Below are 57,671 nucleotides of genomic sequence, written 5' to 3'. Positions count from 1 at the left end.
AATTTCGTGTTTTAAACGGGCTTCATTGTTGATACGAGCCAAATATTCACTACGTGTTGGGCGAGCGATGGCACGATAGGCCAGCCATAAAAAGGCATGAATCAATAATGACACTAAAATAGCCAGCCATTGGGTACGTAAAATTTCACCAATACTTGGCTTGATCAAGGTAATTTCAATTGTGCCAACTTTTTTCTCGTTCTGTAATGCATCACGAACAAACACTTCACCTTGACGAGTTTTTGCCATACCACTGGTTGCCAACACTTGTTTTTTCGCATCAAGTATTCGAATCGAAGCCACACTTGGATTGGTCGCATAGCGATTTGCCAATAGCGCCAATGACACAGTATTTGCGGGTTCGAGTTCAGACAGGCTGTCCGTGACCAATTGACTGGTCATGAGTTGGCCTTGGCTGGCACGGTTTTCATTTAATTGATGTGTTGTTGCAACTACCAATAAAAAGGTATGAAATGCAAAACTTACAATAAGTAGGCTAGCAAATAGCCCTTGTCTTGGCGCATTCAACGTAAACTTCCAAAGCAAAAAAATTCGATTTCGATTATGATTCTTCCAATTGTTGTAGCTCAGACCCGAGTCAATTCATGCGAGAAATCATTCTTATTTCATTTTTAGGACCTGACCAACCCAATCAGTTTACTCGATTAATGCAAGTGTTGTCCGTACATTCTTTGCAAATATTAGATGTAGGGCAGGCGGTCATCCATAATCAATTGACTTTAGGTATTGTAGTGTCGTCAAACGATCAAACTGCAACAGCTTTAGCCATGAAAGACATCCTTATTTTAGCACATGATATTGGTTTAACAGTTCGTTTTAAGCCGATTTCAGGCGCAGAATATGACCAATGGGTGAGTGAAGGTGGGCGTACACGTTATATCGTGACCGCTTTAGCACCAGAGCTCACAGCCGAACATCTGCAAGCGGTGACCAATATTGTTTCAAGTCAAGGTTTTAACATTGAAACCGTAACTCGTTTATCGGGTCGTCCCGAGCGTAACGGAGACCAAGATGGACTGAAGCGTTCATGTGTTCAATTTGGCTTGAGTGGGCAAATGCTTGATGCACAGGCGATGCGTGCCGCATGTTTACGGCTTTCTGCTGAATTAAATATTGATGTTGCTGTACAAGAAGACAATGCCTATCGCCGTAATCGCCGCTTAGTTTGTTTCGATATGGACTCGACTTTGATTGAGCAAGAAGTAATTGACGAACTTGCCAAAGAAGCAGGGGTGGGCGATAAAGTCGCTGAAATCACTGAACGTGCAATGCAAGGGGAGTTAGATTTTCAACAAAGTTTCCGTGCACGGGTTGCATTACTGAAAGGCCTTGATGCCAAAGTATTGCCACAAATTGCTGAGCGATTAACCGTGACAGAAGGTGCTGAGCGTTTAATCTCGACACTAAAATCATTGGGTTATAAAACTGCGATTTTATCTGGGGGGTTTCAGTACTTTGCTGAATTTCTTCAAGAAAAACTGGGCATTGATGAAGTGCATGCCAATATTCTTGATGTTGAAAATGGTGTTGTGACAGGTGAGGTTAAAGGGCATATCGTTGATGGTGCACGCAAAGCGTATTTATTGACTGAGTTGGTTGGGAAAATGGGGATTTCACCTGAGCAAGCGATTGCGGTTGGAGATGGTGCAAATGATTTACCAATGCTTTCAATTGCTGGGCTCGGTGTGGCTTTCCGTGCTAAACCTGTGGTTCGTCAAAATGCCAATCAAGCCATTTCAAGCGTAGGTCTAGATGGTGTGCTTTATCTTTTAGGTGTGCATGATAAAGATTTATCACGTGCTTAAATGACTTGGATTATATTGCAGAATCATGACAGATAGCGACTTTAAGTCGCTATTTTTTATTTGAAAATGAATTACTTTGCTGTGATTAGTGGTCAATAAAACAACTTGATCAAACTATTGGTTTTAGAACTTAAAAAAAGATTTTCTAGTATTAAAAGCTGTATGTATTTTTTTGTAATGACACTGCATGATTGATGGTAATTAGATTGTGAGAAAAACAGGATTCTTAAAAAATGTAATGACAAATGAATGTGGCGACAAAGTGTGTCGTTTAACCAGAAAACAGCTCTTTCCTTCTCATAAAAACTATACATAATGCAATGCATAAGCTTCTATAAGGTGATTTAAGAAAAATTATAAAGCTTGAAATTGTTGTGAAACACCTATTTAAACGGTTTTTTTAAAAGGCATCATTTTGACGGAGGTTGTTATGGTATCAACAACATTTGCAACATTGATTGGATTCGGTCTAATTGCTGCAGCGTTGGCTACCGTTTTCTTTTCCCCTTATCGTCATTGGTTAGGGTTTATGTTTGCAGGCATGATCTTCTGGGGCATCTTGGAAGCAATGCGTTATAGTGTACAGAACATCTTTGATATTTCGGTCGCATATAGCTATTTAACCGCGATTATGTTGGCGATGTCTGCATTGATTGCACTTTTATTACGTGAAGATAGCCGTGCACAAAAAGCATTGGCAAATCGTCAATATATTGAACATACACCAGTCTATGAAGATGAATAAGTTTTGAGTGAAAACTTCAGTCAATATGAACGCTAAGATAACAATAGTGACTTTAATTACACGAAAAAAATCAATTTAGACATTCCAAGGTATATCATAATGGTATACCTTTTTTTCAGTTTATACTTTGCTCTGAAAGCCATGTCTACGCAATGACAGTTATGTTAGGATGAGCAAATTCGAATCTAATTTAAAAAACAACAGGCTTAAATGTCATGAAACTTTCTGCAATTCCAGTTGTGAAGTTACCAATCGTTGATGCAAGTACAGATCCACTGGATTTGCTTGTATTGGGTTTAGCACTTCGTATGAAACAATTGGCTCGTACAAGTCCAAAATTTATTGAATTGACTCATGATCGTCAGTTCCGTATTCAGATTGGTACCGACTTGGGCGTGGCACGCCAAATTATTGTGAACAATGGTCAAATTGATACCGTTTCAGGTGCTGAACAAAAAGCTGATTTTGTTTTACAGTTTGCTGACAGTGAGCAAGGTGTAAAAACTTTAGTAAAAGGCGATCCAACAGCTTTTATGACGGGTATGCAAAACGGCAGCATCAAAATGGAAGGAGATTTCAGTTTGCTAGTCTGGTTTAACCAAGTTGCTAAGCTGATTCCACCAAAAGTTCCCAAACCAGTAAAAGACAAAATTAAATTGGCACGTCAATTCTTAAAAGAGAAGACTGGACGCTAAGCGAATCGATAATCTTAAAAAGTCCGATCTGATCGGGCTTTTTAAGATTTAAACATTGCGATTAAGATCAAGATTTTGATTATTCAACTTCCAAGTTAAAGGTCACTGGTCCATCATTGACCAAATGAACTTTCATATCTGCTGCGAAAATACCTGTTTCAACGTTTTTAAATTGTGATCGAGCATAATCAACCAATTGTTGATAAAGCGCTTGAGCTTCAGTGGGCGGCATGGCTGGTCCAAAGTCTGGACGCAAGCCTTTTTGCGTTTGTGCCATTAATGTGAATTGAGAAACCAATAAAATCTCGCCATTGGCTTGGCTGACGTTCCACCCCATTTTGCCTTGCTCATCATCAAAAAAACGATATTTCAAAATTTTATCAATTAATTTTTGACCTTTTTCAAAATTGTCATCCTTAGCTAAGCCTAGAAAAACCAAAATTCCTTTTTGAATTTCTCCAGTGGTTTCACCCTCAACAACGACTTTGGCTTCTAACACTCTTTGTAATAATGCGCGCATATAAACAATAAGACTAAAATATGATAAGCCTATTCTAACAGGGAAAACTCAGTAAGATGATGTGAGTAAGTCATTGATGTAGAGCTGAATCTATTGGTAAGCTTTTGAATAAAAATAGAATTTATGGCATTCTAATATAAATAGATAAATTAAAAAAACAAATATGCCGAGATTTATGTTGAGCTTAACTGAAAATATAGTTCATCACTTATAAATGATTACGTTATCTCAGTGAAAAATATGCTTTAATAAAAACAGCATAGCGAAATTAAAATAGATATGGCGCCAATCATCCAATCCTTGCTCGATACAGATTTATATAAATTTACCATGTTACAAGTGGTGCTACATAAATTTCCACAAACGCACAGTGTGTATCATTTCCGCTGTCGTAATCTAGATGCTACGGTTTATCCCCTGACGGATATTCTGGATGATTTGAACGAGCAGCTCGATCATCTCTGCTTACTCAAATTCCAAGAAGATGAATTGCAATATTTACGCAGTATGCGTTTTATCAAAAGTGATTTTGTCGACTATTTAGAATTATTCCAACTGAAACGTCGTTTTATTAAAGCGGGTATTGATGAACAAGGTCGTTTAGACATTTGGGTTGAAGGCCCAATGGTTCAGGCGATGATGTTTGAAATTTTTGTTCTGGCGATTGTCAATGAACTTTATTTTAGCCGGATTCGTAATGATGACATTTATGTTGAAGGTGAACGTCGTCTACAAGCCAAAGTTGAATTATTAAAGAAATTTGAACAACAACAAGGCACACAAGCTCCTCCCTTTTTAGTTTCAGATTTTGGTACTCGCCGTCGTTATAGTCTAGATTGGCAAAGACATGTGATCCAGACCTTCCATGCAGCTGTACCCAATGTATTTAGAGGTACCAGTAATGTCCTCTTGGCAAAAGAATTAAATATTCATCCAATTGGAACCATGGCACATGAGTTTCTACAAGCATTCCAAGCGCTAGATGTCCGCTTAAGAGATTTTCAAAAAGCTGCTTTAGAAACATGGGTACAAGAGTATCGTGGCGATTTGGGCATTGCCTTGACCGATGTGGTTGGTATGGATGCATTCTTACAAGATTTTGATTTGTATTTTGCCAAGCTATTTGATGGCTTACGTCATGACAGTGGTGACCCATTTGAATGGGGTGATAAAGCTTATCAACACTACCGAAAACTAAAAATTGATACCAAAACCAAGATGCTGACGTTTAGTGATGGATTAGATATAGAGCGTGCGTGGGCGTTGTATCAATACTTTAAAGATCGCTTTCAAGTCAGTTTTGGTATTGGTACGAATTTGACCAATGATATGGGGCAAACCCCACTCAATATCGTGTTAAAACTGGTGGAATGTAACGGTCAATCAGTGGCAAAAATTTCAGATAGTCCCGGAAAAACCATGACAGACAACGATACTTTCTTAGCATACTTACGACAGGTCTTTGAAATACCTGAAGTTGTCGAAGCAGTGAAAATTGATATCTGAATTTTTGCTAAAAGAATGTGAAAAATCAGCATATTGGTAAAAAACACTGTGCTAAGATCATTTGTGCTCAAGGTCTTAAAATAGAAAAACGTATGACTACATCAGCCTTTAACTTCGAATTACTCATAGAAGCAGAACAACTTGTGCCATTTTTAGGGCATGACAAAATTCGTATTGTCGATCTAAGTCGTAGCTCTGTGTATGATCAATTACATATTCCACATGCATTGCATGTTAAACCGCAACTGCTGGTGCGACAGGAAGAACAAGCTTCAGGGTTATTGCCTGATGAGGATGGTTTAAAAGCGCTGATTGGCTATTTGAACATCTCTCCAGAACATCATGTCGTGGTCTATGATGATGAAGGTGGTGCTTGGGCTGGGCGTTTGATCTGGAATTTACATTGCCTTGGTTTTTATAATACCAGCTTACTCAATGGTGGAATTCATGCGTGGCTAGCAGCAGGCTATCCGACTTCGGCGGAAGCGGAAAGCTTTAGCAAAGTTGAAGCCTTGGTTACGGTCAATTTACAACATCTTGATCAGCACCGGATTGAATATGCTCAATTGTTGCAAAAGGTTGAGCAGCAAGCGATTCAAGTTTGGGATTGTCGAACTTCAGAAGAGTATACGGGACAGCGGTTGGCAGCGCGACGCGGCGGTCACATTCCAAATGCACAACATTTTGAATGGAGTACTGCAATTAATCGTCAAAATCATTTAAAATTGCATCCTCTTGAACGCACGCAACAACGTCTAGAACAATTAGGCTTTCAATTTGACCAGCCTGTGGTGGTGTACTGTCAGTCACATCATCGTTCTGGTTTGGCTTATATCTTGGGGCGGTTATTGAATTGGAATATTCAAGCCTATGATGGTGCGTGGAGCGAGTGGGGCAATCGCCTCGATAGTCCAATTATTACTGGAGAATCACCTGCGTGAGTCTTACATCAGCGTTAAAAAAACAAATTTTTATCCAAGCACAAAAAGTCATTCCACAACAACAACTCAGTCGAGTTGTTGGTAAAGTTGCAGCCAGTGAAAATCCAATTGTTAAAAATATAGCGATTCAAGCATTTAAAGCCCAGTATGGGATAGACCTTTCTATTGCTGAGCAAAGTGATGCTTTAAAATATAAATCATTCAATGAATTTTTTACCCGTGCTTTAAAAGATGGTGTGCGAGAGATAGATGCAGATCAGACCAGTATTGTCTCTCCAGCAGATGGTGCAATTTCTCAGTTGGGTAAAATTAAAGATGGTGATGTATTTCAGGCCAAAGGCCAAAGTTTTTCTGTAGACAAACTGATTGGCGACCCACAATTGGCTACACCATTTATCAATGGTGAATTTGCCACGGTTTATTTGTCACCACGTGATTATCACCGTGTTCATATGCCATTTGCAGGAACGTTGACAGAAACTTTGTATATCCCCGGTGAATTATTTTCTGTAAACCAAACTACAGCAGAGAATATTCCAGGTTTATTTGCGCGTAATGAGCGTATGGTATGTTTGTTTGATACCGAATTAGGACGTATGGCCGTTGTTCTAGTGGGGGCAATGATTGTTGCAGGAATTGAAACTGTGGCAACTGGTAAAGTAAAACCAACAGGGCGTTTAGAGTTAAACCAGCACGATTTGGCCTTAGAAAAGGGTGCTGAGCTTGGACGTTTTTATTTAGGTTCAACCGCAGTTGTATTGTTTGAACAGAATAAAATTACTTGGGATGAACAGTTTAAAGCTAATTCTATTGTAGTGATGGGTGAAGCTTTAGGGCATACCGTTTAATTTGCTTATTCTATCATGAGGTGTACTTTCTGTTGTAGAGAGTCACCGAGTCTAAAGCGTTATAGCATCTTAAATAAGTGCATGAATATAACGATATAATGAAGAATTTCTTAGAAAATTAATGTAAGAATTCCGGTATAAGTCGCAATTTAAAGAGCCCGTTATATAAATTGGTTTTATTTTTAGAATAAATCAAAGATGATAGGCATTGAAATAAGACAGCTTTAAAGCGTGTGCATCTGCTAATGCATTGTGTGGATTTTCAGAGGCAACATGGGTTTCGATTGGATCCTGCATCCATAACTGCATGGTGAGCGGAGGTGTTTGGATACATTTCCCAGCTGAAAGCATAAGACTACGGGTAAATAAGGCAAAGTCTTCAGGCCAATCTGCCACAATTTCAAGACTTGTATATCGAGATAAATGAATCTGTAAGCGACTTTGAAATTGCGCTAAGGGAATCGGTTTTCGATTTAAACGAGGCATGACATGGTCTTTAACCCAAGTAATTGGGTCTAAGCATTCTAAAACTTCATAAAAATGCTGATTATTCTCGTCAACCAATGCCAGTGAAATTAATTCACCGCCAAAGCCATTAAATTCACAATCTAAAAATAGTTTCATTAGAATTAATCAAAAAACAAATATTAACCTGCAAAATCAAGGCGCTCTTTGGGAAAAACCACTCTAAAAATAGACCCTTGATTTTCTTTAGAATCAATTTCTAAGTAAGCATTATGTTGCATTAAAACATGCTTCACAATAGCTAGCCCTAAACCTGTTCCACCCGTTTGACGGCTTCGTGCACTGTCTACGCGATAAAAGCGTTCAGTTAAACGTGGAATATGTTTTGGGTCAATCCCGATCCCGGTATCTTCAACGGTAAAATAACCATGTTCACTGTCATCATGCCAGCCGATTGTAACGGTGCCACCTTTTGGAGTGTATTTAATCGCATTGGTAATTAAATTACTAAACGCACTGGCAAGTTCTGCATCGGAACCAATCAGGTCACAATGGCTGTCGATATCTAAGTTTAAAGCATGTCCATAATCAACATTGTAGGCTTGTGCATCATCAAAAAGCTGATTCATCAAATTCGGCATATCGATGATTTGATTTTTTGCGACTTGTTTATTACCTTCCAAACGTGAAAGCAAGAGTAAGTCATTGACCAACGCATTCATACGACGTGTTTGCGATTGCATCTGTTCAAAGGCTCGTTTCCAGCGCGGATTTAAATCCTCTTGGTCGGTAAATGTTTCGATATAACCACTGAGTACAGTGAGTGGTGTACGCAGTTCATGTGAAATATTGTCGACAAAGTCTTTGCGCATCTGTTCTAGATTATGTACACGTGTCACATCGTAAGCGACGAGCAAACGGCTTTCACTGCCAAAACGTGTGAGTTTAATCTGTACATAATGCTCTTCATAAACAGAAGATTTTATTTTAATGCCATCTGGAGATTGGTCGATATTATTAAAATATTCAATAAAGCTCGGCTGGCGGATAATGGTCAAGATATTACGCCCACGATCTAGAGGTTGAATGCCCAACAGTCTTTCTGCCGCCGGATTCCACCATTCAATCTGATGTAATTCATCCGTTAAAACAACAGCTTCGGCCAAAGCAATCAGTGAAGATTGGGCACGGTCAATCAAGCCGACCATTTCAGCCTGAACCACACGTTCTTGGCGTTGTGCGCGATAAACATTAAACAATAGCGCTCCCCAAATACCCTCTAGATTGGGCGGAGAATCGTAAGGACGATTCGAAATCCATTCATTCACCAAGTATAAAGAGCGTAATTGAAATAGGAAAAAAACCGCAAAACCGATGGAAATAGTAATCCAAAAATACCCTATCCCTAAACCAATAAATCCACCAATGATGAGTAAAAAACCAAGCAGGCGTAAATCTTGTTTTGCAAATTCCCACAAGCTACTGTAACGAAATTTTTTATGTTCTCGCGCAAGATCTGGGACGGGGTAGGGTTCATACATAGAAAATTATTTACCTTGAGAATGCTTAACCTAAGGCAACATCTGCACGGGTAGAGAAACGATAACCCGTTCCACGTACAGTTTGTACGTAGCGATCGGCGCCATATGGTTCGAGCACTTTACGTAAGCGGCGGATGTGTACGTCAATCGTACGGTCTTCAATATACACGTTGCCACCCCAGACCTGATCGAGTAACTGGGCACGTGTATAAGCACGTTCAGGATGAGTCATAAAAAATGCCAATAATCGGTATTCTGTTGGACCCATTTCCAAAATATTATCACTAAAACTGACGCGTTGGCTCACTGGATCAAGAATTAATCCATTGGCATCAATGGTTTTTTCGCCACTCAGGGCATTGGCACGACGAAGTACTGCTTTGATACGAGAAACCAATTCACGAGTAGAGAATGGTTTGGTCATATAGTCATCTGCACCAGCATCAAGACCTTGAACTTTATGGTCTTCTTCACCGCGTGCTGTCAACATGATGACTGGAATTTCTGCCAAATTTTCATCACGTTTTAAGCGACGACATAAGTCTACACCGCTCACACCGCCAGGCATCATCCAATCGAGTAAAATCAAAGATGGTCGTTGGTCAACAATCATTTGATGGGCTTGTTTTGCATCTTCAGCTTGCAAGCATTGAAAGCCTGCCATATCCAATGAGGTATGAATCATTTCTCGAATCGGAAGTTCGTCATCGACGATTAATATATAGTCATCTTTCACAACGCAATATCCTATGTATGAACGGTGTACCGTCTTTTATTTATGACAGGCTTATTACAAAGATTAATTATGACAGTATCATTGCAAAAAGAAGATGTTGACGAATTTTTGCAAAAAAATGTGACAAATAATCGTCGATATGATGAATAATCCATGAAATTTTTAAATAAATCTTCCATTTTATGAAAAGAAATTTATTTAAATTGAAAATAAAAATGAGATATTTGACATTTTTGTGACGATTTGATGACAAAAATATTTAAGCTAACAATCTTATTGAGATGAAAATGAATCAATCAGCGATACAAATACAATTTCACATGCTGAGACAATTTCTTCAAGCGATTGTTTAAATCCACCCATGACCCAGCGAACCGCAATTTGAGTCACATAGCCATTTAAACCTGTGGCAACCAAGGAAATTTCTTGTTCACTGCGTTCAATATGCGGCATCATTAGGGTAACAAAGGAGTGAATTAATCGGTCAAAACGGCCCATCGTTTCATGGATTGTGGCATGATTATGCAGTTCTTGAACCAGCATGGCGTCAATATAAATAATACGCGCCACACGTGGATCATTTTTTAACATGGTAAAGATTGCAGTTAAGCCATCACGGATCATATTTTTAGGATCAGGTGCTGCTTGCATGACCCCTTGCATCACGGTTTGTTGTAATTGTTCAATCAGTTGTAGAAAGATGACTTGGAACAGTTCTTCACTTTTTTTGAAGGACTCATAAAAATAACGTTCAGTCAGTTTCGCTTCATTACAAATATCTTTAACGGTGACAGAAAAAAAACCATGCGTGCCGTAGGCTTCAATCCCTGCTTCGATCAACTTTTCTCGACGTGCAAGTTTTCGCTCAGATAAGGACATACCCTTAAATTGACGTTCTTTGACTGCTTTATTTATAGTTTTCTTTTCAGTTGAAAGTGGTTCATTCATTGTAAAAAATTACTCGTGTCATATTTGATTGTCACAAAGAAGCGCTTATTTTAGCAATAAAAGCTATTGAAACCTATTCTAGAATTTTTGTATAAAAAAACATCGGTTAAATCACAATATAATATTGACAATAATGATTGTCAAAATTATATTGAGCAAGTGAGCTGCACATCACTCTGAATGCTTTGTGCGGGTTTAAAAAAGGATAGACAATGAAAAATTTTAAAAACAAAGTCGCTGCAATTACTGGTGCTGGCTCTGGTATGGGACAACAACTTGCTATTTTATTGGCAAAAGCAGGTTGTCATTTATCCATTAGTGATGTGAATGAAAAAGGTTTATCTGAAACCGTTGAACTGGTCAAACCATATAATGTCCGTGTGACCTCAAAAAAAGTGAATGTTGCCAAAGTTGAAGAAATGCGAGCTTGGGCTGAGGATACTGTGCAAAATCATGGTTCTGTAAACATGATTTTTAACAATGCTGGTGTAGCTTTAGGATCTACCGTAGAAGGTGCATCTTATGACGAACTTGAATGGATTATGAATATCAATTTCTGGGGCGTTGTCTATGGAACAAAAGAATTTTTGCCTTATATCAAGAAAACAGGTGATGGACATATCATCAACATTTCGAGCTTATTTGGTTTAACGGCTCAGCCGACCCAGTCTGCATACAATGCATCTAAATTTGCGGTACGTGGTTTTACTGAATCATTACGTCAAGAATTAGACATTGAAAAGTGTGGCGTATCTGCTCTATGTGTTCATCCTGGCGGTATTCGTACCAATATTGCAAATGATGCGCGTATGAATGACAGCTTACGTTCTTTGGGGATGAACCCTGAGAAATCAGCAAAAGCATTTAATAAATTATTGCGTATGCCTCCAGAAGATGCTGCTCAACAAATGTTGGATGCTGTATTGAAAGACAAGCGCCGTTTACTTATTGGGAATGATGCAAAAACCTTAGATTTAATTCAGCGTATTTTACCGACTGGATATCAAAAAATTACAGGTTTTGCGACTAAGTTTAGTAAAAAGTTAGAACCAAAATAGTTGATTGATATTAAAAAACCGTCAAGCTGACGGTTTTTTTCATTTTAGACTTTGAGAAATAATGGGTTGAATAACAACTTAATATCCATTCGTTTAAATTAAGATCTCAATCGTTTTCTTTTTCCAGACAAATTGATAATAAAGACCTTGCATAAGACATAGACTGAAAAAGGTCAGGGCAAGCGCATACCAAATGCCTTGTAAACCAAACCATTGACTAAATAAGTAGGCACACGGAACTTCAATGAGCAGAATGGATAAAATATTAAAAATCATAGGCACAGTCACAGTTCCGCTGGCCCGCATGATCGAAGCAAAAATTGCACTTGCTCCAAAAAATATAATTGACCACAACACGATAAATAGTAATTGCTGACCCAACTCAATTACAGACGGATCTGTAATAAACAACGCCATCAAATATTTTGAACAAATATAGGCCAAGAGTACCAATGAACCTGTAATCACGATATTACTCAACAGCGCTGTTCGCGTCACTTTTGCCAGTAGTTCAGATTTCCCCGCACCAATAGCTTGAGCTGCGAAGATAGAACCAGCAATGGCAATCGACAAAGCAGGGAATTGGATATAGTTCAGGACTTGGTTGACTGCACCATATGCTGCTGTTGCGTGAGCGCCATGTTGATTGACCAGTCCAATCACCACCAGTCCTGCGACCGAGTTGGTCACCATTTGAATACCTGTCGGCACACCCAAGCGCAAGATACTGCGACTAAATTGAGGGTGATAGCGGATATGTTGGATTAACGCTGCATCAGGTCTTAAAGCATGATCTTTTTTATTCAAATAGACATAAAGGAAAACTAAAGTTGAAATAAAGCCTAGGCCACTGGCAATTGCTGGAGCAATAATGCCGAGCTTAGGTAGCCCAAAATAACCGCCAATCAACGCTGGAGTTACAATGACGCCAACAATGATCGTTAGACTTGAAGCCATCAATGGTGTGGTACTGTCACCCACACCACGTAAAATAGACGTATAGGTGATGTAGATGAATAGAAAAGGACTACTCATTAACATCCATTGAACATAGGGCAGGGCAAGATGCATGATTTTGGGATCTATCCCCAAAAGCAATAGAATCTGTTTGGCAAAAAACACCCCTAAAAAGGCAATGATTGATCCACCAATGAGGGTCATAAATAACAATGCGCCAACAATGGTACGCACTTTTTCGATATCTTTAGCACCCCAAGCTTGTCCAACTAGAACAGTCGCACCTGTAGATAGACCAATCACAAAAGCCAGCAATAAAAATAGGATCGGAAAAAATACTGAAATTGCGGCAATCGCTTCTACTCCCAGCATTTGCCCAACAAAAATGGTATTAATTGTTCCAGACAGGTTTTGCAGAATATTGGTTAGAATCAATGGACCAAGGAAGATTAAAAAAACCTTCCAGAATTTGGGTTGGTGAAGCATATCGGGACGAGCTGGCATCTTTTATTCTACTGTCTATTTCGAGTATCTTTATCTTATTGATAATATAACAAACGCTGAGGAAAAAGCCTGAGTATTTGAGTAACTCAGGCTTTAATTTTACAGAGATGATTTGTATGGGTTGGGATTAAATTTGGGTTAAAATTTCACAGGCCTGAATCAAAGTTTGCTCCTTTTTGGCAAAACAAAAACGCACTAAACGTAAATTTTCAGGGGCTTGCTTATAAAAAACAGAAACTGGAATCGCCACAATTTTATGTTCTTCCGCTAAGAATTTACACATATCGATATCATTTAAATCTGGGCGAATTTGGCTGTAATCAACATTTTGAAAGAATGTGCCTTGAGAGGGAATTAAACTGAATTTTGAATTCGCAATACCTGAAATAAACAGGTCACGTTTTTGCTGATAGAAGCTTGATAGATCGTCAATATGTTCAGGATGCTGTTGCATAAAATTGGCAAGCGCCATTTGTACGGGTGTTACCCCACAGAAGTTGGCAAATTGATAAATTTGACGGAATACTTTCATGAGCTCGGGTGTCGCAATGCAATAACCTGTTTTCCAACCTGTTACATGGAAAGTTTTACCAAAAGAACCGACCACAAAACTACGTTCTCTGAGTTCAGGAAATGACAATGCTGAATAATGTTTTTCGCCGTCATAAATCAAATGCTCATAGACTTCGTCTGAAAGCACAATAATATTTTTATCTTGGATTAATTCAATTAAATTTAGCCAGTCTTGTTTAGACCAAATCGCGCCAGTTGGATTGTGTGGGGTATTTACAATGACCATACGGGTTTTATCTGTAATTGCAGATTTGACTTGATTCCAATCCACAGAAAACTCAGGCGCATTGAGTGGAATATGAATGGCTTTACCACCGACCAATTGCACGCTCGGAGCATAGCTGTCATAGCTTGGATCAAAAATAATCACTTCATCACCACGATGAATTATGGCTTGTATTGCGCTAAAAATCCCGATCGTTGCCCCAGGAGTGATGGTGATTTCGGTGACTGGATCAAGTTGTAATTGATCACGTTTTAAAAACAGTTGAGCCAGTTGTTCTCTTAGGGCTAATAAACCATCACCTGCTGCGTATTGGTTAAAACCATCTAATGTAGCTTGGCTGAGTGCTTGTAGCAACGCTGGTGGTGCATCAAAGTCTGGAAAACCTTGTGACAGGTTAAGGGCGTTAAGACGATGTGCCATAGCGGTCATGATGCTAAAAATGGTGACACCTTGAGCAGGGAGTTTGGAGTGGATTTCGATCATGACCAGACTGATTTTATAAATGTATTAGTGGCAGTTTAGCAGGTCGTTTTAAGGAGCTGAATAGGATTAAGTAATCTATTGGTTAGGGGGAGAGGTGCTGTAGGAATTTAAGATAGAGAAATTAGATTTGAGAGGGGTAATATGTTGTTACAGAGTATGTTGGGTGAAGTTCATTAAAGCGATGTTGTTCTAGAGTCAAAGTAAGTTGACTTGCGGTAGGATCCTGACTATAACTTATTTATAATAATTTTAGCGATACTACAATAATGGAAAATAAATCAATCACATATAAAACTTTATGGGTCTTTGCACTCATTCTAAGTTTAGGATTCATTATCTCGGCAAGTGTCTTGGGCTATGCACTTAAGCAGTTTAATGGAGAAAAAAATTCAATAGTCGTCAAAGGGTTGGCTGAAAAACCCATACAAGCGGATTTAGCACGCTGGGAAATTCATCTGCAAACCAGTCATGCTTCAGACAGTGTTTCAGCCGCCTATCAATTGTTGGATCAAGAAATAAAAGCGTTACAAGATTTCTTTGTTGAGCGTGGATTTAAGGCAACAGAAATGAAATTGGGTAATAAAAGCTCTCAACCCTATTATGAGGAAGTTAATCAGGGAGATGGGAAAGTTACCCGTGAGTTTAGAGGTTATACTGCAATGCAGTCGTTGGTGATTGATAGTCGTGATATTCAAAAGATTGAAAAAGCAGCAAAAGATGCTTATTTATTAGATGAAAAAGGCATATCCATCGAGCAGAAACCGCAGTATTTAGTGTCAAATCTAGAAGAAATAAAAATGTCATTGATCGCCAATGCAACTAAAAATGCGCATAGTCGCGCCAATGAGTTTGCAAAGGTCGGAGGGGTAAAAGTCGGTGCGATGCGTTCTGCAAGTCAGGGAGCGTTTTATATTTTACCTGAAAGTGGTTCTGATGATGATAGCGATTATGGCGGTGCTTATGACAAAGCCACCATTAATAAAATTGCGCGTGTTGTCGTGACCATCAATTATGCGATTGATTGATACAGTTGATAAAAAGTCCAGTGCTAAAAAATGGGAGCTAGACTCCCATTTTTTTATGATTTAAATATGATTCATCACGATTAGCCAAATACCTAAGATAGAATCCATTTTATTGTATTCTTAAATCGCAAAATCAATCACAGCACGAATCACACCTAAACTTAGACCAATAAATGCGCCTACTACAACACCATTGACACGGATCATATGTAAATCACCACCTACCTCATTTTCAATCTTGGCGATCATTTCGGTAGAGTCCCATTCATGGATACGTTGACTAATAAATTTAATCACTTTCTCACTATATTGGTCACTTAAATTGATGGCAATTCCGCTGATTCGATCATTCAATAATTCTCGTACAGACTGATTTTGCATCAAGTTTTCACCAAGCTGTTGAATGGCGATACGTAAATTCATGGCAATACCCGAGTCTGCTTTAAGCAAGTCAGATTTAACCGCATCACATAAAATCACCACGGCACCAGTAATAAAGTTGAGTACTGGTTCGCTGTCTAAAAGAGCATTCTTGGTTTCATTTAAACTTATGCTGGCATGACTATTGTTATCCGCCAATTGCAACATAAGCTCATGTGCAGCTTCTTCAATTTTTTGACGAATAGGATGCTCGTGATCAGCAAGCATGGATTCCACTTTTTCAATCACTGAATCAATGGTCCGTTGCTCAACATCAATCCCAATCCAGCTGGCACCTTTAGCAAGACGGGAAACACCAAGCTCTTTAAACATAGTTTGAGTGATTTCACGGGTTTTTTCAGGATGGGTCATCATCCATTCATGGGCAATATCCAGTCCACGTTGTAATACATCTTGATGAAAATCATTTTCTAAAACTGCGCGCAACATTTCACTTGCCAATTGGTTCATTCGAGTATTTCGAACCCATTGAACACTGTTGTTTTGAATAAAGCGTCCAATTTGGTCTTGCCCCACAAATTCAAAAATTTTCGGAACCGTTTGCTGAATTACGTCCACCACTTGACCGTTATTTTTAGGATTGGCCAGCCATTGACCGACAGCAAAACTAAGATCAATACTTTTTAAACTACGTTCAACAATTTGTGGAGATAGAAAATTCTCTTGGACAAATTTACCCATCGATTCCGCAATACGTGCTTTATTACGTGGAATGATTTCGGTGTGATCTTTTAGAAATTTAGGAATGGGAATTTTCCCAAAGGGATTACGGAACAATACGGTAATCGCATACCAATCGGCTAAGCCACCGACCACGCCAGCTTCAGCGCCCAGCATGAGAATATGAATAAACCAAGCGTACTCAGGCATCAGTTTGGCGGAAATGATCAAAGCAAACCATGCGACAACAGCCACCACCAAGGCGATGGTCGCAAAGCGTTTGCTTCGATCTAAGTTTGGAATTTCATTAAGAACTTCACTTTGTTCAATTCCGCTCATTCATTTTCCTAAATAGATTTCTGCATTTTTATTTCGTTGATGTTACCGCATCAGGCTGTGGTTGCAGTACTTGTCCTGTCGGACTAACACCATATTTTTGTCCTAAAGATTGCAAAATCAGACGAGCGTCAAATGCATCATTCGGCGATGATTTTTTATCTTTATAACATTCTATCGTATAGGAAATTTGAACAGGGTCAATGGTCACGACTTGTGGCATATCATAAAATGGGTCATTCCAGAACACAGGATGACGACGATAGCCCCAGCCATATGGATAGTAGTTTGATGACGGATAAACTACTGCTTTACGAGGCGGTTGCTGAGTTCGATTGCTTGGGTCATCTAAAACCTTGAAGTAAGTAAATCCATTTAAAAGCGTTGTTTGTGCAGCTTTGACAAGATTAATTTCTTCAGCTGTTCCAAAACTCATATTGCTATTACCTTGGAAACTGATGCGATAGCTATGATCATTGAGAGGTACCGTGGTGTATTGTCCAAGCTGGTCAAAGGTACGCGGTTTGCTAGGGGTCGTTGCACAACCTGTGAAGGTGAGTGCCACCGCAATAACCAGACCAATGAGTACTTTGTTCATGTGTCTCTCCTTTCCATTCTTCTGGATGGAATTTAATGAATTTTTAATCCTCTGTATATTGTTCTAAATTGATGGACTGACAATGAATTTCAAGAAGAATTTTGTTAATTCAAGATGATATCGATCAGGGAAAATGGTGGTTCACATAAAGTTTAAACAGTAAGCCCAGTATTATGCGTATTTGATCCATAATAAAAATGGACCTTGTTTATAGAGAAATTAATGAGTATTCAAATCAAAGGCTATATTGCAACAAGCGCAGATGGCTATATTGCAACACTAGATGGTTCTGTAGATTTTTTAGCGCCATTTCAAAGTATTGATTGTGGATATGATGATTTTATCCAAGATATCGATATTGTGATTATGGGGCGTAAAACCTATGAAGTGATTTGTTCTTTTGGTGAGGCGTGGCCTTATCCAGACCAGAAAGGATTTATCGTCACTTCTAATCCTGATTTAGCTTTAACTCATGCCTCGCTTTCGCGGTGGAACTTAGGTGTGGATGAACTTGTTGAGCACCTTAAACAGAATTATAACGGTAATGTCTGGATTGTCGGTGGAACACAATTGCAGAATACCTTTATTGAACAGAAGCTACTCAATACCTTAGAAGTTTTTATCATGCCTGTTCTTCTTGGAAAGGGCATACCGCTCTTTCCAAGTTTTGACTCGCGTGAACAGCAGTTAAAGTCCATACATGCTGAAATGATTGAAAATACCATTATTAAACACAGCTATGTTTTCTAAAAGTTGATGATTGTTGTGGGTCATTATGATTTAGATAAGGTACTAAAACAGATTATGCAAAATATTTCTGCATAAGCTGTTTAGATGAAAATGAATAGGATTAAAAATGACTATTTGGCTGTTTTAAAAATTCAATTTCTTCTACCGTTGAGCTTCGCCCTAAAATTTGATTACGGTGAGGATAACGCCCAAAACGATCAATAATCACTTTATGCTTTTTCTCAAAATCTAGATTGAGTGGATTGCCCAACTCTTCAAAAAGTTGTAAAGCTTGGATATGGATAATTTTTGATTCACTGTGCATAAATGGCATATACAGGAATGAACGCTGTTCAGGGCTTAATTGCTGATCTAAATTTAGCTGAATGGCTTCTTGTGATAACGCAAGTGCCAAGGCATCTTGTGCAAAAGATTCAGCATGATCTCTATACAAATTACGCGAGAATTGATCCAAAACAATAATTTCAGCCAAGCGACCTTCTGCTGTGGCGCGCCAAGTCCATAGTTCACAATGTTTGGCTTGATCCAAGGTATGTGCAAATCGCTGGTGCAAAGTTTGATCGAATGCGTCACTTTTAGCGAACCAAAATGGCTGAGTTTCTTCACTAAACCAAAAATCGATAATTTCTTGATAATTCATAGTAGTTACAATTCTTTAGTGATGATTTTTCTATAAAATCACAAATTTTAAATGTCTTGTAGAGGTAGTTTGTGTTAAAAACTTTTCCGAAATAAAATGAATAATTGATTTAAAACAACGATGCTTATACGTGTATATCGATAAATAACGTTATACTGCGGGCATCAAAACATTTTATTTTAAAAAATTCTTTAAGATAAGCGAGTAAGTATGAGTCAACCCGAAACGATTTCCCAATCATTAGTACCAAATTGGGTGGATTCTACCTTATTCAGAGGCATGTTACGTGGCATCGAACGTGAAAGCCTGCGTATGCAAAGTAATGGCTTTTTATCACAGGCTGATCATCCTCAGTCTTTAGGCTCAGCCCTAACACATCCGCATATCACCACAGATTATTCAGAAGCTTTGATGGAGTTTATTACACCTCCCAAAGAAAGCATTCCTGAAGCCTTAAACTTTTTAACAGATGTACATGCTGTTGTGCATCGTCATTTAGAAAATGGTGAAAAGTTGTGGACTTTGTCCATGCCATGTATGTTGGATGACAAAGAAGAAAATATTCGTTTGGCGCAATATGGCACATCTAATATTGGTCAATTTAAAACCTTATATCGTCATGGCCTAGGCATTCGTTATGGTCGCCGTATGCAGACAATCTCGGGTGTGCACTATAATGTATCTTTTCCAGATGCGTTATTTGAACAATTACAACAACACGAAAGCAATGAAGCACTTAAAGCATTAAGCCTGCAAGATTATCGCAGTCATCGTTATCTTGGGTTAATCCGTAACTTTATTCGTTTAACTCCTCTAGTGATGTATTTAGTAGGTGCAAGCCCTTCAGTCTGTAAATGCTTTATGACAGGGCGTGAACATCAATTGTTGCCTTTAATTAAAGGCACATTATTTCTACCTTATGCAACAGCATTGCGCATGGGGCGTTTTGGTTATCAAAATTCCGCACAAAAACAATTGGGTATTCATTACAACAATTTAGAAAGTTATGTGGCTGAATTACAAAAAGCGGTTAATTCCCCTTATGCACAGTTTAGTCATTTAGGTTTAAACGATGCCAATGGTAAGCCGATTCAAATTAATGATCACGTCTTACAAATTGAAAATGAATACTATAGCTTAGTACGTCCAAAACAAGTGCCACAAGAAGGGGAAACTCCTTCTCAGGCCTTGTCAAATCGTGGTATCGGCTATGTCGAATTACGCGCGGTAGATGTAAATCCATACAGTGCAATAGGTATTGATGAAGATACAGCAGGCTTCTTGGAAGTGGTTGCGTTGTATTGTTTACTGAAAGAAAGCCCTGATCTATGGGATGAAGAACAAGATATTATTGAGCAAAACCAAGCTGAAGTGGTCAATCGTGGTCGTGCACCAAATGCGAAAATCATTGATGCCGGTGTTGAATATCCATTACTTGAGTGGATTCAACAGCATGTCACCGCCATGCAACCCCTTGCAGATTTATTAAATCAATCCTATTCAACGGATTTATATCGCCAAGCGATGATAGTGATGCAAACACGTATTGATGATGTGGATGAAACACTATCTGCGCATGTGATTGCCGATACTGTAGAGCAAGGTGGCACATGGAATTTTGGTGGCTATATGGCCAATCAGCATATCCAAAGTTACGAACAACATGTATTAAGTCCAGAAACTTTAGCGTATTTTGAGGGGCTTACTCGAACATCTCTCGCAGAACAACAGCAACTTGAACAAAATACAAGTATAAGTTTCGAGGATTATCTGAGTAAATTTAGATAAAGCATTGATTAGATAATGAGGAAGTTCCATGCAATGGCGTAGTTATCGCTTCGTAAGTGGTCTTTTATTTTTGGCAAGTGTGATTGGTATGTCATTTGCGCTCTATTTAGAGCATGTACAAGGGCTTGAGCCATGTCCATTATGCGTATTTCAACGTATTGGATTGATTGGCCTAGGGCTAATTTCACTGATTGCCTTTTTGCATAACCCAAAAACAAATGTATTTAAACGCATTTATAGCTTCTTGGGTTTCGCTGCAATTTCTTGGTCAGTTGGTGTTGCCGCTCGCCACGTGTGGCTACAGAACTTACCTAAAGATCAGGTTCCAAGTTGTGGGCCAGGTCTAGACTATTGGGTAAATACATTGCCTTTAAAAGCGGTGTTTGAAAATGTCCTTAAGGGTTCTGGCGAATGTGCTATGGTCGATTGGACTTTTTTAGGACAATCTTTACCCGTTTGGTCATTATTGTTTTTTAGTGTATTGGCATTGATCAGTCTGTGGCAGTTGTTTAGAAAGTACTAATTTAAAACATCAAGAGCCAGTCTAAACTGGCCTTTTTTTCAAATAAACTTCATTGATGTATAAATCAAGAAAAATCATAAATCATAAAATAAATTTAGCTGGGATCAGCATACTAGTCTGCTTGTCAACGGCACAAGTCTCTGCAAAGCTAATCACTGTGATCAGTAAAGATGTGTCTTGTCAGTTTAAATCTGAATTTGATGACACTATCCCAGCCGACATTTCCTATATAAAATTGGGTGCTCAGCCATTTAAAAAATTTATTGTCGATCCAGATTATTTTTCAAGTCGAATTGAAGACTGTCAGTTGCATGGTGGCAGATACTACGTATTGTCCGTATCACAGAGCCATCCTGCTAGAACGCTTGCCCAGTCGCTCATTGAGGTGACGCAATTTGATTTAACAGGTAAAAAACTTAGCCAAAAGAATTATAATAAAGCTTGGACTTGTGAATTAAAACAAGGCTTTATTGCAAAAAATCAAGGCTTAATGATCGATACACAATGTGCAGAAAAATCAAACTTTGATGAATATGGTGACATGATTGATCCTCATCAGAACAAGTCTTATCAAATTGAAGTGAAATAGCAGAAAAAAGCGGATTGAAGATCTGCTTTTTTACGATTAGGTTTCAACAATCCCTTGCATACTTTCTAATTTAATCAAATATTTGCGAATTTGTTCTTCCGCCAGCTCATCATGGTGCGGATAAAACCATTTGGCAATTTGTTCCGAAACCAAAGGATGATATTGAATCTCAAGATGGTTTAAGCCATAAAACACAGCTTTATGCGATTCAGGTAATTTTAACTGGAAACGTGGGTTCGGATGTTCACCCAAGGCACTTTTAACACTGACCAGATAGTCGCCAATCACTTTTAAGGTGCGGTTTTTGCGGTTTTCAAATTCTAAGGTACCTGCAATTAAAAAGGTATTGATATGAGAGGGTAGCGGAGCGGGTTTACGGTTGTCATCCATCAACCCAATACGAGCATTGTTATGCTCCCAGTCATCATCTCGAACACTTCCATAGCGCAAGTCTAAGATGCCATTACTGCGGATATTGACGATATGACTGATCATTTTAACAATAGGAAAATTACCCACTTTCTCTTGCATGGCAAATCCGAAACGTTCTAATAACGCACCATGATGCGGAGAACCAATACAAACTAGATTCTCTACCATGTGGAACCACTGGTGCATGTTTTGTTTGCCATAGAACAGCGCACTGCGAGAAACCAAGCCACCCATACTGTGTCCAATTAAATCAATACTGGTAATGCGAGGGTTACGTTTTACTAAGTCTTCTAAAAGATTTGCTAATGAACGTCCATTGGCTGAAATTCTGCGCCCAGTATTGTAGTGAAAATACAACATGGTGTTGTGATCACGCTGGGCCAATAGTTTCTCACCAATACCGCCATTGTTACGGTTGGTCCAATCTTGATAATTCATACATAAACCATGTGAGAAAATCACTACACGTCCAGCCAAATCACCTTGCTGTAATGCACCATAATGATCATAGAGTACAGGTGAGAGTGCCAGAGGATTATGGCTCGCTAACAAATAATCGCCCAATACCCCATTTAAAGCACTGACTAAAAAAGTCATATGGGAGGTCAAAGGCTTATCATGCAAATTTGGAAAACGTTCAATGGTTTTACGTAAAATTGGAGCAAGCAGATGGCTACCATAATTTTGCAACGCGTGATAACCAAATTGATAGAATTTATCGACAATTGGACGTGACTGAAATCGTTTGGCTTTTTGTTTACTTAAGCCAAAAATACTCAGCAACATTTCGCGTTGAATCGACTGGATGAAGTCTTGAACCATGCCACTGAGTGGCGTACTCACTAACTGCGCTAAACCTTCTAATACGTCGGCCTGACTTGGAGGCGAGCGATCCCACTTACAATAGGTTTCGTGTAAAGGGGTTAAGCTTGGCATTGTTATTTCCTCATCCATATTGATCTGGAACAAAGACTTTATTTTTGCTGTAGATCAATGTATAAATCCCTAGGCAATCATCTTATCTTGTTCATCCTGAACGCTATTTAAAATACCGATAATTGCGATTATGTTTTAGTTTTTTGTCGGACAATATCACGACATATACAAATTAAAACAATAATGTGATTCAAATCACATTAAAAACTAAAACATTGGTGGTAAAAAAGCAAACTATTTTCAATGAATATTATTTATTTACATGGTTTTAAAAGTAGTCCTTTATCAATAAAAGGGCAACAATTAGATGATTATTGTCGATGCTATTCATCGCATAGTGTGCATTTGCCTGATTTAAACCAACATCCGCAACTGGTTTTAGATCAAATTTCAGCGCTCATTGAAAAATTGCCTGATGTTGTACTGGTGGGGAGTAGCTTTGGTGGATTTTATGCGACACAATTGGTCGCAAAATATGGTGTGCCTGCTGTTTTAATTAATCCAGCTATGCGACCATGGCAATTGTTCAGTAACTTATTTGGAATTGAACAGATTCCCTATAAGATCAATGAAAAATGGACTTTAGATCGTTTACAACTTGACTACTTGGAAGCGATTGCCGTGCCATTTGTACAAGATGCAGACAAAATACTGGTCTTATTGCAACAAGGTGATGAAGTTTTAGATTATCGTGACGCTGAACGGTATTATAGTGCAGCTCCACACACATCATTAATCATGACAGAAATGCATGGTAATCATGCGATGGAAGATTTTGCAGATAAAATACCCATGATTCTGGAATTTTTATCATACTCCGTAAAATAAAAGGAAAAAACTCAACGTGTCTCAATATACGGCCCAATCACTTGAAGTATTATCTGGTCTAGATCCTGTACGTCGCCGTCCAGGTATGTATACCGATACCACTCGTCCAAACCATTTGGCGCAAGAAGTAATTGATAATGCTGTCGATGAGGCACTTGCAGGACATGCCAATAAAATTACGGTCACAGTATATAAAGATGGTTCGTTGTCGGTCGAAGACAATGGGCGTGGTATGCCCGTCGATATTCACCCTGAATATGGACAAAGCGGGATTGAAATTATCCTAACGAAATTACATGCTGGCGGTAAATTTAGCACTGATAACTATCAGTTTTCGGGCGGTTTGCATGGTGTAGGGATTTCAGTGGTCAATGCCTTGTCTGATCGTGTTGAGGTTGAAGTTCAACGCCACGGCAATCTTTATAAAATGGCGTTTGAACATGGTGAACCTGTTGCGCCTTTAGAGGTTTTAGAAGGCAAAGCGCCAAAACGTGCTACGGGGACAACAGTACATTTTTGGCCAGAAGCAAAATATTTTGACTCACCTAAATTTGCTTTAAAAGCGTTAAAACATAATCTCAAAGCCAAAGCTGTATTGGCTGCTGGTCTACAAATTAATTATATTGATCAGATTAATGACGAAAAAATTGAATGGCAGTTTGAAAATGGTCTCGTCGACTATTTGATGGATGAATTACAAGATCGTGAAATCATTCCAGATCCTGCCTTTGTCGCAACGGGTGAAGCTGAACGCGCCAGCGCTGAGTTTGCAATTTGCTGGAATGCTGAGGGTGGTGAACAAATTCAGGAAAGTTATGTGAATTTGATCCCAACGGCACAAGGGGGAACCCATGTAAACGGGTTACGCTCAGGTGTTACTGATGCGATGCGTGAGTTTTGTGAGTTACGTAACTTGTTGCCACGTAATCTGAAATTATCTGCTGAAGATGTGTGGGACGGGGTCAATTATATCCTGTCGCTTAAATTCCAAGAGCCACAATTCTCAGGACAAACCAAAGAACGTCTTTCAAGCCGAGAAGCATCCAACATTGTTTTAAATATTGCCAAAGATGCTTTTGCGCTTTGGTTGAATCAGAACTCTGAAGTGGCCATGCAATTGGCTGAGATTGTGATTGCGAAAGCGGGTCGCCGTTTAAAAGCAGCGAAAAAAGTTGAACGTAAAAAGATTGTTGCTGGTCCAACCTTGCCCGGAAAACTATCAGATTGTGTGGGTCATACCCTTGAAGAATCAGAACTGTTTATTGTCGAAGGTGACTCTGCCGGTGGTTCCGCAAAACAAGCCCGTGATAAAAACTTCCAAGCGATCATGCCGATTCGTGGGAAAATTTTAAATACTTGGGAAGTGTCTTCTGACGAGGTGTTGGCCTCTCAAGAAGTGCATAATATTGCGATTGCAATCGGTGTAGATCCGGGCAGTGATGATCTTTCCGAATTACGTTATGGCAAAATTTGTATCCTTGCCGATGCCGATTCAGATGGTTTACATATCGCGACCTTGCTGTGTGCACTCTTCGTCAAGCATTTCCCTGCAATGGTCGATGCTGGACACCTTTATGTTGCAATGCCACCATTGTTCCGTATCGATGATGCCAAAGATGTTTACTACGCGCTTGATAACGAAGAGTTAGAAGCTATCTTAAAGAGAGTTAAATCTAAAAACCCGCAAATTACTCGATTTAAAGGTTTGGGTGAAATGAACGCCAGTCAATTGCGTGAAACCACCTTAGATCCGAATACACGCCGTTTGGTGCAATTGGATTTGGACGACACGCATCACACAACAGGTTTACTGGATAAATTACTTGCCAAAAAAAGGTCAGGTGATCGTAAAGACTGGTTAGAGCAAAAAGGAAACTTAGCTGATTTGAGTGTTTGATTATCGAACTCATTCATATTTGAAAAATGATGCCTCAGTGCATCATTTTTTTGATACCTCTTAAATATCGCATTGATTGATGTAAACAGAATTATATTCTTCGTAAAACAAAATATTTCTGTATAGCCTTTCTATTTTTTCTCCTATTCTTTTACCTCTGCTCCATCCATCTCAGGGATTGGATTATTCCGTCAAAATCGTTTGGTGCTGTAAAGCAAAATTCATTAAGAAAGCTTAAAAATTTAATTTTGGGTCAATTTTTTGCACCCTCATTGCTCATTTTAAATAAAAAAAATCGCACTTAATTTGACCAGTATGACTTTTAATCTCGCACTTTCACCTGATCAACACTCGCACTATTGAGTCGTTGAAAGGCATTTAATGCTTATCAATGCACGTCCGATTTATATAAAAATAAGAGTGACTAATATTTTGATTTTATTATTTTTTATCAGGAAATATATTCAACGATAAAAGCACAAATTCTCCACTTGGCATAAAAATTGAATTAAGCCTGTCAGGTAAAAGCAAAATCGCGCATTCAAAAATGCACCAAAAGGTTTGGAGAGAAAAAGATGATGTTCCAACAAAAAATGTTTTCAAAAACACTTCTCGCTGTGGCAATGATGGGGAGCATTGCGCTGACAGCTTGCTCAAAACCAGCAGATAAAACGGAAGCGAAACCCGCAACAGAAAATAAATCGGCAACTGCAACAAGCGGTGACACAATTAAAGTGGGCATCTTGCATTCATTGTCTGGAACAATGGCTATCTCTGAAACGTCGCTTAAAGATACGGCACTTATGGCAATCAATGAAATTAATGCCAAAGGTGGGGTGATGGGGAAAAAGCTTGAGCCTGTTGTCGTCGATCCTGCATCAGACTGGCCATTATTTGCTGAAAAAGCCCGCCAGTTGATTACTCAGGACAAAGTCGCTGTCATTTTTGGCTGTTGGACTTCAGTTTCACGTAAATCAGTGTTACCAGTTGTAGAGGAGCTCAATGGTCTGTTGTTCTATCCAGTGCAATACGAAGGTCAAGAACAGTCTAAGAATATTTTCTATACAGGTGCAGCACCCAATCAACAAGCGATTCCTGCTGTTGAATACTTAATGGGCGAAGAGGGAGGTAAGGCACAACGTTTTGTCTTATTAGGTACCGACTACGTCTATCCACGAACCACCAACAAAATTTTACGTGCATTTTTAAAGTCTAAAGGCGTTGCCGATGCAGACATCATGGAAGAATACACGCCGTTTGGACACAGTAATTATCAAACCATTGTCGGCAATATTAAGAAATTCGCTGCGGGTAAAAAGACCGCAGTTATTTCCACCATCAATGGCGATTCTAACGTACCGTTCTATCGTGAATTAGGTAACCAAGGCATAAAAGCTTCGGATATTCCTGTGATGGCCTTTTCAGTCGGTGAAGAAGAATTACGCGGGATTGACACCAAACCATTGGTCGGGCATTTGGCATCTTGGAACTACTTCATGTCTGTGAAGAATCCAGTGAATACCGAATTCGTCAATAAGATGAAGCAATACGCAGTTGAATATAAGCTTCCCAATGCCAGTAAATTGGTGACCAATGATCCAATGGAAGCCACCTACGTGGGTATCAATATGTGGAAACAAGCCGTTGAAAAAGCGGGAACAACGGATGTAGATAAAGTCCGTGAAGCAATGGCAGGTCAAAGCTTTAAAGCACCGTCAGGCTATACCTTAAGTATGGATGCTACTAATCATCACTTACATAAGCCTGTAATGATCGGTCAAATTCGTGGTGATGGGCAATTTGATGTGGTTTACAAGAGCCCTCAACCGATCAAAGCGGAACCATGGAGCCCGTACATTCCTAAATAAAGACTTTACGACCCCAAAAGCCTGCTACATGCGTAGTGGGCTTAACTGATGACTAAACTTTAAAGGTCATTGTATTTAAACAAAAATAGGGGGAGTTGCACATGTCACTTAGACTGAAACTCGCAGCACTTTTTTTTACGATTTCTCAATTATTTCTTATTCAACAGATTTTTGCTGAATCTGAGCATAGCGCGCAATCGTCATCTGCTCAGGCAGTGGTAAGTCATGATGATGCCATTCAAAAATTTGTACGTGCAGATTTCTCAAACCGAAGAGCGATGTTGAATCAATGGCCGGCAAGTATTGACGAGCTTGATAAGTTGGTGGCTTATGTCGAAAACGACGAGCTTTATACCGACAGTTCAGGCAATACCTACATTATGAAAGCTGGAGACAAGCTGTTCAGTTATCCAGATGAACAGGCAATTACTGATTGGCCAGGTGATTTAAATCAAGTGACGTTGGTCAACACCTTGCACAAAGCCTTGAACTTTGGTCAGGCGAAGATCAAGTTACAGTCCCAAGATGCATCACAGCGATTGGCTGCGATTGATATCTTGGAGAACAATTTAGATGAGTTGGATATCAAAGCCATCAACCAACTTTATCTCAATGAAAAAAATAATAAAGTGAAGGCTCGTTTAGCCCAGTTAAAAGCACGAATTGATTTTAATAGTCCAGATACACTCACCAAAATTCAAGCGGTCAAAACGCTAAAAGATTCTAGTCGCCCTGATGTTTTGGCGATCATCGAACAAGCGCTAACACAGCCACACTTAAATCCAGAATTAAAGGCTGCATTGGTCAGTGCGCAAAGTAGTATTAAAACCCGAATTCAAGCAAGTGAATGGACAGGACATGTTTTTTCAGGCTTAAGTACTGCAAGTATTCTTTTGCTTGCAGCATTAGGACTGGCGATTACATATGGCTTACTGGGGGTGATCAATATGGCGCATGGCGAGTTGATCATGATCGGTGCTTATACCACTTATGTGGTGCAAAGTTTCTTTAAAATCCATTTGGGTGCTTATGTCGACTGGTACCTGATTGCAGCAATTCCAGCAGCATTTTTAGTCAGTGCTTTAATTGGTATGCTGATAGAACGAACCGTGATTCGTCCCTTATACGGCCGTCAGTTAGAAACCTTGTTGGCGACCTTTGGTGTCAGCCTTATTTTGATGCAATTGGTACGGATGATCTTTGGTGCACAGAATGTTGAAGTATCAAATATTTCATGGCTTTCAGGTGGAATTTCACTTACACCTAGTTTGATGCTGCCCTATAACCGTATTGCCATTATCGTCTTCACCATCACTGTATTACTTTTACTGGTTTATCTACTCAATAAAACCCGATTCGGTTTATTCGTCCGTGCAGTCACGCAAAACCGTCAGATGGCACGTGCTGTAGGTATTCGTTCTGCACGAATTGATATGATGGCCTTTGGACTGGGTTCAGGACTTGCAGGGCTGGCAGGCTGTGCCTTGGCACAAGTCGGTAATGTCGGACCTGACCTAGGGCAAAACTATATTATTGATGCTTTCCTTGTGGTTGTAGTGGGTGGTGTTGGTCAAGTTTGGGGCGCAGTGCTTGCCGCATTAGGTTTAGGTGTGAGTGGAACAATACTCGAAATTGGTATGGGCGCAGTGCTCGCCAAAATTATTCTCTTGGTTCTTGTGATTCTGTTTATTCAAAAACGCCCACAAGGTTTATTCGCTATCAAAGGTCGTTTTGTGGAGTAAGCCTATGAAAATCACATCATTACTTTCAGATAAACCCTATAGTGCAATCGCCATAGCTGTATGTTTCGCTGTGATGCTGATTCTGCCGTGGTTTCATGTGTTGCCACAAGATTCAGCATTACACCTCTCAGCATATTGGGTGACTTTGATTGGCAAAATCATGTGTCTGGCCTTGGTTGCACTGGCTTTGGATCTGGTCTGGGGTTATGCCGGCATCCTGAGTTTAGGCCATGGATTATATTTTGCTTTGGGTGGTTATGCTTTTGGTATGTACCTGATGCGAGAGTCAGCAGGCGAGCAATTGCCTGACTTTATGCGTTTTCTCAGTTGGACTGAGTTACCTTGGTATTGGGTCGGAACCCAGCACTTCTTATGGGCTTTGGCTTTGGTGATTTTGGTACCAGGTGTGATTGCCTTTATCTTTGGATTCTTTGCCTTCCGTTCCAAAATTAAAGGTGTGTACTTTTCGATTATCACCCAAGCCATGACTTTTGCTGCTGCACTGTTGTTCTTCCGCAATGAAACAGGTTTTGGCGGGAACAATGGCTTTACTGGATTTAAAACCATTCTTGGGATGGATATTACCTCTGCTTCTATGCGAGCAACATTGTGTTTCCTTACTGCCTTAGTGTTGTTACTGAGTTTTATCGGCTTACGTAGTTTAATGAATAAGCCTTATGGTCGAGTGTTGGGGGCAATCCGTGATAGTGAAAACCGTTTGCAATATTTAGGCTATCGTACCCTGTGGTACAAACTGTCGGCATGGGTCCTTTCAGCGGTGATTGCCGGAATTGCAGGTGCATTGTATGTCCCACAAGCAGGCATCATTAATCCAAGCGAAATGAATCCTGTGAATTCGATTGAAATGGCGGTTTGGGTTGCAGCAGGTGGTCGTGGCACATTGATTGGTCCAATTCTAGGTGCAGGTCTGATCAATGGAGTTAAAACCTATTTTACCGTTGCATATCCTGAAATATGGTTATTGATCCTTGGTGCATTATTTATTGTTGTAACCATCTTCCTCCCTAAAGGGGTGATTGGATTGCTTGAGCGCTTTAAAAAGGAGGATCACTAATGTCAGAGCTATTGTCAGATTTGGGCTTAAATTCGCAACATGGTGGTCAAATCGGTGAGGGCTATGGTCGTCCTAAAGCTGAAGGTGCCGATTTCAGCCATGGTATTGCACTTTACTTAGAAAAAGTCAGTGTATGGTTTGATTCTTTCCGGGCTTTAAATGATTTGTCTCTTTACATTGAAGAAGGGGAGTTGCGCTGCATTATTGGACCAAATGGTGCGGGAAAAACCACATTGATGGATGTCATCACCGGTAAAACACGCCCTACCGAAGGTTCTGCCTTTTTTGGTCAAAACTATGATCTTGCCAAAATGAGTACAGAGCAAATTGCAGAAGCGGGTATTGGTCGTAAGTTTCAGAAACCAACTGTATTTGAAAATTTTACCGTGATGGAAAATCTGCTCCTTGCTGCACCAAAAGACAAAACTGTGAAAAAAAGTTTTTTTAGCAAGTTAAGTCCCGATGCACAGTTGGCTTTGGATGAATCTTTGCAACAGATTCGTTTACAAGAGTTTATTCAAAAGCCTGCGGGATTGTTATCACATGGACAAAAGCAGTGGCTTGAAATTGGCATGCTGTTGATGCAACGACCTAAACTGATCTTGTTGGATGAGCCTGTAGCGGGAATGACCGATGCTGAAACTGAACGGACAGCAGAGTTATGTTTGGAATTAAAAAAGAATCATACCTTGGTTGTGGTCGAGCACGATATGAGCTTTATCGACACCATTAGTGAGAAAGTTACGGTTCTGGCACAAGGTGCCATTCTAGCCGAAGGAACTTTGGCGGAAGTACAAGCCAATGAAGATGTGATTGAAAAGTATTTAGGACGTTAAGGGGAGCAATATGCTAGAAATAAAAGACGTCAATCAATTTTATGGGGGCAGTCACATTCTCCGTGATGTGACTTTAACTGCGCCGATTGGTGAGTGTTCTGTGGTTTTGGGACGCAATGGTGTGGGTAAAACCACCTTATTAAAATGTTTGATGGGAATTTTACCGATTAAGTCTGGGCAAATCTTATTGGATGGCAAAGACATTGCTAAAATGAGCCCTGAACAGCGTGTACGCGCGGGTTTGGCCTATGTTCCTCAAGGGCGAGATATTTTCTCAACCCTGACTGTAGAGGAAAATATTTTGATCGGCATGGCGAAGTTTTCAGGCGCAAAAACCCGTAAAGTTCCTGAGCATTTATATGAAATTTTTCCAGTCCTTGAGGAAATGAAACATCGCCGTGGCGGTGATTTATCGGGTGGGCAGCAACAGCAATTAGCCATTGCACGTGCTTTAGCATCGGAGCCGAAAGTTTTGATTTTAGATGAGCCGACCGAAGGAATTCAGCCTTCGATTATTAAAGATATTGGTCGAGTGATTCGAAAATTGGCAGATGGTGGCGAAATGGCGATTGTACTGGTCGAGCAATTCTATGATTTTGCCGAGGAGCTGGCCGATAACTATACCGTGATGGCACGTGGTCAAGTGGTTGCACAAGGCATCGGTGAAGAAATGCCTGAAAAGGGGATTCGTGATTTAGTGGCAATTTAACAGAATCGTGAAAACATTTTGTTTACCTCCCTGAGTCAAGGGAGGTGTGGTTAAACCCTATATTATTGAGGCTCAACTTTCTGATAATAGCCTGTTGATGAAACATTCATCCCAAAGCCACAATCGGCTTGTTCATTTAATTCTTTCACTTTAATAAAATTGCCTAAAGAGGCGTTATAAGTGAAATTGATGTCAATTTGACAATTTTCAAAACGATAGCTTGCTTTCTTGGCATGAAGTGGCATTTCTGTTTCAAATTCGCCAATATTTGGACCATAGATGAGACTTCGAGCACCCATCCATAGACCAGTGAACTGAATGAGATATTTCTGATCACGTTTTTTAATGGTGATATTGTTCCATTCGCCAAAACCTGCATAACTGGCATATTCTCCTGTTAAGTCATTGTTTGGTTTTGGTGTTACTAACTTTTTTAAATTAAATTGACTGGTTTTTGTGGGTTTAATTTGAAACCACGCTCTTGCCCATAAGGGTTGATTGAGTTTGCTATACGTTAAACCCACATTATTATTGGCAATGTCGATGTCATTATCTGAAACCCGAATACCAGCCTCTTCTTCACCCACAGACTGACAAAAAGCACTCCAAGATGCTTGTCTTTGAAACTGATCAAGCGCTTTTTTATAGTTTTTCTGGTCGTAAAATTTTTGTCCCAATTTACGATATTGACTGAGTTTGGCACAACCCTGTTTTATATTTTGTTCATCGTAGTCAGCAGCATGGCTTGCTGTATTAAGTATCAATGCAAATGGTGCCAATAGACTGATTATAATTTTATTCATCGATATTCGCTCTGAAGTTCAGCAATATTGTTTATGGTTATACAACAAATTTTGAAAAAACGACAAAAAAATTTACGACGGATGCTGTATAAATACTGCTCTATTTTAATCAAAATTTAATTGCATCAACACCAAATCACGCCACTGCCCAAATTTTTGTCCGACTCGTGGCATATAACCTGTTTGTTTAAATCCGAGTTGTTGGTGTAGATAAATCGAACCAGTATTTTCGTGGTCAATTGCAGCAACCATAACGTGGATATTGTGCTGTTGAGCATGTTCAATCAATTTCAGCATTAAGCGTTTGCCGAGCCCTTGTCGAGTAAATTCTGGGTCGATATAAACAGAGTGCTCAACTGTATATAGATAACCATTGATTGCTCTAAAGCTTGCATAATCGGCATAACCTGCAATGGCTTGAGTCGCTGTTTCTTCTGCAACAAAAAGCGGAAATTGCTGTTGTTGTAATTCTATAAACCACTGTTGGTAATCTGCAAAAGTCTTTAATTGGCTGTTCCATGTTGCTAAACCTGTTGCAATTTCATGATTATAAATACGCATAATCTCAGTTAGGTCAGAAGCTTGAGCAGGGCGGATCTGAAAATTCATGGATACAGGTCAATGGAAAATTTATACGGGTATTCTAAAAAGATTTATTTTTAAGGGCAATAAAAAAAGCAAAACCGAAGTTTTGCTTTCTGATCAATGGATTTAGCTCAGTCTTAGAAATGATACTTGATTAAAGCGCTGACATTATTTTCGTCTTTGCCTGGAACACCGTATTTGTTGTGCCATACAGAGTGTTCAACACCAAGATATAGACGGGTATCTGGAGAAATGTGTTTACCCGCATTCCATTTCCATTGTGTCGTCCAGTTCAACTCGCTTGAGTGTGCAACTTGATCTTTTTCTGCAGTTGACCAATCAAGGAAACCGTCCACAAGGAATTCTTCAGATGCAATTTTAAATGGAATTCCATAGGTAAATGTCAATTGATAGTCATCTTCTTGGATTTCATTATTGGCACGGTAGAAATTTAATTGCGCATATTGAAAATAAGGAATGGCTAAATCAACACCAACACCGTATAGGTAGTTGTTCATGTCTTTACCACCTTCCCAAGTGGTTGCAATTAATACGTCTTTAATTGGGCCTAATTCAAGTTTTTTCCCAGAAACAGCACCTAAGCTAAGACGTGGAGAAACCTCAAAATAAGTATCCGACTGACCATCACTGTTGGTACGGTCAGCAAAGGCAAAGAAATCACCGTATTTAAGTTTGGCAGCATACTCAAAAGTGATAGTAGATTGTTTCTCATCTGGTGTTAGTTCATAGTTTTCACCATAAAGACCAGTAATACTAAAATCTTGCCAAACAGGCGCAGCTTGAGCCAAAGTTGCAGTTGAAGCGATTGCGCAGATAGCCGCAATTTGTGTAAGTTTCATGAATTCTTCCTTTCCCCCAAGAAAAGCGCTTCAAGAATACAGATTCTTAAATAAAAATAAAGCGAAAATTAGATGGAATGAAAATAAATATGTAAACATCAAGAGGTGAAATGTTTTAAAACGTGAGTCGCATATTTAAAGCAAAGATTTAAAATTTATATCCATTAAAAGTTTAAGAATTAAACATAGTTGATGTTTTTAGTCAGAATTAGTCATTAAAAAATCAATTAAATCATTTAATTATAAAGTAACGTAACAAGATGTCATTTTTCATATTCTTTTCATAAAAAAGTTAAAAATCTACTTGCATATTTTCCAATATGGCCTGATATTGAATGTATAAGAACACCTATCTGCAGATCGTTAAAAGTGTTCATCTTTGCAATAGAGGAGTTACGGTTCCAATTTATTGTAGGTGAAAAGCTGTCTTATACAGCAGGCGCAAAGTGTGCCGAAAATATAAGTTTTGCACTCGTTTTTTGATTAGAAAGAGGATGTTTTTTATGAATATAGAAATCCGTACAGATAAAAATATTAGAAATAGTGATCGTTTAATTACTTACGTACGCGATGAGCTAAATCAAGAATTCCAACGTCATAGCGAACGTATTACCCAGTTTTCAGTTCATATCAGTGATGAGAACGGTGACAAAGGTGGGGCGGATGATATCCAGTGTATGATTGAAGTCAAAGCAGCAGGTTTGAAGCCAGTCGTGGTAAAACATCGAGCGAAAAACATTGATCTTTCATTACACGGTGCGATAGATCGGGTAAAACGTAGCCTAGAGCACGTATTAGAAAAAATTGAAAATCCACGTGGTGGAAAACTAGAACTTGCTGATGCAGATGAAGCATGATCTGATAAAAAGCCCTTCGGGGCTTTTTTATGGTCTTCAATTTTATGGTTTTAAAACAGTCCTTGATTATCTTCTTTGTCATAAATGAACAATAAATGCCATTTATAAAATAAAAGCGACACGATTAAAATTTTTCAAAGCTATTTTAAAAATATTCGTCATAATGTTGTATAGGAATAGAATAGTGAGATCAAAATGTTATCAGCACAACAACAAGTCTTTATACAGGCTTTAGAAGATTTAGACCTTGCTCAAGTCAAACGTTTGCTTGCAGATGGATTTGATCCTAACTTTATGGAACCTGAAAAAGGACCTGCTGTTTCAATTTGGTCAGATGGATTGTTTAAATGGTGGGAAAAAATTTGTGATGCCTATGAAGCAGGTCATCCTTTAACGGCAGAACAAAAAGCACAAGACTTACAACCGCATTTAGATATTTTGGATGCTTTAATTAGTGCCAAAGCAAACTTTTATTTGTGGGACACTGAAGAGTGCTATGGTCCACTGTGGGATGCAGCAAGCGCAGCCTGTGTACCTGCAATTCATAAGCTTTTAGATCATAAGGTTGACCCGAACACCAAAGATGAAGAAGGGAAGACCATTTTATCTTCGATCAGTGATTTGTTCTTTGATTGTGAATTTGATCAAATAGATTGGTCTCAGGCTTTACCTGAAGAGAAAGAATCTTTAGAGTTACTACGTAGTCGCGGTGCGAAAATGTCCAAAGAATTATCGTAAATTTTGAGTCTTGATATGGCAATTTTAAATAGAATCACATTAGCCCTTGCTTCGAGTCTAAGTATAAGCGCAATGGCAGCAGAATTTTCTTTTGATCGTCCTGGAACAGGTTTTGGAACAGGGATCACGCCTGTGGGACAATTGGCTTGGGAGCAAGGGCTACCAAGTGTGACCTACACGGAAACTAAAGTAGATGGCGCAAAAGCAAAAACTGTAACCCTCAATGGCGATATGCTTTTTCGTACAGGTTTAACCTCGAGTATGGAATTACAGTTAGGATGGCAAGGCCCAGCTTGGATGCAAACCAAATATAAAGGTATTAAAGAGGATGACTCTGGTTTAGGTGATGTTTCTATTGGGATTAAAAAAGCCATCGATTTAAAAGATGATAAATTATCAATGGCGATTTTGGCTCAAGCCTTGATCGCAACGGGTAATGATGGTTTTAGTGAAGAAGATGATATTTATAGCATCGGAACATCATTAGATTATCAGTATAACGATTTGGTCAATACTGGGATCACCATGAACTACGCTGTGCAAGATGGGCATTGGTCAGTGACTGCTGTACCTACTGTCGGTTATAAAATTGCAGGAAATCTTTCAGGATTCTCTGAGTTTGTTTATTCAAAAACAGAAAGCCAAGACTATAAGTATGGTCTAGGTTCTGGTTTAATCTATGCGGTCAATGAGCGTACTCAACTTGATGGAAGTGTGGGTGTAGATTTGGAAGGACGAGACCGTAGTTATAAAGCTGGTTTAGGTGTGGCATTCTTATTCTAATCAATTCAGTCTGGCACATTGTCAAGGAGTAGTAAATCTACTCCTTGACTTGTTTTAAAACCGCACATTTTTCTAAATGCTTTTAGAAAGGCTTTATCTTCTGTATGCTGAGTTCAAAATAAGCAATAAACACAGGAGTATTAAAATGTTAGAATTGTTTATTGGTGATAAAAATTATTCGACATGGTCAATGCGTACTTGGTTAGTGATTCAGCATTTTAATATTTCATTTACAGAGCACTTGATTCCTTTTGATCACTTTGACCTCGACAGCCAATTTAAACAAAGTATTTTAAAAATAAACCCAACTGGCAAAGTCCCAGCTTTAGTAGACGATGGCTTTTTAGTTTGGGATTCTTTGGCGATTTGTGAATATTTAGCAGAAAAGTTTCCTGAAAAACAATTGTGGCCTCAAGATGTAAAACAACGTGCACGCGCAAGATCGATGTCCGCTGAAATGCACAGTAGTTTTATGGCTTTGCGTAGTTGTTGTGATATGAATTTAGATGCTGATTTAAAGCATATTGGTGTACAGCTTTGGCAGGAAAATTTAAAACTACAGCAAGATGTAAAACGGATTGAACAATTATGGTCGGAGCGACCACACCCTGACAGTTTTTTATGTGCTGATGAGTTTACTATTGTCGATGCTTTTTATGCGCCAGTTGTAATGCGGTTTATGGGTTATGGCATTGCAGTATCAGCAAACAGTCAACGTTATATCGATAAGATATTAGCCGTCCCTGCTGTACAGCAATGGATAGCAGAAGCGCAAGCAGAATTTCGATTTGTAGCATGTGAAGAGCAATATCGTAGCCAAGTTTAATGTATTAAATACCAATTAAGCTATTTCATTGATTTGAGCACGGTAGAGCTGTACTTGATTGCGCCCAGACTGTTTGGCCCGATATAGCGCTTTGTCTGCCAGATGAATAATTTTACTGATATTTTCATCGTCACTGGAGGTGGAAATACCAAAACTGGCGGTCAGCTGAACATAATGATGATCAAGGGATTCAAGCACTTGGTTTTGAATCGCTACTCGACAGCGTTCAGCAAGTGCTTGAGCAATGTTTAAAGAGGTTTCAGGTAAGGCAATAATAAATTCTTCACCACCATAACGTGCCACAATATCAGAATGACGAATGTGAGAAGATAATAATTTGGCAACTTTACACAGTGCTTCATCACCAAAATGATGTCCATATAAGTCATTGATTTCTTTAAAATGATCAATATCAATCAAGATAATGGCATAATGAGTTTGCTTATTTTGGATTTCATTAAGCTTTTCATTAAAAAAACGACGATTATATAAATTGGTCAGTGGATCTGTTTCACTGAGTTTCTTGATTAATGACTCTCTATGTCGCCACTGAGACAGTAAAATTTCACATAAAATCAAACATACAATTAAAATAGGAATAATAAAGTACAGCATAGTCCCCACCCAGAACGAATTATCATGTCGTTTATTTTCCAACATATGTTCATTAAAAATTGGTGCATAAGGAATTATGCGCCAATATGTACTGAACATCATTGAAATATAGAACAACAGGGCAGTTGTAATTTGAAGATATATAATTTTTCTATTGAATAAAATTAAACCCACACCAGAGATGCAAACGAATGCAAAAACAGTGGCTGGACTATAGATACCCACCAAAAAACCATCTGCAAGCATTAAAATGATAAAAATACTGATGACAACATGGGGCAAGATAGTATTTGCCCATTTTTTATTTTGAAAGAAATAACAAAATGCGATAAGGGAAATAAGCAGTAGGATTGAACCTGCATTGACAACAAGTTGTGAACGAATCAAGGAGATATTGACCCATTGCCATGTTTCTGGATTCAGCAAAATAAAAATTTTCCAAGCAATCCAAGATAAATGAAGGGCAACGGTCAGGAACAGAATCAAGATACATTTATGTAAACTGCTCCAATTCATAATGATATTTGAATCTAATTGTTGTTTCAGCTTTTGCCAGTAAAGATTAAGTCTTATATTCGATTCCTCCATTCATAATTATTCCATGATTTTTAAGTGACTAGTCATTAAGTGCTGATTAATAATTTTTTAAATTATAGGGGTTAAAATTTATTAAAACAAAGAATTGTTATCATTTATTTGTTAATAATCTGGTATTTTATTATGAACTTGAATTAAATAATACTGTAAATAATTTTTAATTATGTAAGTGTTTTAAGATAAGATTCCTGTGTCATCATAACCAGGCTTACGATTTATTTTCGCAATATATAATGCTTGATCTGCTTGTTGTAATACCGTATTACTCATTGTATCCTGTTTAGAAACTGATACGCCATAACTTGTTTGAAGTGAAATGATTTTGCTATTGATCTTTAAATCATAATTATTAATTAAAAGAGATAGCCGATCTGCGATATGGTGTGCTTGATCTTGATTCACATCACTGAGAATTAAAATAAATTCGGATTCACTATAACGACCAACAAGGTCTGTCTCACGGATGTTTTGTAATAACTCTTGGGCAATTGCTGCTAAAGCCTTATGAGCAATTTTAATGTTGTATTTATTTTTGATTTCACACAAATTATCAACACTGAGCAAAACGATACCAAAATTAGATTCGCTTTGTGGATGTAACTCTTTTAAATAAGTGTTAATTGCAAATTGGTTATAAATACCCGTATATGGATCAATTTCTAGATTATTAATCAATTGGTTTTTATGTATTAATTTGGCAATAAATGGGTGTTTCAATACTTGATTGAACAATGAATGAATTTTACGTCGTTTTTCTGAATAAATTTTATTACGCATAATCGAATCCATTCCGTACTTGGATTTTTATTGTATGATGCCTTAAATGTAGCAATTTATTGGCTTGAACTCAAATTAAAGTTTCAGTAAATACTTGAAGGATATATACATAATTTTGAAAAATGTGATTAACTTTGTAGTATAGTTTAAGAATATATTAGAATTTGTAAAACCCGATAAAAATGATCAGACAATACATATAGTTCGAATGACGGATATGCGATTATTTTAATAAATATACGATTTGTTTAAATTGATTATTTTATCTTTAAAAATGAACAACAGTTTGGTTTGTTAAATGATCTGTTGTTCATCATTGAGTAAATATCGAGGTTAGTCGCAGTCGATTTTATGAGCGAATTCAGCAATATCTGCTAAAGATTGCTTTGCCTCATCAAACCATGGACTAAACATTTGGAAATTATGCCACATTCCCGTGTACAACTTGTAATTGACTTTCACCCCAGCAGCTTTGGCTTTTTTTTCAAAACGTTGAGCATCAGATAAAAGAATTTCTTTAGAGCCGATTTGCACTAAAGTTGGCGGCAGTCCTTCAAAATCTCCGAAAATAGGCGAAAGAGGAGGTAGGGAGCGGTCCAAGTTTTTCGGTACGTAAAAGTCAATACCAGACTCAAGCGCTTCGATAGAAAGCAAAGCATCATGCTTCTGATTATAACGTAAAGACTCACCTGTTAAAGTTAGGTCTAAGAAAGGGGACATAAGAATTAAAGCGCTAGGAAGTTGTTGTTTATTTTCTTCCTTAATTCGTAATGCAAGTGCTAAAGCCAAATTTGCACCGCAAGAATCACCTGAAACAATGATGTCCTTAGGTTGCACACCTTGATCTAAAAGTTGTTGATAAATATCATAAATCGCATCACCTGCTTCAGGAAACTTACTTTCCGGTGCGAGCGGATAATCTACATGTAAAACTTGCATCTGAGTGCGTGCAGCAACTTCAGATAAAAAAGCTCGATGGGTTTTAATTGAGCCTACAAAAAACGCTCCACCATGGATATGAAAAATCATTTGGGTTGTATGCGCTTGAGGTTTAATTTCTTCTGCCCGAATCCCTGCAATGCGTAAAGAACGGATCTGCACATCTTTACGCTGCGGAAAAACGCGTGAAAGTTGTTCTATTCCGAAACGTGCAGTTGTGGGCGGAAGATTGAAACGACTTGGAAATTTGAAGCTAGATTTAAGAATAGATTCTGTAATGTATTGTTTCAGAGCTGAGTTAATCTTCATGTTCCTTCCATATTGTTAAATTTGTGACTTTATTTTTGTTGATTCACCAACACTTGTTACAAGGGTACACTATATAGTCACATTCAAGAATTGCTAAATTGGTGTAAATTTTTAATACTATAAAGTGTCAATTAGACTAGGGAAAACAAAACAATGAAAAAAATTGTACTTGCATTAGGCTTATTATCAGCAACAGTTCTTGCAAATGCTGCAGATCCACTGAATGGAACTGTTTGGAAAACAATTGATGATACAACTAAGCAGCCAAAAGCAATTGTAAAGTTCACTGAACAAAAAAATGGAACATTGACGGCTGCAATTCAAAGTGTTTTAACGCCAGGTGAAGAAAACTCTTGTACTAAATGTGAGGGTGCATACCACAATAAATCATTGAAAGGTGTAACGATTGTCACTGGTTTAAAAAATGTCGGTGGAAAAAGCTATGATAATGGTACGATTCTAGATCCTAAAAATGGCAAAACCTATAAACTCAAAGGTGAGCTTGCTGGTAATCAGTTAAAGTTACGTGGTTATATGGGTATTTCTGCTTTAGGCCGCAATCAAACTTGGGTACGTGCAAACTAAGTATATTGATTCACCACAATAAAAAGCCTGATCTATTGATCAGGCTTTTTATTGCTCGATTATTTTTATGCTGTAAGTTTTAAAGCCTTAATTTTATCCTCATCAAAACCAACCACATATTGGCCATTTTGATTAATCATAGGGCGTTTGATTAGACTGGTATGTGTGGTAAGCGCTTGGATGAGTGCTTGTTCACTTGACAAAGCCAGTTGTTGTTCTTGTTCACTGAGTTTTTTCCACGTTGTGCCTTTTTTATTGAGCACAAGATCTTGCCCAATATGATCGAGCCATTGTTTAACGGTTTCTGCATCTATACCTTGTTTTTTATAATCATGAAACTCGTAACTCAGGCCAAGTTCAGTCAGTAAATCAAAAGCTTTTTTCATGGAGTTACAATTTTTGATTCCATAAATTTTCAACATGTCTTAACCTAATATTCAATTGTTTGATTTAACAGAAAGAGTAGCAAAATTGCCAATATATACAGTATAAGAATAGATAAAAATATTTAAAAGGTATGATTGTTGTCATCAGAATTTAACAATTTGTGCTTAATATTTTATTTAAGCGAGCAAGCAGACTGGCTGATTAAATGATTTAAGTCTAAAAAATAAAAAATTGAGACTAAACGAAATTAAAAAAGAGAAAACCCGCATCTAATCATCCTGATTATGCGGGTCTCATTACAACGTCCAATGTCACATCCTTGGAAAATAAATATTCAAAATACTTATTTCCTTTTCTTCCTACGGCGTCCTATCCTTTTGCTGTCATCCTGACAATGTCCCTGTGCCGTGCGTGTATAATGCGCTTGTTGATATGAAGAAAATATAAGATAACACGACAAAATTTGTAAGTTATTACCCTATAATCAGTGAACAGTTGTTCACAAAATTGCTCAATTCTTATTTAAAAACTAAGCAATTTTCTATTTAAATTTGATAATCAATAATCACAGGGGCATGGTCGCTATACCATTCATCTTTGTAGACCCAAGCATTGACTGTACGATCTTTCCAGTCAGGTGAGCATGCTTGATAATCAATTCGCCAACCGACATTTTTAGCACGTGCTTGTCCACGATTAGACCACCAAGAATATACTTCAGCTTCTTTACGCACTTCACGAAATGTATCGACATAGCCGAGTTCATCATAAATATGATCTAGCCAAGCACGCTCATGCGGTAAGCAACCTGAAGATTTTTGGTTGCCTGACCAGTTTTTAATATCGATTCGTTTATGCACAATATTATAATCGCCACATACAATGATCGACTTATCTTCATCACGCCATTGTTTTAAAATTTTTCGATATTCTTCTAAGAAGTGATCTTTACGGGCTTGTGCTTCATCACCTGATGAACCTGAAGGTAAATATAGTGAGCAGATGTGCACAGGTTTGGCTAAACCGACATCAAATTCTGCACTAATAAAACGACCTTGGCTATCGGCGAGTTCAAAACCCAGACCATTTTGGATCGATTTAAATGGCAAGCGACTGTAAATCGCAGTACCTGCATAGCCTGATTTTTCCGCAGGAAACAGATGGGTAAACCAACCGTCAGGTTTAAATTTATCTGTCCACTGTTCATGCGTAATACGACTTTCTTGGATACAAATCACGTCTGCATCTGACTTTTCCATCCATTCAAGTAAGCCTTTTGTGACGGATGAACGTAAGCCATTTACGTTAATTGAGACAACTCTTAAAATTTTTTGATCACTTGGATAGCTACTCTTTGGTATCATTCGCAGTCATAACCTCAATGTATGAATTTTGGAGCACCTCATGTCAACGCCAGCTCAGTTTAACCCGCAAGCTTTTATCGAACTCGCATTATCACGTGGTGTGCTTAAATTTGGTGAGTTTACTTTAAAATCAGGCCGTGTAAGCCCTTATTTTTTTAATGCAGGTTTACTCAACGATGGTGAAGCATTATCGCTTTTAGCTCAAGGTTATGCAGATAAATTAACACAATGTAACAACGTTGAAGTGATCTTTGGACCTGCATATAAAGGAATTCCTTTTGTTGCAGCAACAGCTGTGGCTTTGTCACAAGTACATGATGTAAGTGTGCCTTGGGGGTTTAACCGCAAAGAAGCCAAAGACCATGGCGAAGGTGGCGTGTTGGTCGGTGCTTCAGTAGAAGGCAAAAAAGTCTGGATTATTGATGACGTGATTACAGCGGGTACTGCAATTCGTGAAGTTGTCACAATTCTTAAAAATGCAGGTGCGACAATTGCAGGCGTATTGGTTGCGCTAGATCGTCAAGAAAAAGGGCAAGGTCAACTGTCTGCCATCCAAGAAGTTCAACAAGAACTTGAGATTCCAGTACATGCTTTAATTACCATGAAAGACTTAATGGATTATCTTGATGCTAAAGGTGAGCAAGATGCTTTAGCAAAAATGGAAGCTTACCGTGTGAAATATGGTATATAAGTAAAAAAAAAGGATAAGATAAGGAGCATAAGCTCCTTATTTTTATGGACTATAAAGGATTAGGTGCCATTTTAAATGTTCATTCTATTGATAATCGTCGTGGTTGCTGTACTTGGCATTATGCTGGTCAAACATATCGACCAACGACGTTGGCAACGTTACCAATTTGAGCGGGATATGTTTTTTCGGCAATATCCATTTCAATGGAAAGGTTTAGGACAGTTTGAGCTGGTTTTAAATATCAATGTGCACGCCCAGAAAAAATTAATCAATGAGTTGATGTTAAGAGCATCTGAGAGCAGTTATATCAAAAAATCACGTATTCAACGTGAACCTGAATGTTCGAGACAGCAATACTCAATTAAAGTCATGATTCAAGATTTAACCATTGGGCACTTAGAAAAGAAGTATGCAGACTTGTTGGGAGAAAGTTTAGACCAAACCGATTTTGAAATTGGTCGCCCGATCGAGCTAGATGCTGAAATCATTGTGTTTGAAAAAGATGATATCGAGTTGGGCTGTCGTGTCAAACTCGCCTTACCGCGTGATCCACGTACTGCGCATCAATACTTGATAGAAAATAGCCAGCAACAATTTCAAGAAAAATAAGCTTAATCAGTATGAGAATTAAGCAAGTAGATACTTTGCTCAATCTCTTTTTGGTCTTGTAAAGTACTGACAATCCGATGGGTTTTAGTCGTTTCAACAATAAATTTGAGTGCATATTCCTTTAAATACTGCTGAGCAACCAACTTGGCGACAAGTTGGTCATGCTGTCTGAAAACTTGAATTTGTAGTGGCTGATCTAAACAATTTTGAAACTGTAAGTCCTTATAGCCATACACCACAGTTGCATCACTACCTAAAGGGGTAAAGCGCTCATGTTCCTGATAAATATCAATCGAATGTGAATGTCGTTCCGTGATAGTTAAACCCGCTTTTAGCGCATTGATATAGAGCAAACAAGAAATTTGGCAGATTCCACCACCCAGATCTTCTGCAATTTTTCCATTGACCAGATTACGTCCTGTTTTGTAGCCATTATTAAAAGTCGGGGCTGTTACCAAATGCCAAAATGAAAAGATTTGATTTGGCTCAATAACCAAGCCGTTTATGCTCTGAATCGCAAGATCAATGTTATGGGTTTTATTTTCAAAATAATGATTTATCTTGATGCTTTGTTGGGTTGAAATTTGCTGGTCTGATTGCCACAGTGTTTGATGTTTTAAGGCAAACTGTAGCTTCGAGAAAAGGTGTTCACGACAATACCTGCGTAATAACTGATAAAGCAGTTTCCATGATTTGGGTAAATATTGCCGCATATTCCACCTGCTTATTCTAATTGTTTACTGACGGTTGTTTTTCTAAAACGACAACCAAGTATGATGCATATTCTTTTAAAAATGAACGGCACATCAAGCTGTCTAGGCTTCTAAACAGTGGGCGTAAAATCGTTGGAATACGATGGATAGGAAAAAATAAAAAGCCCTGGCTTTCAACCAGCTTCCATTGAGTGCCAAGCAGCTTTTCAATATCTGCCAATGTCATTTGATGAGCAGCATGCCAACTTTGTTGTTGATGCTTTACAGCTTGTCGACGTTTGGCGGAGGGGAAATCAAAAATAAGCTTGCCATTGGGTCTTAATTTTTGATGCGCCTCATTCAGAAACTGTTCTGTGGTTGCATGGTCTTGATGCATGATCACATGGAAGCTATAAATCACCTCAAGCTGGTAATTTTCGATTGGAATTTCAGTCAGAGTCCCTTCAAGCAAGATTTTATGTGGATATTTTTCTGTTGCGACTTTCAGCATTTCAGGGCTGAAATCTACACCGTAATCTGCATAATCGAGTAAACGACCTGTACCACAACCAATATCCATACAATATGTAGGTGCTGTGTTACTTAGAATACGCTTGAGAAAAACCCGCTCTTGTTGGTCTAAATATTGCCCGTAACTGTTGTTAAAACGATTGTTATCGTAGTCGTGCGCAAGTTTGTTATAGTAATTTTTAATCTCTGAGTCAGGTTGATTCGACATTGAATAACTCTTTTTATTGACGAATAGAAACTAATTCAACTTATAAACTATTTTTTTGAAGATCACACGTTTTACACGCTAAAAACATGCCTATTTTTTCCTGTCGTCCTTGTTCTGTCAACACCCACGGACGATTCTGCCAAGGAGGAAGATGACGCACATGTTGTTGATGCCCACATGCAAGTTCAGCCACATAATGTTGCTCCTCACCCAAATGAAATTCCACAATGGCTTGTTGCATTTCGATCATCATATTCACAATAATTGCTAAGAGTTTAGCGAAATTTCGAAAAAGTACACTACATTCTCCGCTATACTGCATTCAATCCAAAATTTTATAAGAGCATCAATATGCGCGTACTTGTTGTGATGGATCCCATCGAAAGTGTAAACCTGAAAAAAGACTCAACAATGGCAATGTTATGGGCGGCTGCACGTCGAGGGCATGAGTTAGGCTATGCATTACAACAAGATTTGTATATTGATCAGGGCAAAGCATTTGGTTTGATTACACCGCTTCAGGTTTTTCAAGATTACGATCACTATTATGAGTTAGGTGAAAAAGCCAAAGAGTCACTTGCAGCTTATGATGTGGTATTGATGCGTAAAGATCCGCCTTTTGACATGAACTTTGTTTATACCACTTATATTTTGGAACAGGCAGAGCGTGAAGGGGTGTGGATTATTAACAAACCACAAAGTTTGCGTGATTGTAATGAAAAACTATTTGCGACCCAATTCCCAGATCTACAAGTACCCACTTTAGTGACCTCACAACAAAGTTTGATTCGTGAATTCCTAAAAGAACATGGTGACGTTATTGTTAAGCCACTAGATGGTATGGGCGGAATGGGGATCTTCCGTTTATATCAAGATGGCGTCAATATTGGCTCAACCATTGAAATTTTAACTGAAAATGGCACACAACCGATTATGGCACAACGTTATATCCCTGAAATTGTGGATGGTGATAAACGTATTTTGATGATTAATGGTGAGCCGGTACCTTATTGCTTGGCTCGTATTCCTCAAAATGGTGAGGTGCGAGGGAATTTGGCAGCGGGCGGTTTGGGTGAAGCTCGTCCATTGACTGAAAATGACAAAGCCATCGCAGCCAAAGTTGGACCATTCTTAAAAGCAAAAGGCTTGGTTTTTGTCGGATTAGATGTGATTGGAAATTATGTCACTGAAATCAATGTCACCAGTCCAACCTGTATTCGCGAAATTGATGATCAATTTGGTACTTCAATTGCAGATGATTTGTTTGATGTGCTAGAAGCAGGTCACTCAGCTTAATTTAAGCTGGGATACTGCATTCTAAATCTCAACTAAAAAATAGAGTCGTGCATGGCTCTATTTTTTGCTGTCGATTGGCTATAAAAATGATAAATCATCGAGAAATATAAAAAAATAACGTTTAATTCCACTTTTTTTAACAGATTAATGATAAAAGTAGTTTAAACTTTCAAATCAGTAGAAAAAAACAATGAAAGGCTTGGTGAAAAAAAGTAAATAAACTTTTCCCCATAGCGGATTGTGATTACAATTGGTTGTTTAAGACATTCGTTAATATTTATTTTTGCATTGAAGAATTAGACCGTGACCGAACCCCAGCAAAGCACACCTAAACACATCATGATGATGGCGGCAGGTACAGGTGGACATGTATTCCCTGCACTGGCAGTTGCAAAAGAATTGCAACAGCAAGGCAGCCAAGTGTCTTGGTTGGCGACTCCGACAGGTATGGAAAATCGACTTTTAAAACAACATGATATTCCAATCTATCAAATTGATATTCAAGGTGTACGTGGCAATGGAATTGTACGTAAATTAGCTGCACCATTTAAGATTTTAAAAGCAACTTTGAGCGCGATGCGCTATATGAAACAGCTCAATGTTGATGCAGTGGCTGGTTTTGGCGGTTATGTTGCGGGGCCAGGCGGTTTGGCTGCGCGTTTGTTGGGTATTCCTGTAATTATTCACGAACAAAATGCAGTGGCAGGCTTTACCAATACTCAACTTTCAAGAATTGCTAAAAAGGTCTGCGAGGCTTTTCCAGATACTTTTCCGAAAAGTGAAAAAATTGTGACGACAGGTAATCCTGTACGGGCAGAAATTACCGCAATTTATAATCCTTCTTTTCGTTATAAAGAACGCGAAAATGCGACTGAACCCTTACATATTTTAATTGTTGGTGGTTCTTTGGGTGCGCAAGCCTTGAATGAGTGTGTCCCTCAAGCCTTAAAACAATTTGATGTTCCATTAAAAGTGTTTCATCAATGTGGGCAAAACAAGCAAGAGATCACACAGGCTTTATATGCGGATGCACCTGAAAATATACAGGTTGAAGTTCAGCCATTTATTGAAGATATGGCATTGGCCTATAGCAACGCAGATTTAATTATTTGTCGTGCAGGTGCATTGACGGTCACTGAAGTGGCGACTGCTGGTGTGGCGGCTGTATTTGTGCCATTACCAAGTGCGGTAGATGATCACCAAACTGCCAATGCAAGATTTTTGGAGAAAACAGGTGCTGCGAAAATCTGTCCGCAGCAGAGCATGACTCCAGATTCATTAAAGGATTTATTAACACCGTTGATGAACCGCCAATTATTAATGGAAATGGCGGTAAAAGCTCGTCAACAAGCTCAACCAGATGCAACACAACGTGTGGTTGGTTTAATTCAAGATTTGTAAGTTAGAGTTGATTATGTCTCCAACAAGCCCTGCTGATAAAGCAAAAAACCTAATTAAAATTCCAGAGATGCGCCGTATTAAACATATCCATTTTGTGGGTGTCGGTGGTGCTGGAATGTGTGGTATTGCAGAAGTATTGAAAAACCAAGGCTATAAGGTTTCTGGTTCTGACATTAAGGCATCAAAAACGACGGCTCAACTTGAAGAAAATGGAATTAAAGTTTTTATTGGACATACTGCAGACAATATTAAAGGTGCAAATGTACTGGTTGTCTCTACTGCAATCGACCCTGAAAATTTAGAAGTAAAAGCAGCAATTGAAAACCGTATACCGGTAGTTCGTCGTGCAGAAATGTTGGGTGAATTGATGCGTTACCGTCATGGTATCGCTGTTGCAGGAACCCATGGTAAAACCACGACAACCAGTTTAGTGACCTGCATGCTGGCAGAAGAAAACATGGATCCAACTTATGTGATCGGTGGTCTGTTAAATCGTACGGGTGTTAACGCAGCTTTGGGTGCCAGTCGTTTTATTGTCGCTGAAGCAGACGAATCAGATGCGTCATTCTTACATCTAGAGCCTATGGCGGCCATTGTCACCAATATTGATGCAGATCATATGGATACCTATGGGGGTAGTTTTGATGTACTCAAAGACACCTTTATTAAGTTCTTACAGAAAATGCCGTTCTATGGCTTGGCTGTAGTCTGTGGTGATGATGCCAATATTCGTGAAATCATGCCACGTATTGGTCGTCCAGTATTGACCTATGGTTTTAATGAAGACAATGACATTCGAGCAATTGATGTTGAACAAGTCGGTATGCAGTCAAGCTTTACCGTATTACGTAAAGGTCGTGAGCCATTACGTTTAACTATCAATCTTCCGGGGTTACATAATATTCTAAACGCATTGGCTGCGATTGGTATTGCAACGGATGAAGGTGTGTCTGATGCTGCGATTGCACGTGCCTTAGAAAGCTTTAGTGGTGTAGGTCGTCGTTTCCAAGTTCAAGGTGAGTTTGAATTGGATGAAGGTACTGTAAAACTGGTTGATGATTATGGTCATCACCCGAAAGAAGTTGAAGCAACCATTAAAGCTGCACGTGCCAGCCATCCAGATCGCCGTTTAGTAATGATGTTTCAGCCACACCGTTATAGTCGTACTCGTGACTGTTTTGATGATTTTGTAGATGTGTTGTCACAAGTCGATCAATTATTATTGTTAGAAGTATATCCTGCAGGTGAGAAACCGATTGTTGGTGCAGATAGTCGTTCTTTAGCGAGGAGTATTCGTTTGCGTGGGGAAGTTGAACCGATTTTGATTGATCCAGTGGAAGGTAATTTACAGAACGCGATACAAAAAGTGTTACAAGCGAATGACTTGTTATTAACACAAGGTGCGGGTAACGTGGGAGCAATTTCTGTAGAATTGGCTCAAAATCAACTGTATTTAAAATAATTGATTTGGTTTTGTTTAAACTTGGATTTAAATAAAGCCTAGAAATTAAATTGACTAACTTATAAGTTTAAGGATTTAAACGTGTCAAATGCTTCTAAATTCGGCAAAGTAGCGGTGTTGCTTGGTGGGAAATCTGCTGAGCGTATGGTGTCATTAGATAGTGGTAAAGCTGTTTTAGAAGCATTATTACGTTCGGGGGTGAATGCGGAAGGCTTTGATCCACAAGAGCGTAGTGTGACGGAACTTGTAGGTTATGATCGTGCATTTATTGTGTTGCATGGTCGTGGTGGTGAAGATGGTCAAATCCAAGGCGTATTAGAATGGATGAATGTACCGTATACAGGTACAGGTGTTCAGGGCTCCGCTATTGGGATGGACAAAGTTAAAACCAAACAAATTTGGCAAGGTTCAGATTTACCGACAGCACCCTATCGTATTATTTCTAAAGATTCTGATTTAAATGAAGTGATTGAAAGCCTTGGTTTACCGCTAATCATTAAGCCTGTACATGAAGGTTCTAGTGTAGGTATGAGTAAGGTTGAAAAAGCTGAAGATCTTACTGCTGCAATTGAAAAAGCCACAATACATGATGCAGTTGTGATGGCGGAAAAATGGATCACGGGGCGGGAATATACTATTTCTTTCCTTAATGGTTTGCCACTGCCAGTCATTCGTTTGCAACCACCTGCTGATGTTGCATTTTATGACTATGAAGCAAAATATAACCGTAATGACGTGGAATATGGTATTCCATGTGGTTTAAGTGAGTCAGAAGAAAAGAACTTACAGGAATTGTGTTTGCGCGCTTTCCAAGCAGTTGGTGCTAGTGGTTGGGGGCGGATTGATGCGATGTTAGATGAACAAGGTAATTTCTGGTTATTAGAAGTAAATACTGTACCAGGTATGACCAGTCATTCGCTTGTTCCTAAAGCTGCAAAAGCTGTAGGTTATAGTTTTGATGAACTGTGTGTTGCGATTTTAGCGCAAACACTCACGGAACAAGCACACTAAGTTTATGGCTCAACTTCCTGCTTCGATGCGTCGCAAACGTGCGGCAATTACATCAATACACGATAGGCCGCCAACACGTCAGGAAAAGCTTCTCAACGTGGGGAGCTGGTTGCTTATGGTTATTGCTATGGCTGTGTTATTTGCAGGAATCTATGGTCTGTATAAAGTGATTACTGATGCTCGGGTAGCCACCCTTCAAGTGGTAGGTACTACCTCATCGGTAGAGTCACAAGCGATTACACAACATTTGTCACCTGTTGTTAAGAATAATTATTTCACCTCGGATTTAGAACAGATTCGAGATAAAGCACTTGAAGTATCATGGGTGGATCGTGTCGTGGTTTCTCGAGCATGGCCAAATGGTATTCGCGTGCGAATTATGCCACGTCATGCAATCGCACGTTGGGGAACCGGGCGATTACTCAGTGATGCTGGAGATGTCTACTCAGAAGCGGTGGCGAAGAATTATTCAAACCTGCCATTGCTTCATGGGCCACTCAGCCAATCCAAAGTCATGATGCGTCGCTATAATGAAATTAATCAATTATTTCACCCAGTCAATTTACGGTTAAAAGAGCTTTATCTTACTGAACGTATGACTTGGTTTATGCAGTTTGATTCAGGGCTACGGGTGATTGTAGATCAAGATCAGACCATGAGTAAGCTACAACGTTTAAGTCACTTGGCTCAAACAGATTTGCAACCAGCTTGGTCGAATATATCCGCAATTGATTTGCGCTATCGAAATGGTTTGGCAATTCAATGGAGAAATTCTATTTCGCCAAAGATTGTGAATGGTCAGTTTGTTGTAACCAGTAATGACATAAGCGTTGCAGGTGGGATGGTTGCACAGCCATAATACGTGGCTTGAAAAAGAGGCATATAGCCAAACATAAACAATGAAGATAATGGTAGCAAAGTGATGAATGAAGCTGTTCCCTCAGTTGTTGCAATTGACATTGGGACACATAAAGTTTCAGTACTGATTGGTAAAGTACATGCCCCTGATAATATTCAGGTTATTGGCATGGCAAGCGCACGCAATAAAGGAATGAATAAAGGCAAAATTGTGAGCCTTGATAAAGTCACAAATGCAATTAAACAAGCCGTTCAAGAAGCTGAAGATATGGCTGAGTGTCGTATTCATTCAGCTTGGGTTTCAATTCCAAGCACCGAATTACAAAGCCATTATGCGATTGGTCGTACGCCGATTTCAAATTCAGAACATACCATTACTACAACTGAAATGGTGCGTGCATTAGAGCTTGCTAAAGCCAGCCATATGACAGCCGATCATTACTTAGCAAGTGCAGTACCTTTAGGTTTTGAGCTGGATGATTCGAGTGAGTGGGTGCAGAACCCAATCAATTTATCTGCCAATAGTATGACAGCCCATTATCAATTGATGATGATGCCAATCAGTACCATGCAGAACTTGGATCGTGCAATGAAAGGTGCCAATATTTCGGTTGAAAAAATGGTGGTGTCTTGTTTAGCAACTGCAGAAGGCAGTTTGCTTAAAGATGAAAAGGAATATGGCGTTTGTTTGCTCGATATCGGTGCTGGAACGACCAATATTGCGGTCTATATTGAAGGGCATTTGGCATTAGCCCATACCATTCAATGTGGCGGTGAAAATGTCACACGTGATATTGCAACTGTGCTGCAAACCACAACTGAAGAAGCTGAACGGATTAAGTTACTGCATGGTTGTGTCGATATTCATCAAGTCAAACCAGATCATATGATTCAGTTTGAGGCAATTGATGGCCCACAAACCATTAGTCGTATTGAGTTGACTGAAATTATTATCGCACGTTATGAAGATATCTTAAGTAAAGTACGATACGAATTAGAACAACGTAGTGCACTACAAAGTTTGTATCATGGTGTAGTACTGACAGGTGATGTTTGTCAGATTGAAGGCATGGTGACATTGGCTCGTCGTATGTTGGGTATCTCTGCACACTTAGGCAATCCACCATTACAAGTGGTGACCGATGATCAGAATTTACCATCTTTACGTCGTTCAATGTATGCTACGGCAGCAGGGCTACTATTGTTTAGTCAAAGTGACATGCAAGAGGCGATTGAAGAGCCTGAAGTTCAAGGTGGAAGACCATTCTTTGATCGGATTGTGAATGGTTGGAATGCCTTAAATAACAAATTAAAAGGTATTTTTTAGGTGTGGTTTTTTGGGGAATATTGTTAGGAAGTTGTAAGTGTTCTGTCCAATACTTGACAAGCTCTGCAATGAACAGCATCCTAAAAACAATTTTTATTATTGAAGATCAAGGCAGTATACGGGCTTAAGTGACTGCCAAATTATATTAGGAAATCTAAAGGTCATGGCCTCATTTGAATTTTTAGACGATGGACAAACCGATAACAACGGTCAAGCCCGTTTTACTGTGTTTGGTGTTGGTGGCGGCGGTGGTAATGCTGTACAACACATGGTGCAATCTGACATTAAAGGTGTGAAATTTGTTTGTGCAAATACAGACAAGCAAGCCCTTGATCGAATGAATGCTCCTTTCAAAATGCAACTTGGTGAGCAAAGCACACGTGGTTTGGGTGCTGGTGCCAATCCAGATGTAGGTCAAATTGCCGCTGAAGAAAGTCGTGAGCAAATCCGTCAACACCTTGAAGGTGCGGATATGGTGTTTGTGACTGCTGGAATGGGCGGTGGTACAGGTACAGGTGCTGCACCAGTTGTTGCTGAGATTGCTCAAGAAATGGGCATTCTTACTGTGGGTGTGGTGACAACGCCATTTAACTTTGAAGGTCGTCGTCGTCAACGTTCGGCTGAAAAAGGCATTGAAGCATTAGAACAACATGTTGATTCTTTAATTATTATACCGAACCAACGTTTACTCAGCGTTTATGGTGACATCTCTATGCAAGATGCTTACCGTAAAGCAGATGACGTATTGCTGAATGCAGTACGTAGTATTTTTGATCTAGTTGTTCGTCCGGGTCACATTAACCTTGACTTTGCTGACTTGAAAACTGCGATGAGTACACGTGGTTATGCGATGATGGGTGAAGGCAAGAGTAGCGGTCCAGACCGTGCTGAAGAAGCTGCACGGTTGGCGATCCGTAGTCCGTTATTGGATAATGTAAATATCATGAATGCTAAAGGAGTGTTGATTAACATCACTGGCGGCGCTGATGTGACTTTACGTGAAACCGAAGTGATTACAGATGTTGTGAACCAGATTGTTGACCTTGAAGAAGGTGAAGTGTTCTTTGGTACTGTATTTGATCCAGATGCGCGCGATGAAATTCGTGTCACTGTGATTGCAACAGGTTTAACACGTAATGCCAGTGATGCCACTGAAGCAAAACGTAGAACCCATATCAGTAACGTTGCGCAGTCATATAGCCAACAAGCCAGCCACAGCACTGTTGTTGATGAAGATGATGTTCCGGCGATTAATAAACGTCAAGAAGACGGTGCACCTGTTGCAGCACCAAGTTCAAGTGGTCGTTCTACGCCAATGAGTATTCAAGATTATTTGAAAAATCAACAGCGTAAATAATTGATAATTATTAAAAATAATTAAGATTAACGAAAAAGGTAGTGAGATTCATTACCTTTTTTGTTTTTTATCAATGGCTAAATGTGCTAACGTATAGCGGATTTGAGAATGAAGACCGAATTAGCATGTTGAAACAACGTACCCTGAAGCGAGTCGTTAAAGCGAGTGGCATCGGACTACATAGCGGACAAAAAGTCATGATTAACTTTTTGCCACATGTGGCGGACGGGGGTATTGTATTTCGCCGTATCGATTTAAATCCACCTGTAGATCTTCCAGCAGATGCAATGCTAATTCAAGAAGCATTCATGTGTTCTAATTTGGTCAGCCATGAAACTAAAGTTGGAACCATTGAACATGTGACCAGTGCAATTGCAGGTTTAGGTATAGATAACCTGATTATAGAAGTATCTGCTTCTGAAATACCGATTATGGACGGTAGTGCAGGCCCATTCATATATTTACTTATGCAGGGTGAATTAGTCGAACAGGATGCACCGAAAAAATTTATTCGGATTCTCAAACCTGTTGAAGCATTGATTGAAGATAAACGCGCGATTTTTACCCCACACGATGGTTTTCAAATTAATTTTACCATTGACTTTGATCACCCAGCCTTTGCAAAAGAATATCAGTCAGCAACCATTGATTTTTCTACAGAAACTTTTGTTTATGAAGTGAGTGGTGCACGTACTTTTGGTTTCATGAAAGATTTAGATTATTTAAAAGCCAATAATCTGGCGCTAGGTGCAAGTTTAGATAATGCTGTCGGTTTAGATGATACTGGCGTAGTCAATGAAGAAGGTCTACGTTTTGCCGATGAGTTTGTTCGCCATAAAATTTTGGATGCTGTGGGTGATTTGTACCTACTTGGGCATCAAATCATTGCCAAATTCGATGGCTATAAATCGGGTCATGCACTTAACAATCAGCTTTTACGCAATGTTAAAAGCGATCCAAGCAGCTATGAAATTGTAACATTTGATGACGAGAAGCTGTGCCCAATTCATTTTGTCAACGTGACATAAGTCTTTGTCTTTTAGGCATTGTGTTATAAGGTAACAATGAAAAGTGTGATATTTATCATATTTTGATCAGTTTTAACCTTAATTTAATCTAATCAGTTTACTTTTTATTGCTTGCCAAACGTAGTAAAGCTTGGCTAAGCTTAGGGTCGCTCACAAAACTAGCGGCATTTTGTAACATTTCAGATGTTGCAGGTTGTATGCTTCTTACAGTTTTATGGGATTGTAGGGGTGTTTCAGTATTGCTGTTTTGAATACGTAAACGAACTTGCAGTTTTTGTAAATCACGAAGTTCGTTGATTTGTGATAATTGAGAAATATACTGTTTTTGAAGATAACCGAGTTGACTAATCATGGCTTGATTTTCACCGGTGATGGTCAAAATACCGTATTGATAACAGACAACTCGCCAATCCTCAGGTTGAGGGAGTAGCGGTTGAATTAATTTAGTAAGTTTTTGCCATTCGGCAACTTGCTTTGTAAGAAACGATAAGTTTCCTGTTTTTAAGTGTTGTCTTGTTGGTTGAAAGACGTTTTTTGGTTCAGACATACATGGTTCCTACATATTTATGTCCTATCTTAAGCGTTCATTTTGATAGATATCAAGGATGAGATCACTCAAGAAACTTGACTAAGAACAGTTAAAGAGGTTTTTATGCATACGCGACGTATTTTATTGGCTTTTACTTTAGCAGCTTCCGCTGCAACTGCTGCATTTGCAGACTTGGTTCAATCACCAGATCGTTTAGAACAATTATCAAAGACTTTATCACAAGGCTCTTACAATCCAGATGATTTAGATCTTCCTGCTTCAGCAAAGATGAATATTACTTTGCGTAGCAAAGATGTACCAATCGAGTTAAACAATGCAAGTATCGCTAAAAAATACGGTTCTAGCTCAAACTCTGCTTCTCGTTATACTGCAAACTCTCCATATTCTTGGTTAGTCACTCATCCTCTGCCGGATATGAAGCGCGTAAGCTCTGACTTCGGTGGTCGCACAATGGGTGGTCGTGCCGAACATCATTCTGGTTTAGATCTTTCAGCGCCAAGTGGTACACCAATTTATGCAACAGGTCCTGGTATTGTCACCAAGTCTGGTTGGGGTACGGGTTATGGTCAATATGTAGAAATCAACCATGGCAATGGCTATATCACGCGTTATGCACACGCTTCACGTCTAATTGCACGTGTAGGTGATCAAGTTAAGGCAGGTGAACATATTGCCAACGTGGGTTGTACTGGTCGTTGTACTGGTCCACATTTACATTATGAAGTAGTGAAAGATGGTCAACGTAAAAATCCATCTTCTTACTTAGCAATGTTACCATAACCTTAACCCTTTCATTGTTGAAAGTATGACTGATGCTCTGTATGCATGGTTGAATTCGTAGTCGCGATGAATTAAATACTGTATTCAGACTATCATCAAATAAAAAATATTTTGTATAAAAAACCGCCTTTATTGGCGGTTTTTTGTTATTTTAAGTGTCAATTAGTCAACAACTATTTAGTTGCTAAATAATCCTCACAATCTGCATTTGGCTGTAACGATAACTTAACATGCCCAAAACATGATACATATAATATATAGAAAACTATTCAAGGAGTAAGTGGGAAATGGCGTATTATGGTGATAGCGACGCTCAGGAAACACAAGAATGGCAAGATGCCTTTGATTCAGTGCTCCAGCATATGGGCACTGATCGTGCTGCGTTTTTATTAGAAAAATTATATCAACAAGCAATTTCGAAGCATGTACCTATTCAGCGTCTAAATACCCCTTATTTAAATACCATTCCAGTAGAAGAATCTCCAGCGATGCCAGGCGACCAAGATATGGAGCGTCGTATTAGAGCATTAATTCGTTGGAATGCTTTGGCAATGGTTTTACGTGCCAATAAAACAGGTGATGACTTAGGTGGTCACTTGG

Annotated in this window: 60 protein-coding genes (2 of these 60 running past the window's edge); 36 read left to right on the top strand and 24 right to left on the bottom strand. The window is 38.9% G+C overall.

Annotated features, from left to right (window positions below; all coding sequences use genetic code 11):
- Positions 1-528, bottom strand: partial view of a hypothetical protein gene (locus WFN33_RS08350; RefSeq protein WP_336952521.1) — the start only. The gene continues 759 nt to the left of window position 1, outside the view; the window shows 528 of its 1,287 coding nt (coding positions 1-528); it begins with the start codon at positions 526-528; its stop codon lies off the left edge, out of view.
- A 77-nt stretch (positions 529-605) separates the two neighbouring features.
- Here WFN33_RS08350 and serB point away from each other — a divergent pair, with 77 nt between their 5' ends.
- From serB to WFN33_RS08335, 3 genes are all read left to right on the top strand, one after another.
- A complete protein-coding gene (gene serB, locus WFN33_RS08345) occupies positions 606-1,826 on the top strand; it encodes a phosphoserine phosphatase SerB (RefSeq protein WP_336952520.1) in 1,221 nt (406 codons plus the stop codon).
- Positions 1,827-2,256: 430 nt separating this feature from the next.
- Positions 2,257-2,571, top strand: a complete 315-nt coding sequence (gene aciT, locus WFN33_RS08340; protein ID WP_336952519.1) for a ciprofloxacin tolerance protein AciT — start codon at positions 2,257-2,259, stop codon at positions 2,569-2,571.
- A gap of 215 nt (positions 2,572-2,786) precedes the next feature.
- Positions 2,787-3,266 (top strand): SCP-2 sterol transfer family protein, encoded by a 480-nt coding sequence (locus tag WFN33_RS08335; RefSeq protein WP_336952518.1) that lies wholly within the window; start codon positions 2,787-2,789, stop codon positions 3,264-3,266.
- A gap of 79 nt (positions 3,267-3,345) precedes the next feature.
- Here the strand turns inward: WFN33_RS08335 and dtd are convergent, their stop codons facing one another.
- Positions 3,346-3,786: a D-aminoacyl-tRNA deacylase gene (dtd, locus tag WFN33_RS08330; protein ID WP_336952517.1), complete on the bottom strand. Its 441-nt coding sequence runs from the start codon at positions 3,784-3,786 to the stop codon at positions 3,346-3,348.
- A 279-nt stretch (positions 3,787-4,065) separates the two neighbouring features.
- Between dtd and pncB the strand changes: the two genes are divergently transcribed.
- The 3 genes from pncB (at position 4,066) to asd (ending at position 7,081) form a co-directional block, all read left to right on the top strand.
- A complete protein-coding gene (gene pncB / locus WFN33_RS08325; RefSeq protein ID WP_004718736.1) occupies positions 4,066-5,292 on the top strand; it encodes a nicotinate phosphoribosyltransferase in 1,227 nt (408 codons plus the stop codon).
- Positions 5,293-5,384: 92 nt separating this feature from the next.
- The gene (locus tag WFN33_RS08320) at positions 5,385-6,233 is read left to right on the top strand and encodes a sulfurtransferase (protein ID WP_336952516.1); all 849 of its coding nucleotides are present in this window, start codon (positions 5,385-5,387) and stop codon (positions 6,231-6,233) included.
- A complete protein-coding gene (gene asd / locus WFN33_RS08315; protein WP_336952514.1) occupies positions 6,230-7,081 on the top strand; it encodes an archaetidylserine decarboxylase in 852 nt (283 codons plus the stop codon). Before WFN33_RS08320 ends, asd begins: the two co-directional genes overlap by 4 nt.
- 192 nt (positions 7,082-7,273) lie before the next feature.
- Here the strand turns inward: asd and WFN33_RS08310 are convergent, their stop codons facing one another.
- From WFN33_RS08310 to WFN33_RS08295, 4 genes are all read right to left on the bottom strand, one after another.
- Entirely contained in the window at positions 7,274-7,705 is a 432-nt protein-coding gene (locus WFN33_RS08310; protein WP_336952513.1) for a hypothetical protein, read from the bottom strand.
- Positions 7,706-7,728: 23 nt separating this feature from the next.
- Positions 7,729-9,087 carry a phosphate regulon sensor histidine kinase PhoR gene (phoR, locus tag WFN33_RS08305; RefSeq protein WP_336952512.1) on the bottom strand — a complete coding sequence of 453 codons (1,359 nt, stop codon included), beginning with the start codon at positions 9,085-9,087 and terminating at the stop codon, positions 7,729-7,731.
- Positions 9,088-9,112: 25 nt separating this feature from the next.
- A complete protein-coding gene (gene phoB, locus WFN33_RS08300; RefSeq protein ID WP_004718724.1) occupies positions 9,113-9,823 on the bottom strand; it encodes a phosphate regulon transcriptional regulator PhoB in 711 nt (236 codons plus the stop codon).
- A 273-nt stretch (positions 9,824-10,096) separates the two neighbouring features.
- Entirely contained in the window at positions 10,097-10,771 is a 675-nt protein-coding gene (locus WFN33_RS08295; protein WP_336952511.1) for a TetR/AcrR family transcriptional regulator, read from the bottom strand.
- Positions 10,772-10,983: 212 nt separating this feature from the next.
- On the opposite strand from WFN33_RS08295, the gene WFN33_RS08290 reads away from it, so the two are divergent.
- On the top strand, positions 10,984-11,829 hold the full coding sequence (locus WFN33_RS08290; RefSeq protein WP_336952510.1) for an SDR family NAD(P)-dependent oxidoreductase: 846 nt from the start codon (positions 10,984-10,986) through the stop codon (positions 11,827-11,829).
- Positions 11,830-11,922: 93 nt separating this feature from the next.
- Here the strand turns inward: WFN33_RS08290 and WFN33_RS08285 are convergent, their stop codons facing one another.
- Together WFN33_RS08285 and WFN33_RS08280 are read right to left on the bottom strand one after the other, a co-directional pair.
- Positions 11,923-13,290, bottom strand: a complete 1,368-nt coding sequence (locus tag WFN33_RS08285; protein ID WP_336952509.1) for an MATE family efflux transporter — start codon at positions 13,288-13,290, stop codon at positions 11,923-11,925.
- Between the two features lie 127 nt (positions 13,291-13,417).
- A complete protein-coding gene (locus tag WFN33_RS08280; protein WP_336952508.1) occupies positions 13,418-14,572 on the bottom strand; it encodes a methionine aminotransferase in 1,155 nt (384 codons plus the stop codon).
- 266 nt (positions 14,573-14,838) lie between these two features.
- On the opposite strand from WFN33_RS08280, the gene WFN33_RS08275 reads away from it, so the two are divergent.
- Complete coding sequence (locus tag WFN33_RS08275; protein WP_336952507.1) at positions 14,839-15,597, top strand: SIMPL domain-containing protein; 759 nt, start codon at positions 14,839-14,841, stop codon at positions 15,595-15,597.
- A gap of 120 nt (positions 15,598-15,717) precedes the next feature.
- Here WFN33_RS08275 and WFN33_RS08270 read toward each other — a convergent pair whose 3' ends face one another.
- Both WFN33_RS08270 and WFN33_RS08265 read right to left on the bottom strand, forming a co-directional pair.
- A complete protein-coding gene (locus WFN33_RS08270) occupies positions 15,718-17,037 on the bottom strand; it encodes a DUF445 domain-containing protein (protein WP_336952506.1) in 1,320 nt (439 codons plus the stop codon).
- A 28-nt stretch (positions 17,038-17,065) separates the two neighbouring features.
- Positions 17,066-17,632 carry a CC0125/CC1285 family lipoprotein gene (locus WFN33_RS08265; RefSeq protein WP_336952505.1) on the bottom strand — a complete coding sequence of 189 codons (567 nt, stop codon included), beginning with the start codon at positions 17,630-17,632 and terminating at the stop codon, positions 17,066-17,068.
- A gap of 222 nt (positions 17,633-17,854) precedes the next feature.
- On the opposite strand from WFN33_RS08265, the gene WFN33_RS08260 reads away from it, so the two are divergent.
- The gene (locus WFN33_RS08260; RefSeq protein ID WP_336952504.1) at positions 17,855-18,382 is read left to right on the top strand and encodes a dihydrofolate reductase family protein; all 528 of its coding nucleotides are present in this window, start codon (positions 17,855-17,857) and stop codon (positions 18,380-18,382) included.
- 100 nt (positions 18,383-18,482) lie between these two features.
- Here the strand turns inward: WFN33_RS08260 and WFN33_RS08255 are convergent, their stop codons facing one another.
- Complete coding sequence (locus tag WFN33_RS08255; RefSeq protein ID WP_336952503.1) at positions 18,483-19,022, bottom strand: DUF924 family protein; 540 nt, start codon at positions 19,020-19,022, stop codon at positions 18,483-18,485.
- Positions 19,023-19,232: 210 nt separating this feature from the next.
- On the opposite strand from WFN33_RS08255, the gene gshA reads away from it, so the two are divergent.
- From gshA to WFN33_RS08240, 3 genes are all read left to right on the top strand, one after another.
- Entirely contained in the window at positions 19,233-20,810 is a 1,578-nt protein-coding gene (gene gshA / locus WFN33_RS08250) for a glutamate--cysteine ligase (protein ID WP_336952502.1), read from the top strand.
- Between the two features lie 28 nt (positions 20,811-20,838).
- Entirely contained in the window at positions 20,839-21,333 is a 495-nt protein-coding gene (locus tag WFN33_RS08245; RefSeq protein WP_336952501.1) for a disulfide bond formation protein B, read from the top strand.
- Between the two features lie 121 nt (positions 21,334-21,454).
- Positions 21,455-21,922 carry a hypothetical protein gene (locus WFN33_RS08240; RefSeq protein ID WP_336952500.1) on the top strand — a complete coding sequence of 156 codons (468 nt, stop codon included), beginning with the start codon at positions 21,455-21,457 and terminating at the stop codon, positions 21,920-21,922.
- Positions 21,923-21,958: 36 nt separating this feature from the next.
- On the opposite strand, the gene WFN33_RS08235 is transcribed toward WFN33_RS08240, so the two are convergent.
- Complete coding sequence (locus WFN33_RS08235) at positions 21,959-23,290, bottom strand: PGAP1-like alpha/beta domain-containing protein (RefSeq protein ID WP_336952499.1); 1,332 nt, start codon at positions 23,288-23,290, stop codon at positions 21,959-21,961.
- Between the two features lie 243 nt (positions 23,291-23,533).
- Between WFN33_RS08235 and WFN33_RS08230 the strand changes: the two genes are divergently transcribed.
- The 7 genes from WFN33_RS08230 to urtE all read left to right on the top strand — a co-directional run bounded on the left by WFN33_RS08230 (position 23,534) and on the right by urtE (position 32,245).
- Positions 23,534-24,118, top strand: coding sequence for a YqiA/YcfP family alpha/beta fold hydrolase (locus tag WFN33_RS08230; RefSeq protein ID WP_336952498.1), 585 nt, complete (start codon positions 23,534-23,536; stop codon positions 24,116-24,118).
- 16 nt (positions 24,119-24,134) lie between these two features.
- Positions 24,135-26,015 carry a DNA topoisomerase IV subunit B gene (parE, locus tag WFN33_RS08225; protein ID WP_004718669.1) on the top strand — a complete coding sequence of 627 codons (1,881 nt, stop codon included), beginning with the start codon at positions 24,135-24,137 and terminating at the stop codon, positions 26,013-26,015.
- A 578-nt stretch (positions 26,016-26,593) separates the two neighbouring features.
- Positions 26,594-27,883 (top strand): urea ABC transporter substrate-binding protein, encoded by a 1,290-nt coding sequence (urtA, locus tag WFN33_RS08220; protein WP_336952598.1) that lies wholly within the window; start codon positions 26,594-26,596, stop codon positions 27,881-27,883.
- Between the two features lie 101 nt (positions 27,884-27,984).
- Positions 27,985-29,625 (top strand): urea ABC transporter permease subunit UrtB, encoded by a 1,641-nt coding sequence (urtB, locus tag WFN33_RS08215; RefSeq protein WP_336952497.1) that lies wholly within the window; start codon positions 27,985-27,987, stop codon positions 29,623-29,625.
- 4 nt (positions 29,626-29,629) lie between these two features.
- Positions 29,630-30,700 (top strand): urea ABC transporter permease subunit UrtC, encoded by a 1,071-nt coding sequence (gene urtC / locus WFN33_RS08210; RefSeq protein ID WP_004718664.1) that lies wholly within the window; start codon positions 29,630-29,632, stop codon positions 30,698-30,700.
- A complete protein-coding gene (gene urtD / locus WFN33_RS08205; protein WP_004718659.1) occupies positions 30,700-31,536 on the top strand; it encodes an urea ABC transporter ATP-binding protein UrtD in 837 nt (278 codons plus the stop codon). The genes urtC and urtD overlap by 1 nt, the downstream gene beginning before the upstream one ends.
- 10 nt (positions 31,537-31,546) lie before the next feature.
- Complete coding sequence (urtE, locus tag WFN33_RS08200; RefSeq protein ID WP_336952496.1) at positions 31,547-32,245, top strand: urea ABC transporter ATP-binding subunit UrtE; 699 nt, start codon at positions 31,547-31,549, stop codon at positions 32,243-32,245.
- Positions 32,246-32,307: 62 nt separating this feature from the next.
- Here urtE and WFN33_RS08195 read toward each other — a convergent pair whose 3' ends face one another.
- The 3 genes from WFN33_RS08195 to WFN33_RS08185 all read right to left on the bottom strand — a co-directional run bounded on the left by WFN33_RS08195 (position 32,308) and on the right by WFN33_RS08185 (position 34,493).
- Entirely contained in the window at positions 32,308-33,048 is a 741-nt protein-coding gene (locus WFN33_RS08195) for a hypothetical protein (protein WP_336952494.1), read from the bottom strand.
- Between the two features lie 105 nt (positions 33,049-33,153).
- Positions 33,154-33,657 carry a GNAT family N-acetyltransferase gene (locus tag WFN33_RS08190; RefSeq protein WP_336952493.1) on the bottom strand — a complete coding sequence of 168 codons (504 nt, stop codon included), beginning with the start codon at positions 33,655-33,657 and terminating at the stop codon, positions 33,154-33,156.
- 113 nt (positions 33,658-33,770) lie between these two features.
- Positions 33,771-34,493, bottom strand: a complete 723-nt coding sequence (locus WFN33_RS08185; RefSeq protein WP_004718652.1) for an outer membrane protein OmpK — start codon at positions 34,491-34,493, stop codon at positions 33,771-33,773.
- A gap of 503 nt (positions 34,494-34,996) precedes the next feature.
- Here WFN33_RS08185 and WFN33_RS08180 point away from each other — a divergent pair.
- The 4 genes from WFN33_RS08180 to WFN33_RS08165 all read left to right on the top strand — a co-directional run bounded on the left by WFN33_RS08180 (position 34,997) and on the right by WFN33_RS08165 (position 37,697).
- Entirely contained in the window at positions 34,997-35,350 is a 354-nt protein-coding gene (locus tag WFN33_RS08180; protein WP_004718651.1) for an HPF/RaiA family ribosome-associated protein, read from the top strand.
- 195 nt (positions 35,351-35,545) lie between these two features.
- Entirely contained in the window at positions 35,546-36,088 is a 543-nt protein-coding gene (locus WFN33_RS08175) for an ankyrin repeat domain-containing protein (RefSeq protein ID WP_105713903.1), read from the top strand.
- Between the two features lie 15 nt (positions 36,089-36,103).
- Positions 36,104-36,871: a transporter gene (locus WFN33_RS08170; protein WP_336952491.1), complete on the top strand. Its 768-nt coding sequence runs from the start codon at positions 36,104-36,106 to the stop codon at positions 36,869-36,871.
- 145 nt (positions 36,872-37,016) lie between these two features.
- Complete coding sequence (locus tag WFN33_RS08165; protein ID WP_336952489.1) at positions 37,017-37,697, top strand: glutathione S-transferase family protein; 681 nt, start codon at positions 37,017-37,019, stop codon at positions 37,695-37,697.
- A 15-nt stretch (positions 37,698-37,712) separates the two neighbouring features.
- Here WFN33_RS08165 and WFN33_RS08160 read toward each other — a convergent pair whose 3' ends face one another.
- The 3 genes from WFN33_RS08160 to WFN33_RS08150 all read right to left on the bottom strand — a co-directional run bounded on the left by WFN33_RS08160 (position 37,713) and on the right by WFN33_RS08150 (position 40,934).
- Positions 37,713-38,828 carry a GGDEF domain-containing protein gene (locus WFN33_RS08160; protein ID WP_336952487.1) on the bottom strand — a complete coding sequence of 372 codons (1,116 nt, stop codon included), beginning with the start codon at positions 38,826-38,828 and terminating at the stop codon, positions 37,713-37,715.
- Between the two features lie 255 nt (positions 38,829-39,083).
- Positions 39,084-39,686, bottom strand: a complete 603-nt coding sequence (locus tag WFN33_RS08155) for a GGDEF domain-containing protein (RefSeq protein ID WP_336952485.1) — start codon at positions 39,684-39,686, stop codon at positions 39,084-39,086.
- Between the two features lie 333 nt (positions 39,687-40,019).
- Complete coding sequence (locus WFN33_RS08150) at positions 40,020-40,934, bottom strand: alpha/beta hydrolase (protein ID WP_336952484.1); 915 nt, start codon at positions 40,932-40,934, stop codon at positions 40,020-40,022.
- Between the two features lie 153 nt (positions 40,935-41,087).
- Between WFN33_RS08150 and WFN33_RS08145 the strand changes: the two genes are divergently transcribed.
- Positions 41,088-41,519 (top strand): DUF2147 domain-containing protein, encoded by a 432-nt coding sequence (locus WFN33_RS08145; RefSeq protein ID WP_336952482.1) that lies wholly within the window; start codon positions 41,088-41,090, stop codon positions 41,517-41,519.
- A gap of 65 nt (positions 41,520-41,584) precedes the next feature.
- Here the strand turns inward: WFN33_RS08145 and WFN33_RS08140 are convergent, their stop codons facing one another.
- Positions 41,585-41,941, bottom strand: coding sequence for a Spx/MgsR family RNA polymerase-binding regulatory protein (locus WFN33_RS08140; protein ID WP_336952480.1), 357 nt, complete (start codon positions 41,939-41,941; stop codon positions 41,585-41,587).
- A 510-nt stretch (positions 41,942-42,451) separates the two neighbouring features.
- Complete coding sequence (locus tag WFN33_RS08135) at positions 42,452-43,270, bottom strand: exodeoxyribonuclease III (RefSeq protein WP_336952479.1); 819 nt, start codon at positions 43,268-43,270, stop codon at positions 42,452-42,454.
- Between the two features lie 40 nt (positions 43,271-43,310).
- On the opposite strand from WFN33_RS08135, the gene pyrE reads away from it, so the two are divergent.
- The gene (gene pyrE / locus WFN33_RS08130) at positions 43,311-43,961 is read left to right on the top strand and encodes an orotate phosphoribosyltransferase (RefSeq protein ID WP_336952477.1); all 651 of its coding nucleotides are present in this window, start codon (positions 43,311-43,313) and stop codon (positions 43,959-43,961) included.
- Between the two features lie 75 nt (positions 43,962-44,036).
- Positions 44,037-44,570, top strand: a complete 534-nt coding sequence (locus WFN33_RS08125; protein WP_336952475.1) for a hypothetical protein — start codon at positions 44,037-44,039, stop codon at positions 44,568-44,570.
- 2 nt (positions 44,571-44,572) lie between these two features.
- Here the strand turns inward: WFN33_RS08125 and WFN33_RS08120 are convergent, their stop codons facing one another.
- The 3 genes from WFN33_RS08120 to WFN33_RS08110 are packed head-to-tail and all read right to left on the bottom strand — an operon-like array spanning position 44,573 to position 46,242.
- Complete coding sequence (locus WFN33_RS08120) at positions 44,573-45,283, bottom strand: VanW family protein (protein WP_336952473.1); 711 nt, start codon at positions 45,281-45,283, stop codon at positions 44,573-44,575.
- Positions 45,284-45,299: 16 nt separating this feature from the next.
- Positions 45,300-46,001: a class I SAM-dependent methyltransferase gene (locus WFN33_RS08115; RefSeq protein WP_336952471.1), complete on the bottom strand. Its 702-nt coding sequence runs from the start codon at positions 45,999-46,001 to the stop codon at positions 45,300-45,302.
- A 40-nt stretch (positions 46,002-46,041) separates the two neighbouring features.
- Positions 46,042-46,242, bottom strand: a complete 201-nt coding sequence (locus tag WFN33_RS08110) for a DUF3565 domain-containing protein (RefSeq protein WP_336952596.1) — start codon at positions 46,240-46,242, stop codon at positions 46,042-46,044.
- A gap of 110 nt (positions 46,243-46,352) precedes the next feature.
- Here WFN33_RS08110 and gshB point away from each other — a divergent pair, with 110 nt between their 5' ends.
- The 8 genes from gshB to lpxC all read left to right on the top strand — a co-directional run bounded on the left by gshB (position 46,353) and on the right by lpxC (position 55,741).
- Positions 46,353-47,297 (top strand): glutathione synthase, encoded by a 945-nt coding sequence (gene gshB / locus WFN33_RS08105; protein ID WP_336952469.1) that lies wholly within the window; start codon positions 46,353-46,355, stop codon positions 47,295-47,297.
- A 303-nt stretch (positions 47,298-47,600) separates the two neighbouring features.
- Positions 47,601-48,698: an undecaprenyldiphospho-muramoylpentapeptide beta-N-acetylglucosaminyltransferase gene (gene murG / locus WFN33_RS08100; RefSeq protein WP_336952467.1), complete on the top strand. Its 1,098-nt coding sequence runs from the start codon at positions 47,601-47,603 to the stop codon at positions 48,696-48,698.
- A gap of 13 nt (positions 48,699-48,711) precedes the next feature.
- Positions 48,712-50,160 carry a UDP-N-acetylmuramate--L-alanine ligase gene (gene murC, locus WFN33_RS08095; protein WP_336952465.1) on the top strand — a complete coding sequence of 483 codons (1,449 nt, stop codon included), beginning with the start codon at positions 48,712-48,714 and terminating at the stop codon, positions 50,158-50,160.
- 81 nt (positions 50,161-50,241) lie between these two features.
- Positions 50,242-51,171 carry a D-alanine--D-alanine ligase gene (locus WFN33_RS08090; RefSeq protein ID WP_336952463.1) on the top strand — a complete coding sequence of 310 codons (930 nt, stop codon included), beginning with the start codon at positions 50,242-50,244 and terminating at the stop codon, positions 51,169-51,171.
- A 4-nt stretch (positions 51,172-51,175) separates the two neighbouring features.
- The gene (locus tag WFN33_RS08085) at positions 51,176-52,030 is read left to right on the top strand and encodes a cell division protein FtsQ/DivIB (RefSeq protein WP_336952461.1); all 855 of its coding nucleotides are present in this window, start codon (positions 51,176-51,178) and stop codon (positions 52,028-52,030) included.
- Positions 52,031-52,093: 63 nt separating this feature from the next.
- The gene (ftsA, locus tag WFN33_RS08080; protein ID WP_336952459.1) at positions 52,094-53,356 is read left to right on the top strand and encodes a cell division protein FtsA; all 1,263 of its coding nucleotides are present in this window, start codon (positions 52,094-52,096) and stop codon (positions 53,354-53,356) included.
- A 163-nt stretch (positions 53,357-53,519) separates the two neighbouring features.
- Entirely contained in the window at positions 53,520-54,713 is a 1,194-nt protein-coding gene (gene ftsZ / locus WFN33_RS08075; protein ID WP_336952457.1) for a cell division protein FtsZ, read from the top strand.
- 125 nt (positions 54,714-54,838) lie between these two features.
- Entirely contained in the window at positions 54,839-55,741 is a 903-nt protein-coding gene (gene lpxC / locus WFN33_RS08070) for a UDP-3-O-acyl-N-acetylglucosamine deacetylase (RefSeq protein ID WP_016539103.1), read from the top strand.
- Positions 55,742-55,838: 97 nt separating this feature from the next.
- On the opposite strand, the gene WFN33_RS08065 is transcribed toward lpxC, so the two are convergent.
- Positions 55,839-56,288 carry a DUF721 domain-containing protein gene (locus tag WFN33_RS08065; protein ID WP_336952455.1) on the bottom strand — a complete coding sequence of 150 codons (450 nt, stop codon included), beginning with the start codon at positions 56,286-56,288 and terminating at the stop codon, positions 55,839-55,841.
- Between the two features lie 105 nt (positions 56,289-56,393).
- Between WFN33_RS08065 and WFN33_RS08060 the strand changes: the two genes are divergently transcribed.
- Together WFN33_RS08060 and aceE are read left to right on the top strand one after the other, a co-directional pair.
- Positions 56,394-57,071 carry a M23 family metallopeptidase gene (locus WFN33_RS08060; protein WP_336952453.1) on the top strand — a complete coding sequence of 226 codons (678 nt, stop codon included), beginning with the start codon at positions 56,394-56,396 and terminating at the stop codon, positions 57,069-57,071.
- Between the two features lie 287 nt (positions 57,072-57,358).
- On the top strand, positions 57,359-57,671 hold the start of the coding sequence (gene aceE, locus WFN33_RS08055; protein ID WP_336952451.1) for a pyruvate dehydrogenase (acetyl-transferring), homodimeric type. The gene runs 2,396 nt beyond the window's last position; the window shows 313 of its 2,709 coding nt (coding positions 1-313); it begins with the start codon at positions 57,359-57,361; the stop codon falls past the right edge of the window.

The organism is Acinetobacter sp. AS167 (assembly GCF_037152175.1).
GTDB lineage: Bacteria > Pseudomonadota > Gammaproteobacteria > Pseudomonadales > Moraxellaceae > Acinetobacter.
This window is presented reverse-complemented; position numbering and strand designations above follow the sequence as displayed.

Excerpts from the sequence above, each read along its gene's own strand:
- gshA (WP_336952502.1), top strand. The coding sequence starts at position 19,233 with ATGAGTCAACCCGAAACGATTTCCCAATCATTAGTACCAAATTGGGTG.
- WFN33_RS08285 (WP_336952509.1), bottom strand. The coding sequence starts at position 13,290 with ATGCCAGCTCGTCCCGATATGCTTCACCAACCCAAATTCTGGAAGGTT.
- WFN33_RS08170 (WP_336952491.1), top strand. The coding sequence starts at position 36,104 with ATGGCAATTTTAAATAGAATCACATTAGCCCTTGCTTCGAGTCTAAGT.
- WFN33_RS08145 (WP_336952482.1), top strand. The coding sequence starts at position 41,088 with ATGAAAAAAATTGTACTTGCATTAGGCTTATTATCAGCAACAGTTCTT.
- WFN33_RS08155 (WP_336952485.1), bottom strand. The coding sequence starts at position 39,686 with ATGCGTAATAAAATTTATTCAGAAAAACGACGTAAAATTCATTCATTG.
- WFN33_RS08265 (WP_336952505.1), bottom strand. The coding sequence starts at position 17,632 with ATGAACAAAGTACTCATTGGTCTGGTTATTGCGGTGGCACTCACCTTC.
- ftsA (WP_336952459.1), top strand. The coding sequence starts at position 52,094 with ATGAATGAAGCTGTTCCCTCAGTTGTTGCAATTGACATTGGGACACAT.
- aciT (WP_336952519.1), top strand. The coding sequence starts at position 2,257 with ATGGTATCAACAACATTTGCAACATTGATTGGATTCGGTCTAATTGCT.
- WFN33_RS08310 (WP_336952513.1), bottom strand. The coding sequence starts at position 7,705 with ATGAAACTATTTTTAGATTGTGAATTTAATGGCTTTGGCGGTGAATTA.
- WFN33_RS08065 (WP_336952455.1), bottom strand. The coding sequence starts at position 56,288 with ATGTCTGAACCAAAAAACGTCTTTCAACCAACAAGACAACACTTAAAA.
- ftsZ (WP_336952457.1), top strand. The coding sequence starts at position 53,520 with ATGGCCTCATTTGAATTTTTAGACGATGGACAAACCGATAACAACGGT.
- WFN33_RS08165 (WP_336952489.1), top strand. The coding sequence starts at position 37,017 with ATGTTAGAATTGTTTATTGGTGATAAAAATTATTCGACATGGTCAATG.
- murC (WP_336952465.1), top strand. The coding sequence starts at position 48,712 with ATGTCTCCAACAAGCCCTGCTGATAAAGCAAAAAACCTAATTAAAATT.
- WFN33_RS08235 (WP_336952499.1), bottom strand. The coding sequence starts at position 23,290 with ATGCCAAGCTTAACCCCTTTACACGAAACCTATTGTAAGTGGGATCGC.
- WFN33_RS08115 (WP_336952471.1), bottom strand. The coding sequence starts at position 46,001 with ATGTCGAATCAACCTGACTCAGAGATTAAAAATTACTATAACAAACTT.
- gshB (WP_336952469.1), top strand. The coding sequence starts at position 46,353 with ATGCGCGTACTTGTTGTGATGGATCCCATCGAAAGTGTAAACCTGAAA.
- phoR (WP_336952512.1), bottom strand. The coding sequence starts at position 9,087 with ATGTATGAACCCTACCCCGTCCCAGATCTTGCGCGAGAACATAAAAAA.
- dtd (WP_336952517.1), bottom strand. The coding sequence starts at position 3,786 with ATGCGCGCATTATTACAAAGAGTGTTAGAAGCCAAAGTCGTTGTTGAG.
- pyrE (WP_336952477.1), top strand. The coding sequence starts at position 43,311 with ATGTCAACGCCAGCTCAGTTTAACCCGCAAGCTTTTATCGAACTCGCA.
- WFN33_RS08140 (WP_336952480.1), bottom strand. The coding sequence starts at position 41,941 with ATGTTGAAAATTTATGGAATCAAAAATTGTAACTCCATGAAAAAAGCT.
- WFN33_RS08320 (WP_336952516.1), top strand. The coding sequence starts at position 5,385 with ATGACTACATCAGCCTTTAACTTCGAATTACTCATAGAAGCAGAACAA.
- serB (WP_336952520.1), top strand. The coding sequence starts at position 606 with ATGCGAGAAATCATTCTTATTTCATTTTTAGGACCTGACCAACCCAAT.
- WFN33_RS08110 (WP_336952596.1), bottom strand. The coding sequence starts at position 46,242 with ATGCAACAAGCCATTGTGGAATTTCATTTGGGTGAGGAGCAACATTAT.
- WFN33_RS08150 (WP_336952484.1), bottom strand. The coding sequence starts at position 40,934 with ATGAAGATTAACTCAGCTCTGAAACAATACATTACAGAATCTATTCTT.
- WFN33_RS08295 (WP_336952511.1), bottom strand. The coding sequence starts at position 10,771 with ATGAATGAACCACTTTCAACTGAAAAGAAAACTATAAATAAAGCAGTC.
- urtE (WP_336952496.1), top strand. The coding sequence starts at position 31,547 with ATGCTAGAAATAAAAGACGTCAATCAATTTTATGGGGGCAGTCACATT.
- WFN33_RS08260 (WP_336952504.1), top strand. The coding sequence starts at position 17,855 with ATGAGTATTCAAATCAAAGGCTATATTGCAACAAGCGCAGATGGCTAT.
- WFN33_RS08185 (WP_004718652.1), bottom strand. The coding sequence starts at position 34,493 with ATGAAACTTACACAAATTGCGGCTATCTGCGCAATCGCTTCAACTGCA.
- WFN33_RS08175 (WP_105713903.1), top strand. The coding sequence starts at position 35,546 with ATGTTATCAGCACAACAACAAGTCTTTATACAGGCTTTAGAAGATTTA.
- WFN33_RS08255 (WP_336952503.1), bottom strand. The coding sequence starts at position 19,022 with ATGAATTATCAAGAAATTATCGATTTTTGGTTTAGTGAAGAAACTCAG.
- WFN33_RS08230 (WP_336952498.1), top strand. The coding sequence starts at position 23,534 with ATGAATATTATTTATTTACATGGTTTTAAAAGTAGTCCTTTATCAATA.
- WFN33_RS08160 (WP_336952487.1), bottom strand. The coding sequence starts at position 38,828 with ATGAATTGGAGCAGTTTACATAAATGTATCTTGATTCTGTTCCTGACC.
- WFN33_RS08195 (WP_336952494.1), bottom strand. The coding sequence starts at position 33,048 with ATGAATAAAATTATAATCAGTCTATTGGCACCATTTGCATTGATACTT.
- urtB (WP_336952497.1), top strand. The coding sequence starts at position 27,985 with ATGTCACTTAGACTGAAACTCGCAGCACTTTTTTTTACGATTTCTCAA.
- WFN33_RS08120 (WP_336952473.1), bottom strand. The coding sequence starts at position 45,283 with ATGCGGCAATATTTACCCAAATCATGGAAACTGCTTTATCAGTTATTA.
- lpxC (WP_016539103.1), top strand. The coding sequence starts at position 54,839 with ATGTTGAAACAACGTACCCTGAAGCGAGTCGTTAAAGCGAGTGGCATC.
- WFN33_RS08245 (WP_336952501.1), top strand. The coding sequence starts at position 20,839 with ATGCAATGGCGTAGTTATCGCTTCGTAAGTGGTCTTTTATTTTTGGCA.
- WFN33_RS08190 (WP_336952493.1), bottom strand. The coding sequence starts at position 33,657 with ATGAATTTTCAGATCCGCCCTGCTCAAGCTTCTGACCTAACTGAGATT.
- WFN33_RS08125 (WP_336952475.1), top strand. The coding sequence starts at position 44,037 with ATGTTCATTCTATTGATAATCGTCGTGGTTGCTGTACTTGGCATTATG.
- WFN33_RS08180 (WP_004718651.1), top strand. The coding sequence starts at position 34,997 with ATGAATATAGAAATCCGTACAGATAAAAATATTAGAAATAGTGATCGT.
- pncB (WP_004718736.1), top strand. The coding sequence starts at position 4,066 with ATGGCGCCAATCATCCAATCCTTGCTCGATACAGATTTATATAAATTT.
- WFN33_RS08290 (WP_336952510.1), top strand. The coding sequence starts at position 10,984 with ATGAAAAATTTTAAAAACAAAGTCGCTGCAATTACTGGTGCTGGCTCT.
- WFN33_RS08275 (WP_336952507.1), top strand. The coding sequence starts at position 14,839 with ATGGAAAATAAATCAATCACATATAAAACTTTATGGGTCTTTGCACTC.
- WFN33_RS08085 (WP_336952461.1), top strand. The coding sequence starts at position 51,176 with ATGGCTCAACTTCCTGCTTCGATGCGTCGCAAACGTGCGGCAATTACA.
- urtD (WP_004718659.1), top strand. The coding sequence starts at position 30,700 with ATGTCAGAGCTATTGTCAGATTTGGGCTTAAATTCGCAACATGGTGGT.
- urtC (WP_004718664.1), top strand. The coding sequence starts at position 29,630 with ATGAAAATCACATCATTACTTTCAGATAAACCCTATAGTGCAATCGCC.
- WFN33_RS08135 (WP_336952479.1), bottom strand. The coding sequence starts at position 43,270 with ATGATACCAAAGAGTAGCTATCCAAGTGATCAAAAAATTTTAAGAGTT.
- WFN33_RS08280 (WP_336952508.1), bottom strand. The coding sequence starts at position 14,572 with ATGATCGAAATCCACTCCAAACTCCCTGCTCAAGGTGTCACCATTTTT.
- WFN33_RS08270 (WP_336952506.1), bottom strand. The coding sequence starts at position 17,037 with ATGAGCGGAATTGAACAAAGTGAAGTTCTTAATGAAATTCCAAACTTA.
- urtA (WP_336952598.1), top strand. The coding sequence starts at position 26,594 with ATGTTCCAACAAAAAATGTTTTCAAAAACACTTCTCGCTGTGGCAATG.
- WFN33_RS08335 (WP_336952518.1), top strand. The coding sequence starts at position 2,787 with ATGAAACTTTCTGCAATTCCAGTTGTGAAGTTACCAATCGTTGATGCA.
- WFN33_RS08060 (WP_336952453.1), top strand. The coding sequence starts at position 56,394 with ATGCATACGCGACGTATTTTATTGGCTTTTACTTTAGCAGCTTCCGCT.